This is a genomic window from Agrobacterium sp. NPDC058088 (assembly GCF_042885035.1).
Classification (GTDB): Bacteria; Pseudomonadota; Alphaproteobacteria; order Rhizobiales; family Rhizobiaceae; genus Agrobacterium.
The window spans coordinates 669777-727447 of record NZ_JBHVSU010000001.1; the positions used below are offsets into that span (position 1 = coordinate 669777).

A 57671-nucleotide genomic window follows, 5' to 3' on the forward strand; every position below is an offset into this window, starting at 1 on the left:
TGGCGCCGGCGCAGACGACGATCACTCCGGTCTTGGCAAGCTCGGTCAAATCCGCGGAGATGTCGAAGGTCTCTTCCGCACCCTTGTGCACGCCGCCAATGCCGCCGGTCGCGAAAACGCGGATGCCGGCGCGAGCAGCGGCGATCATGGTCGCGGCAACCGTCGTCGCGCCCGTGCGGCGCTCGGCGATCGCAAAGGCGATATCGGCGCGCGAGACCTTCATGGCATCCGTGGTCTGCGCCAGTGCCTCGAGCTGATCCTTCTCGAGGCCGATATGCAGCGTGCCGTGAATGACGGCGATGGTGGCCGGAACCGCGCCCTGATCACGGATGATCTGCTCGACGCTTTCCGCCATCTCGATATTGCCGGGATAGGGCATGCCATGGGTGATGATGGTCGATTCGAGCGCGACAATCGGCGCACCGCGCTGCTTGGCGGCGGCGACTTCCTGAGAATAGACGATGGGCAGGAGAGGGGAGATGGGGCGGGTCATTTACATTGTTCCAGTTCTTAAAAGCGGTTCATGCCAGTATTTCAGCCTGGGGAACAAGCCCCAACATGGCCTCGACACTGTCTTTTGATAGCTCATGTGAGGTGGCAAAGGGTGACTGCACGGTAATGGCCGCTGCCGCGGCCCCCTGTCTCAGCGCCTCCCTAATTGTTTTTCCCTCGGCAATGGCAGCGAGATAACCGGAAGCCATGGCATCCCCGGCGCCGGTGACGTCCTTCACCTCGCGGATGAGGGGCGGGTGGAGGATCGCTTTTTCCGTTTCGTTGAAGGCCACGACTTCGCTTGCTCCGCGGGTGACCACGCCGCCGGAAAGCCCAGCCTTGCGCAGAATATCTGGCCATTCACGAACGTCAGCCGCCGTCTCGCCGGTGAGCGCGCGCGCTTCCGCCTCGTTCATGAAGAGGATGTCGATATCGCCGAGCGCCGGTTTCAGCTTCACCGCCTTCGCCGGCGAAATCGCTATGGCTGCCAGCGGCTTCTCGCAGGCGCGGGCAACGAGTCCGAGCGCCGTCAGCGTATCCTCGGGCAGGTTGGCGTCGCAGAGCAGGATATCGCTCGCCGTTATCGCCTCGCGCACGGCGCGTATCTTGAGGCGGCGCGGCGTGAAGAGCTTGTAGAGGTCCATATCGGCAAGCGCGATGACGAGATTGCCGTCACGCTCCAGAATGGCGGTGTAGCTTGGCGTGCGCCGGTCGAGGAAGGTGAACGGCGTGTCCTCGACGCCTGCCTGCCGCGCAGCCTCCGCCACCGCTTCGCCTGTCACGTCGCCGCCCCGCGGGGCGATGATGCGGACTTGAAAGCCAAGCCGGGAAAGGTTGCGCGCGGCGTTGAAACCACCGCCGCCTGCCTCCTCCATCCACGAGCCTGGGTTGCTGGCGCCGGGTGCCGTTTCAGTCTCGATCATGCCGCGCCTGTCGATGTGCGCGCCGCCCAGAACGAGTATTTTCTTCACGCTTGCGTTTCCCTCTTTGGCGGATGGTCAGGCCGGACGATTCGGCCTAAACTGACGTCTTCCTGATCTCGCCTCCGGTTGACGGCAAGGGGCCGCGCACAGAAAAACGAAAGCAGAACAAACGACTTATCACTATTTGTTTTCAATATGCTGGCTCAGCCTTGTGAAATGAGAACAAATAGAGTACATACCGTTCCCATACTGCTACATTGCCTGTGCGGCTTCAATAACCTAAAGGTGGTTCGGATGGCACAAAATTCTTTGCGTCTCGTAGAGGATAAATCGGTGGATAAAAGCAAGGCACTGGAAGCGGCGCTCTCCCAGATCGAACGGTCGTTCGGCAAGGGATCGATCATGAAGCTCGGTTCCAATGAAAATGTGGTTGAAGTGGAAACCGTTTCGACGGGGTCACTCAGCTTGGATATCGCGCTCGGCATCGGCGGTCTGCCGAAGGGGCGCATCATTGAAATTTATGGTCCGGAAAGCTCGGGTAAAACGACGCTGGCGCTGCAGACCATTGCGGAAGCCCAGAAGAAGGGCGGCATCTGCGCCTTCGTTGATGCCGAACATGCGCTTGATCCGGTCTATGCCCGCAAGCTTGGCGTTGATCTGCAGGGTCTTCTGATCTCGCAGCCGGATACGGGCGAGCAGGCGCTTGAAATCACCGATACGCTGGTGCGTTCCGGCGCGGTTGACGTGCTCGTGGTCGACTCCGTTGCGGCGCTGACGCCGCGGGCGGAAATTGAAGGCGAGATGGGCGACAGCCTGCCGGGTCTTCAGGCCCGCCTGATGAGCCAGGCGCTGCGCAAGCTGACCGCTTCGATCTCGAAGTCGAAGTGCATGGTCATCTTCATCAACCAGATCCGTATGAAGATCGGCGTCATGTTCGGTTCGCCCGAAACGACGACCGGCGGTAACGCGCTCAAGTTCTACGCCTCGGTTCGCCTCGACATCCGCCGTATCGGCGCGGTCAAGGAACGCGAAGAGGTTGTCGGCAACCAGACCCGCGTCAAGGTCGTCAAGAACAAGATGGCGCCGCCCTTCAAGCAGGTGGAATTCGACATCATGTATGGCGAAGGTGTTTCCAAGACCGGTGAACTTGTCGACCTTGGCGTAAAAGCCGGTATCGTTGAAAAGTCCGGTGCCTGGTTCTCCTATAACAGCCAGCGTCTGGGGCAGGGGCGTGAAAACGCCAAGACCTTCCTGCGCGACAATCCGGATACGGCAAACGAGATCGAACTGGCGCTGCGCCAGAATGCCGGTCTGATCGCTGACCGGTTCCTGCAGAATGGTGGTCCGGATGCCGGCGACAGCGACGGTGACGGTGACGAAGGCTGATATGCAAGAAGGCCCGGACATCGAACGTCTGGCCGCTTTTCTGAAATGAGCTGATTGAAATGAATTGGGCCGTGTGATTTCCCGTCGCATGGTCCTTTTTCTTTGTCGGTGCGCCTTCACCGGTCTCCATGGCTGGACAGGGCTGGATACGGACGATAAAAGCCAGTGATTTTGCAATATGGCCATCGTTTCAGGTGGCGGTGATGGACTCCAGCTGTGAGCGGTGTGTGGGCATGAGCGGTGTAAATGAAATTCGGTCGACCTTTCTCGACTACTTCAAGAAGAACGGACACGAGATTGTGCCCTCCAGCCCGCTGGTGCCGCGCAACGATCCGACGCTGATGTTCACCAATGCCGGCATGGTGCAGTTCAAGAACGTCTTCACCGGTCTCGAAAGCCGTCCCTATTCCACGGCCGCATCTGCGCAGAAATGCGTGCGCGCTGGCGGCAAGCATAATGACCTCGACAATGTCGGTTATACCGCCCGTCACCACACGTTCTTCGAAATGCTCGGCAATTTCTCCTTTGGCGATTATTTCAAGGAAGAGGCGATCACGCACGCCTGGAACCTGATCACCAGGGAATTCGGCATCGACCGCAACCGTCTGCTGGTCACGGTTTATCACACCGACGACGAGGCCTTTAACCTCTGGAAGAAGATTGCCGGTTTCTCCGACGACCGCATCATCCGTATCCCGACCAGCGACAATTTCTGGGCGATGGGCGATACCGGTCCCTGCGGTCCCTGTTCCGAAATCTTCTATGACCACGGCGATCATATATGGGGCGGCCCGCCCGGCTCGCCGGAAGAGGATGGCGACCGGTTCATCGAAATCTGGAACCTCGTCTTCATGCAATATGAGCAGGTGACGAAGGAAGAGCGCATCGACCTGCCGCGTCCGTCGATCGATACCGGCATGGGTCTGGAGCGTATCTCTGCGCTGCTGCAGGGCAAGCACGACAATTATGATACGGACCTGTTCCGCGCGCTGATCGCCGCTTCCGTCGAAGCGACAGGCGTTCCGGCTGAAGGCGAAAAGCGCGCCAGCCACCGCGTCATCGCCGACCACCTGCGGTCGTCCGCTTTCCTGATCGCCGATGGCGTCCTGCCGTCCAATGAAGGCCGTGGTTACGTTCTGCGCCGCATCATGCGCCGCGCCATGCGCCATGCCGAACTTCTCGGCGCACGCGAGCCGCTGATCTACAAGCTGCTGCCATCGCTGGTCCAGCAGATGGGCCGCGCCTATCCGGAACTGATCCGCGCCGAAGCGTTGATCTCCGAAACGCTGAAGCTCGAGGAAACCCGTTTCCGCAAGACGCTGGAACGCGGCCTGTCGCTGCTGTCGGACGCAACCTCGACCCTGCACAAGGGTGACATGCTGGATGGCGAAACCGCTTTCAAGCTTTACGACACCTATGGTTTCCCGCTCGACCTGACGCAGGACGCGCTGCGCGCCCGCGAAATCGGCGTCGATATTTCCGGTTTCACCGATGCCATGGAGCGCCAGAAGGCGGAAGCCCGCTCGCATTGGGCCGGCTCCGGCGACAAGGCCACCGAAACGATCTGGTTCGAACTCAAGGAAAAGCTCGGCGCGACCGAGTTCCTCGGTTATGACACGGAGACTGCCGAAGGCGTCATTCAGGCCATCGTCAAGGAGGGCAAGGCCGTTGAGAGCGCTGCGGATGGCGAGACCGTGCAGGTTGTCGTCAACCAGACTCCGTTTTATGGCGAGTCCGGCGGCCAGATGGGCGATACCGGCGTCATCACCGGCGATAATGGCGCCTTTGCCGTTTCCGACACCCAGAAGCGCGGCGAAGGCCTCTTCGTCCACATGGGCACCGTTTCCAAGGGCGGCCTGAAGGTCGGCGATGCCGTTCAGCTGACAGTCGATCATGACCGTCGCTCGCGTCTGCGCGCCAATCACTCCGCCACCCACCTGCTGCATGAGGCGTTGCGTGAAGTGCTCGGCACCCACGTCGCGCAGAAGGGGTCGCTCGTCGCGCCCGAGCGCCTGCGCTTTGATGTGTCGCATCCGAAGCCGATGTCGGCCGAGGAGCTAAAGGTCGTTGAAGAGATGGCCAATGAAATCGTGTTGCAGAACTCGCCTGTCGTTACCCGCCTGATGAGCGTCGATGACGCCATTGCCGAGGGCGCGATGGCGCTGTTCGGCGAAAAATACGGTGACGAGGTTCGTGTCGTCTCCATGGGCACAGGCTTGCATGGCTCGAAAGCCAACCGTCCTTATTCCGTCGAGCTTTGTGGCGGCACGCATGTGGGCGCCACCGGCCAGATCGGTCTCATCCGCATTCTCGGTGAAAGCGCCGTGGGTGCGGGCGTGCGACGCCTTGAAGCGGTAACCGGCCAGGGCGCGCTTGCCTATCTTTCTGAACAGGATGAGCGGGTGAAGGCGCTGGCCTCGTCACTGAAGGTTCAGCCGGGCGATGTTCTGTCGCGGGTTGAAGGCCTGCTGGACGAGCGCAAGAAGCTGGAGCGTGAGCTTGCTGATGCCCGCCGGAAGCTCGCCATGGGCGGCGGTTCGGCCGATGCCGGCGCAAGCGACGTCAAGCAGGTCGCGGGCGTCAACTTCCTGGCAAAATCCCTTGCTGGTATCGATGCCAAGGATCTCAAGGGGCTTGCTGATGAGGCCAAGGCCAACCTTGGCTCTGGCGTTGTGCTGCTGATCGCCGTTTCCGAGGATGGCAAGGCGAGCGCTGTCGCCGCCGTGACCGAAGATCTGACGGCCCGTTTCAGCGCTGTCGATATCGTCCGCACCGCGTCTGCCGCCCTTGGCGGCAAGGGCGGCGGCGGTCGCCCGGATATGGCGCAGGCCGGCGGCCCGGATGGCGCCAAGGCGCAGGATGCCATCGAAGCGGTTGCTGCGGCGCTGGCCGCATAATCCGGAAAAGTTGAAGAGGGCGGGGTTTTACCCCGCCTTTTTTTGTTTCAGCCTTGGCCACCGAAGAAGCTACCGGCCGGTATTATTCCGTTTCCGTTGCCTGCAAATCCTTAGCCGCTTCCTCATCAAGCTGGGCGGCCCGCTTGAAGGCCGCGCGATCAGTGAGGTGCGCCATATAGTCCAGAAAGGCCGGGCGTTTTTCGATGGTGCCGAAGTGCAGGCCCCAGCCAATATGGGCGCCCACATAGACATCCGCGGCGGTAAAGAGATCGCCGGCGATGAAGCGATTTTCGCTGACGGCTCGTTCAAGCGTATTCATCACATCCGCATAGCTGCCGCAGCCGGCCATGCGCAACTTCTCCTTCGGCACTTCGAAACCCATTGCCTTCATGCTCGCTGCCATTTCCAGCGGGCCTGCGGCAAAGAACATCCAGCGGTAATAAAGCCCGCGCGACTTGGGTGTGGGCGCAAGGTTCGCGCCGGGAAATGCGTCTGCGAGGTAGGCGCAGATTGCTGCGGCTTCGGTAACGATCGTGTCGCCATGTTTGATCGCCGGCACCTTCGCCATCGGATTGATCAGCCGGTAGGCGGGCGATTTCATAGAGGTTCTGAAACCAAGTATCTCGGTTCGGTATGGAACCCCCACTTCTTCCAGCATCCATCGCGCGATGCGCCCGCGCGACATGGGGTTGGTGTAAAATATCAATTCACTCATGCTTTTGCCTCCCCAAGCAAAATCGTTGCAGCGTGGCGCAAAAAACAACAGGATTTCATGCCCACGCTTCGCATTTATGTCCGCAACATTCCTCGCTTGTTCCCTAAGGTTGCGCGGATGCTCCGATGAATGGTTGACTGTGCCGGGCAAGTTATGTGCAAGTAGATGCTGTTTAATCTTAGTCTTATTGTTGTGCTGGCCCTAAACACGCGGAATCAAATTCTGCGCCTAGTGCAACGGCTAATCAAGATACCGTGAACAAAAAGAAACCTGGCATTGCGCCGGACTTTTTTTCTCTTATCAGGCAACTTCAGCGCTCAACGATATTTGTTCGCTATCTGGTTGTCTGTTTCGTTTCTATGCGGCCAATATTTCTTCTATACCGTGCAAATAAAAAACCCGGCGCTGAGGCCGGGTTTTGAAGTCGCTTAGAAAGCGGGCTTAAGCAGCCATCGCCTTCTTGAGGTTTTCGTCGATCTTGTCGAGGAAAGCGGTGGTGGAGAGCCAGGGCTGATCCGGTCCGATGAGGAGCGCGAGGTCCTTGGTCATGAAGCCGCTTTCGACGGTGTCGACGCAGACGGTCTCGAGCGTCGTCGCGAACTTTGCGAGTTCCGCATTGTCGTCCAGCTTGGCGCGGTGGGCAAGGCCACGGGTCCAGGCGAAGATCGAGGCGATCGAGTTGGTCGAGGTTTCCTGACCCTTCTGGTGCTGACGGTAGTGGCGCGTGACCGTGCCGTGTGCAGCTTCGGCTTCGACCGTGCGGCCATCGGGCGACAGAAGAACCGAGGTCATCAGGCCGAGCGAACCGAAGCCCTGCGCAACCGTGTCGGACTGAACGTCGCCATCATAGTTTTTGCAGGCCCAGATGTAGCCGCCGGACCACTTCAGCGCGGAAGCGACCATGTCGTCGATGAGGCGGTGCTCATAGGTGATGCCGGCTTCGTCGAACTGCGCCTTGAACTCGGTCTGGTAGACTTCTTCGAAGATATCCTTGAAGCGACCGTCATAGGCCTTGAGGATGGTGTTCTTCGTGGAGAGGTAGACCGGCCACTTGCGCATCAGGCCATAGTTCATGGAGGCGCGGGCGAATTCCCGGATGGATTCGTCGAGGTTGTACATGGCGAGAGCCACGCCGGCGCTCGGCGCGTCGAAAACGTCCTTCTCGATGACCTGGCCGTCTTCACCGACGAACTTGATGGTCAGCTTGCCCTTGCCGGGAAACTTGAAGTCGGTTGCCTTGTACTGGTCGCCGAAAGCGTGACGGCCGACAACGATCGGCTTCGTCCAGCCCGGAACGAGGCGCGGAACGTTCTTGCAGATGATCGGCTCGCGGAAGATGACGCCGCCCAGAATGTTGCGGATCGTGCCGTTCGGGCTCTTCCACATCTGCTTCAGGCCGAATTCCTCGACGCGCTGCTCATCCGGGGTGATGGTGGCGCACTTGATGCCGACGCCGTGCTTCTTGATGGCGTGGGCCGCATCGACCGTGACCTGATCGTTGGTGGCATCGCGGTTTTCAACCGAGAGATCGTAATATTCGATGTCGAGATCGAGGTATGGCAGGATCAGCTTGTCCTTGATGAGCTGCCAGATGATACGGGTCATTTCGTCGCCGTCGAGATCGACGACCGGATTGGCTACCTTGATCTTTGCCATGAATTCCTCACCTTCGAAGCTGTGGCGCCTGTTGACGCCAATAGTCGGAAAAATATCCGGTGCGGCTATAGCATCGCAAGCGCCTGAGGCAAAGCCATGGGGGGCGCTTTTTTGGCGCAGCGCAATAACGCTTTGCGCATTGCCAAACCATAATGCCGGAATACAGTCAGGCGAATCGCTTCGCCCGTCTCTGGGCCTCTACCGGGATCACACTATGCGGAAAATTCTGCTTCTGACTGCCGCCGTTCTCTTTTCCCACGCCGCCCTCGCTGCCGGTCCCGCCGATCCCGTCCAGAAGGTGATGGATATCACCGTCAAGAACTGGTCCGGCGATGCGGAAAACTGGAAATACATCTTTGACGAGGACATGCTGACCAGCCTGTTCAGCAAGGATTTCGTCGCGCAATATCGCGAAGCCTCCAAAAAACCTGCTTACGAGGCCGAAAGCGGCGAGAAGGGCGATCCTTTCGGTTATGACGTCGTGACAAACTCCCAGGACGGCTGCCCGATTCAGGACGTTTCGGTGACCGCGGGGGCGGTGAAGGACGGCGTGACCGATGTGACGGCGAAATTCAAGCTCTGGGCCTGTATGGACGAGGCCGAGATAAAGGCGACCGTCGACGAGGTTCATTTCGATGTCATCGAGGAAGATGGCCGGCCTGTTATCAGCGATATTCACCGGGTGGGTGACGAGGGCAGGGATTCACTGCGCGAAGAGATGGCGAATATCATCAAGGGGGAATGAGGTCGGAGATACGGATATTGGTGCACTCGAAAACCTCTCCTCCGTTATTCTCGGGCTTGTCCCACTGCTGTCCGGTTTAAATTTCCGGACAGGCTGCGATCCCCTTGAGGTCGGTGGTGAAGGGTGAACATTCACACGACGTCATCCTCGGCCCTGTGCCGAGGATCTAACCACGTCGAATGAAATCAATACGTTGCAGATGGCAGGGACAAGCCCGAGGATGACGTCAAATGTGAGGTGGCAGCCCTCCATCCACTCGAAAGTCGCCATTTGCCCGTTCCGACTTTGATTTTAGCGCCGATCTGTGCCAGTGAAGCGCGCTTTACAGTATCGGCGTGAAAGTCGATGCGACGCTTTTAAAAAAAACGGACAAACGACGATGGCAGGCACAAACAGCGAGCTTGAACTTCTGGCGGAAGGCCCGGCGATCATTCTGGTCGAACCGCAGCTCGGCGAAAATATCGGCATGGTGGCGCGGGCCATGGCCAATTTCGGTCTCTCCGAATTGCGTCTGGTCAATCCGCGGGACGGCTGGCCGAGCGAGAAGGCGCGTGCTGCCGCTTCCAAGGCCGATCATGTCATTGACGGCACCAAGGTGTTCGAGACGCTGGAAGAGGCGATCAAGGATCTCAACTTCGTTTATGCCACGACCGCGCGCGAGCGTTACGGCTTCAAGCCGGTGCGTGCGCCCGTTACTGCCGCCGATACGCTCCGGGCAAAATTCAAGGCTGGCGAAAAGACCGGCATCCTGTTCGGGCGCGAGCGCTGGGGGCTGACGAATGAGGAAGTGGCGCTGGCGGACGAGATCGTGACCTTCCCGGTCAATCCCGCCTTTGCCTCGCTCAATATCGCGCAGGCTGTGCTTCTGATGTCCTATGAGTGGATGAAGTCCGGCATGGACGATCTGGGGGAGACGCTGTTCCAGTCCGTTGAGCAGCGGCCTTCCACCAAGGAGCAGGTCTTCGGCCTGTTCGAACACATTGAAGAGGCGCTCGATGCGCGCGGTTATTTCCATCCTGCTGAAAAAAAGCCGAAAATGGTCGACAATCTGCGGGCCGTGCTGTCGAGACGGGGTTTTTCCGAACAGGAAATCAGCGTTTTCCGCGGCGTGATCAATTCGCTCGACCGTTTCCCGCGGCAATGGCCGAAGAAGACGGGCAGGGCAGCGGGGCCAACGGCCGAGGGAGCAGGGGAGAATGCTGAAGACGAGTGAGGCGGCGGCCGATGTGCTGAAACCGGTGCTGGTATTCGATTCCGGCATTGGCGGGCTGACGGTTCTGCGCGAGGCGCGGGTGCTGATGCCCGAGCGCGGCTTCATCTACGTGGCTGACGATGCGGGTTTTCCCTATGGTGGCTGGGAAGAGGAGGCGCTGAAGGCGCGCATTCTCTCACTTTTTGAAAGGCTGCTGCAGGAGTACAGCCCGGAAGTCTGCATCATCGCCTGCAACACGGCCTTCACACTTGCGGGTGCAGATCTTCGTGCCCGTTTTCCTGACATGACTTTCGTTGGCACCGTGCCCGCCATCAAACCGGCGGCGGAGCGGACACGCTCCGGCCTCGTCTCCGTGCTTGCGACGCCCGGTACTGTCAAGCGGGCCTATACGCGCGATCTCATCCAGTCCTTTGCCACCCAATGCCATGTGCGCTTGGTCGGCTCTGAAAACCTCGCGCGTATGGCAGAAAGCTGGATCAGGGGCGAGCCGGTATCCGATGAGGCGGTGCTGGCTGAAATTGAACCCTGTTTCATAGACAGCGACGGCAAGCGCACCGATATCGTCGTGCTTGCCTGCACCCACTACCCCTTCATGGCCAATGTGTTTCGCCGGCTGGCGCCATGGCCGGTGGACTGGCTTGATCCGGCGGAGGCAATCGCCCGGCGTGCCCGACATCTGGTGCCGTTGCCACAGGATGCGGAACATCCCGATGGTTTCGACTTCGCCGTCTTCACCTCGGGCAAGCCGGATTTCGCCACGCGGCGGCTGATGCAGGGTTTTGGTCTCAGCGTTCCGGCCGCCTGAAAGCGTGTTGTATTTTTGCACCGCCTTTGCTCGTCTTTTGCAATTCGAGATTGCGACCTCTTGTCGCGTCCGATTTCCTGTGTAAGATGTATTTTGTCTGTAACCGCAATAGATGGAGGCGTGAAATGAGCAACAACGTGAATATGCGCCTTAATGGCATGTCAGGCCTCTTTGGCATGATTGTCGGCGGTTATGTGATGCGAGGCATCTCCCTCCGATAAGGCTTATGGCCTGATTCCCCAGCCGTTTGGCATTTCAACTTCGTCCGACATGTGACTTGCGCGTCTGCGTGGCTTAAGTGCTGCGCCCGTCGTTTCCGCATGTCTTTTTCCATCGATAGAGGACCTGGCCGCCTTGCCGCGCCGGGATGGATTTCCCATGCAGAATGAACAACCATTGGTAGCATATGCGCTGCCGGATGCGGTGGACCGTCTGTTCGCCACATTCGGCGTCTGGAAGACGCTCAAAACGGTGCTCGTGGCCGCGGTCGTGCCGCGCGCGCCGCCCACTGATCCTGCCGATCTGCCGGAACGTCTTCTGGTCGATATCGGCGTCGATCCGTCGCGGGTGAAGCGGCGACGGCAATGGGAGGTCCCTCCCTGGGCGCCGCGGTTTTGATGTGACGGTCTCTCCCGTACAGACAGGCGGGAGGGGCCGTAGCGAATTCTGACCGCCGACGGCGAAGACAATCCTGCAGGGATGTTTTTCGGGTTGTCACAAGAGAGCTGCACGGTTTGTAAAATCCGGCTTGAAGCGAAACATTTTCCGTGGCTTGCTCAAGACTCGGGATAGAGGGGACCAATCATGCCACTGGAAAACTGGCTGGCCTTTGTGGCCGCATCCGCCATCATGCTTGCCATTCCAGGACCGACCATCCTGCTGGTGATTTCTTATGCGCTGGGCCATGGCCGCAAGGCCAGTACTGCAACGGTGACCGGGGTGGCGCTCGGCGATTTTACTGCCATGACCGCCTCGATGATGGGACTTGGGGCGTTGCTCGCCACCTCCGCGGCCCTGTTCACCGGTCTGAAATGGATTGGCGCGGCTTATCTCATTTATCTCGGCATCAAGCTGTGGCGTTCGCCGGTTGGTGACGCGGCGGAAAACACGGGTGTGACCGGCCGTGAAAGACCGCTTAAAATCTTCCTGCATGCCTATATCGTCACCGCGCTGAACCCGAAGAGCATTGTGTTTTTCGTGGCCTTCCTGCCGCAGTTTCTGGTGCCGACGCTACCCTTCTGGCCGCAGGTGCTGATTTTCGAGGTGACCTTCCTGGTGCTTGCCACTGTCAATGCGGCGCTTTATGGACTTCTGGCAAGTGCCGCCCGCGACACGATCCGCAAGCCTGGGGTTCAGCGCATCGTCAACCGCACGGGCGGTGGTCTCCTGATCGGCGCCGGCCTCATTACCTTCGGCTGGAAGAGGGCGGTTTCGGCTTAAAGCCCCTCAAACACCTGAGGTGTCGATCGCCTGAAATTCGGACATACAAAATGGCATTGCCGCATATATTTCTTGCCCTGATCACCGTGTTTTTGTGGGGCTTCAACTTCGTCGTCATCAAGGTGGGCGTCGCCGATATGCCGCCCCTGTTTTTGACGGGTGTGCGTTATTTCTTTGCGGCGGTGCCCCTGGTGTTCTTCCTGCCGAAACCCAATGTGCTTTGGCGGCACATGATCGTTTACGGCATGGCCATGGGCTTCGTGCAGTTCGGCCTGCTTTACCCCGCCATCAAGCTCGGGCTGCCAGCGGGGCTCGCGTCGCTGGTCATGCAGTCACAGGCCTTCTTCACGCTGGCGCTTGCCGTGGTGTTCCTCGGTGAACGGCCATTGCCGTCGCAGGTCTTCGGCGCGATCATCGCTTTTGGCGGGCTGGCGGTCATCGGTGTGGAGCGGATGACGGCGGCGGCGCTGGTACCGCTTCTGATGGGCGTCGGTTCCGCGATTGCCTGGGCCTGTGGCAACATCGTCAATCGCCGTATCGGCCAGGTTAATGCCGTCTCCTTCGTTGCCTGGACCAGTCTTGTGCCCGTTCTGCCGTTGATCCTGCTGTCGCTCGTGGTGGAAGGGCCGGAAGCGATTGCCGAAGGGATGGCCAATGCGACCCCGACCATGGCTTTTGTGGTGATCTACATGGCCTATGGCGCGACGATCGTGGGTGCTGGGATATGGAGTTACCTGCTTCTGCGCTATCCGGCTGGAACGGTGGCGCCATTTTCGCTGCTGGTGCCAATTGTCGGGTTTATCAGCGCCTACCTCGCTTTTGCCGAACATATTACCGTTTTCGAAGTGGTCGGCGCAGCACTGGTCATTTTGGGGCTCGCGCTCAACGTCTTTGGCCGGCGCATCGGCGCTTCACGCTTTTGGGTAAGGTCTGCGCAGGGCTAAGAGCGAATTGCCTGTGCATTATCGGCAAGGGTGAGACGCAACAGGCAATTTTTTGCTAAAGACCATGTCCGGCCGTCTCTTGAGGGAATCGGTCATGATATGCAGCACAGGGAATGGAACATTGCAGGTCGGTATCGACATGGGAACCCTATCGGGCGGGCAGCAGGCCAAGCTCGATATTGAAGAATTGCTTGCGACGCGCCTGCTGGTGCAGGGCAATTCCGGTTCCGGCAAGTCGCATCTGCTGCGCCGGCTGCTGGAGCAATCGGCGCCATGGGTGCAGCAGGTCATCATCGATCCCGAGGGTGATTTCGTCACGCTCTCCGACAAATTCGGCCATGTTGTGGTGGATGGCGAGCGCACGGAAGCCGAGCTTGCCGGCATTGCCAACCGCATTCGCCAGCACCGCGTCTCCTGCGTGCTGACGCTGGAAGGCCTCGATATCGAACAGCAGATGCGGGCGGCGGCGGCTTTCCTCAACGGCCTGTTCGATGCCGATCGCGAATTCTGGTATCCCGTGCTTGTGGTGGTGGACGAAGCGCAGATGTTTGCGCCCTCCGTTGCTGGTGAAGTCACGGAAGATGCCCGCAAGGCCTCGCTTGGCGCGATGACCAATCTGATGTGCCGTGGCCGTAAACGTGGTCTTGCCGGCGTCATCGCTACGCAGCGATTGGCCAAGCTTGCAAAGAACGTGGCCGCGGAAGCCTCCAACTTCCTGATGGGCCGCACTTTCCTTGATATCGATATGGCGCGCGCAGCCGATCTGCTCGGCATGGACCGGCGGCAGGCGGAAATGTTCCGCGATCTCCAGCGGGGCAATTTCGTGGCGCTCGGCCCGGCGCTTTCGCGCCGCCCACTGCCCATCGTCATCGGGGCGGTGGAAACCTCGGCGCGCTCCTCTTCACCGAAGCTGATGCCGCTGCCGGATGCGCCGCAGGACGTCGAAGACCTGATTTTTACGCCCGATCCGGAAGAGTTTACGCGCGCCGCGGTGCGCCGCACGCCGCCTGCACCGCGCCCGACCAACGACATTCTCGCCGAGCTTTCCCGCTCCACGCCCGCGGCCGTTGGTACTTCGCCCGAGCCGTCGCTCCGGGCTGGGCAGCCGGAGATGACACCGGAGGAGCGCGAGGAGAAGATCGCAGCGGTGCTTGTCGAAATTCTCGACGATCCGCAATCGGCCTATCGCACCGATGCCGTACTCTATCAGGATTTTCTGGTGCGCGCCCGTATGCGCCGCATTCCCGGCACGCCGATGACGCTGGCGGAATTCCGCCGGCAGGTGGCGATTGCCCGCTCCGGCGTGGATGCGGCGATGGCGGCGAGCGAAGGCTGGGAAAAGGCGCTGGAATTGTCCATGTCCGTCTCCGATGATCTGCAGGGTGTCTTCCTGCTTCTGGTCAAGGCGGCACTGGGTGAAGAGCCTTGCCCGTCAGACGCCCGCATTGCCCGCGCCTACGGCACCCATTCCGCCCGCCGCGCGCGGCGGCTGCTCGGTTATTTCGAGGAGAAGGAGCTTGTGGTGGTGCATGCCGATTTCTCCGGCAAGCGCATCGTGGCTTTCCCTGATCTCGATGCAAAAACCGCACCCGGCGATGCGGATGCGGCTGAGGATGATGCGAGACTGGCGGCTGAGTGAGGTTGCGGCAGGTTTCCCTGCCGCTCGCCCTTGGAAGTCTTACTCTATGGCCTTCGCTTCTTTCCGCGTCGCAATCAGCGAACCGATGATGCCGGTCGCGAGGATGGCGACGGTGACGCCAAGCGAGACGGCCGGCGGGATCTTGGCGATGCCCAGCATGTCGGCCACGAAAATCTTGGAACCGACGAAGACCAGAACCGCAGCCAATGCATATTTCAGGTAGGCGAAGCGGTGGATCAGGGCGGCAAGCGCAAAATAGAGGGCGCGCAGGCCGAGGATCGCGAAGATGTTCGACGTGTAGACGATAAACGGATCGGTGGTGATCGCGAAGATCGCCGGGATCGAATCGACCGCGAAGATCAGGTCGGCGATTTCAACCATGATGAGCGCCAGAAATAGCGGCGTCACGAAGGTCTTCAGCTTTCCGGTCGTTTCATCGGTCTCCTTGACGAAGAACTTCTCGCCATGCAGCCTGTTTGTCACTGGCAGGTGACTGCGCAGGAATTTCAGGATTCGGTTATTGCCGATGTCGTTCTCGTCATGGTCGGAGGAAAACAGCATCTTGAGGCCGGTAAAGACGAGGAAGGCCGCAAAGAGATAAAGCACCCAGTGGAAGTTTTCGACGATGGCCGCACCACCGGCGATCATGATGCCGCGCAGGATGATGACGCCGAGGATACCCCAGAGCAGCACGCGGTGTTGATACTGGCGGGGAATGGCGAAATAGGAGAAGATCATGGCGATGATGAAGATATTGTCCATCGCCAGGCTTTTTTCGACAACAAAGCCGGTGACATATTCCATCGCCGATTGCTGGCCGGACTGATACCAGATCCAGCCGCCAAAGGCCAAGCCGATGGCGATGTAGAAGCCCGACATCAGCAGGCTTTCACGAATGCCGATTTCCTTGGAATTCTTGTGCAGCACGCCGAGATCGAGCGCCAGGAGGCCAAGGACGAGAGAAATGAAGACCGCCCACATCCATGTGGGGGTGCCGAGAAAATCCGATAGAAGAAAGTCCATCAGTCAACCTTTAGCCGGACGAGGTTGGCTTTACGGATGGGGGACGTGTGTGAAGAATATACGTGGGCCCCAACCTTAACAAACTCGACATCACGTGTTGTCCGGTAACACGCCAGAGGGGCCCGAGTTCTGATCACGAAGGAGAGATGGGTGGGCACTTTCGCTTTTCAAGAGGAGACTTCAGAAAAAAGCGAAAAGCCTTGTTTGACAAAACCGTGAAAGCTCTGTAGAAGCCGCCCCAACGCCGGGCAGTGATGCCCGGTGTGTTTTGTTGACTGCCCTGCAGTTTAAGAACTGACGTTCGGCGGTCAATATCACCGACATGTCCCGTGGTTTCTCCATTTGCATGTGAGAAGCCTGTCAGAGGCCCTGAAACGGGCCTCAGAGGAGGGCGTGTTTCCTTAAACCGGTCTGGCAACAGGCCGGCATAAACCTTTGAGAAGGAAATACGATGAGCAAGCGCGAATCGGCTAAGTATAAAATTGACCGCCGCATGGGCGAAAACATCTGGGGCCGTCCGAAGTCCCCGGTTAACCGCCGCGAATACGGCCCGGGCCAGCACGGCCAGCGCCGCAAGGGCAAGATGAGCGACTTCGGCACGCAGCTGCGCGCCAAGCAGAAGCTCAAGGGCTACTACGGCGAACTGCGCGAAAAGCAGTTCCGCGCTACCTTCGACGAAGCAAACCGTCGCAAGGGCGATACCTCTGAGAACCTGATCGGCCTGCTCGAGTCGCGTCTGGACGCCATCGTCTACCGCGCCAAGTTCGTTCCGACCGTTTTCGCGTCGCGCCAGTTCATCAACCATGGCCACGTCACGGTTAACGGCGTTCGCGTCAACATCGGTTCTTACCGCTGCAAGCCGGGCGACGTTATCGAAGTTCGCCAGAAGTCCAAGCAGCTCGTCACCGTTCTGGAAGCCGTTCAGCTTGCTGAGCGTGACGTTCCTGACTACATCGAAGTTGACCACAACAAGATGGTTGCGACCTACGCCCGCGTTCCGGCTCTCTCCGACGTTCCGTACCCGGTCGTCATGGAACCGCATCTGGTCGTCGAATTCTACTCGCGTTAATCGACGCGTTTCAGTATTCAGGAAGCCGCCCTTCGGGGCGGCTTTTTTGTTTGCTGGGGAAGGCTTTGCATGCAGGACATTCAGGGTATCGTCGATTCCATCCATGACAGCATGCTACCGAGGCTGGGCGAGGGGAAGGTTGCGGATTACATTCCCGAGCTCGCCAAGGTCGATCCCAAACAGTTCGGCATTGCCATCACCACGGTCGATGGAACCACTTATACAGCCGGCAATGCGCTGACGCCGTTTTCGATCCAGAGTATCTCCAAGGTCTTCATGCTGACGCTGGCACTCGGCAAGGCCGGCGAGACGGTGTGGAACCGGGTGGGGCGAGAACCATCGGGATCATCGTTCAACTCCATCGTCCAGCTGGAGCATGAGCACGGTATCCCGCGCAATCCCTTCGTGAACGCGGGTGCCATCGTCGTGACTGATATCGTGCTGGCCGGCCACCAGCCGCGCGAGGCGATCGGCGAGTTTTTGCGCTTTGTGCGCTACCTTGCTGACGATGACACGATCAGCATTGACGATACGGTGGCGAAATCCGAGCAGGCGACGGGTTTCCGCAATTTCGCGCTCGCCAATTTCATGCGCTCTTTCGGCAATCTGCACCATCCCGTGGAATATACGCTCGGCGTCTATTTCCATCAGTGCGCGCTTTCCATGACCTGCGCGCAGCTTTCCCGAGCTGGCCTGTTTCTGGCCAATCGCGGCCGCAACCCGCTCACCGGCCACACGGTCGTATCGGACCGCCGCGCACGGCGCATCAATGCGCTGATGCTGACCTGCGGTCATTATGACGGATCGGGCGATTTCGCGTATCATGTCGGCCTGCCGGGCAAGAGCGGCGTCGGCGGCGGCATCATGGCGGTGGCGCCGGGCAAGGCGTCTATTGCGGTCTGGTCGCCAGGCCTCAACAAGGTCGGCAATTCGGCGCTCGGGTCACAGGCGCTGGAAATGCTGGCGACGAAAACCGGCTGGTCCGTATTCGGGGCTTGATATTGCCGGCGGATGGGGGCATTGCCTGCATTAAGAACGGCAGTCGAGCCGGAGCGAGCGGATGATGGATATTCTCACCAGGATCGATGATTTTTCAGATCAGGCCGGAACTGACGACGTCGGGGCGGATCAGCACGCGTCCGAAGACAACGGCAATTCGCATCCTCTGTTCGATCATGCGCCGCGTTCGGTCTCGTTCAACAAGCTGCGCAAACGGCTGTTGCGCAATGTGCGCCAGGCCTTCGAAGATTTCGGCATGCTGAATGGCCAGAAGCGCTGGCTTGTGGGCCTTTCCGGCGGCAAGGACAGCTATGGGCTGCTGGCGCTGCTGCTTGATCTCAAATGGCGCGGCCTTTTGCCGGTGGAACTGATTGCCTGCAATCTCGATCAGGGCCAGCCGAATTTCCCCAAGCACGTGTTGCCGGAGTATCTGGCGAAGATCGGCGTTGCCCATCGCATCGAATATCGTGACACCTATTCGGTGGTGAAGGAGAAGGTGCCCTCCGGCGGCACCTATTGTTCGCTCTGTTCGCGGCTGCGGCGCGGCAATCTCTACCGCATCGCGCGGGAGGAGGGCTGTGACGCACTGCTTCTTGGCCATCACCGGGAGGATATTCTCGAAACCTTCTTCATGAACTTCTTCCATGGCGGCCGGCTGGCCGGCATGCCCGCGAAGCTTCTGAATGACGAGGGCGACCTGATGGTCATGCGCCCGCTCGCCTATTGCGCCGAAGAAGACATGGCGAAATTCGCGGCGGCGATGGAATTTCCGATCATTCCCTGTGACCTCTGTGGCTCACAGGACGGGCTTCAGCGCAATGCGATGAAAGAGATGCTGGCGGATATCGAACGGCGCATGCCAGGCCGCAAGGACGTGATGTTGCGGGCGCTGGCGCATGTGAACCCCTCGCATCTGCTCGATCCCAGGCTTTTTGATTTTTCGGCGCTTGCTGTCACCGGGGCGTCACCTGAAGAGCGTAGGGAGGCCAGCCCTCCCTGATGAAGAAGTGCCCCGTGCCATGAGCCTTTCCGATAAAGATATCGAATTCCTTGTTTCCACCGTCGCCGCTGCCGGCCGACAGGAAATCATGCCCCGCTTCCGAAACCTGAACGCAAGCGCCATCTCCGAAAAGACCTCCGCTGTCGATCTCGTCACCGAGGCAGACGTTCTGGCGGAAAAGGCGATTACCGTCGCGCTGCTTGAGCGGTTTCCAAAGGCCCATATTGTCGGCGAAGAGACCTATGAGGCGGATCCCTCCGTCATTCCAGCCCTTGCCGATGCGCCGTTTGCTTTCGTGATCGATCCCATAGACGGCACTTTCAATTATGCCTCCGGCTTTCCCGCTTTCGGCACGCTGCTTGCAGTCACCGTCAAGGGTGAGACGGTGGCGGGTATTATCCACGATCCTGTCATGGGCGATACCATCGTTGCGCTGAAAGGCGAGGGGGCGTATCTCCACCGCAAGAACGGCTCGCAGGCCAAGCTCAAGGTCGCCGATCCCGTGCCATTGTCCGAAATGGTCGGTATCTTTTCGTGGGGCCATAGCCATGAGGATCGCCGTCCTGTCATCGCCGCCAATATGGCCAAGATAAAGATGGCGCTTTCAGTCAATTGCTCAGCGCATGAATATTGGCTTGCCTCGGCCGGAAAGCTGCATTTCATCGGCCATGAAAAGCTGATGCCGTGGGATCATCTCGCCGGCGTGCTTGTTCATCAGGAGGCGGGTGGTTACACGGCCCGTTTCGACAATACGCCCTATCGGCCCGGCCAGACGACGGGCGGCATCCTGTCGGCTCCCGACAGGGAGAGCTGGAAGATGCTGCGACGGGAAATCGTCGCCTTATAAGATTGATGCTCACATAGAAGGATATCGCCCATGGCCATCGAACTCGACATCGCCTCTCTCGCCAATGCGCTTCAGGAGGCGGCGGCAGTGGAAATCCTGCCGCGGTTCCGCAATCTGGGCGAAGGCGACGTGAGGATCAAGACCGAGGCAATCGATCTCGTAACGGAAGCCGACGAGGCTGCCGAGCGGTTAATCCGTGCTCGCGTTCAGGAAATCATGCCTGACGCCCTGTTCATCGGCGAAGAGGCGGTCGCGGCGGATGCGTCGCTGCTTGGCAAACTTGCCGATGCCGATCTGGCCGTGGTGGTCGATCCCATCGACGGCACCTATAATTTCGCCTCCGGCCTGCCGCTCTTCGGTGTGATGATGAGCGTCATCTCCAAGGGCGAGACCGTTGCCGGCCTGATCTTCGATCCCATGGGCAATGACTGGGCGATTGCCGAAAAAGGCTCCGGCGCATGGCTGTGCAGTGCCGATGGCGCGCAGACCCAAATGTCGGTCGTGCCCGCCCCGGAACTGTCGCAGATGGTCGGCATCGCCAATACCGGCTATTTCGACGTGGAGACGCGCCGCAAGATTTTGATGAACCTTGCGGATGTGCGGCTCTTCACAAGCTATCGCTGCGCCGCGCATGAATATCGGCTGTTCTGCGGCGGCCACATGCATTTCCTGATGTATAACAAGCTGATGCCCTGGGACCACCTGGCCGGCACGTTGATCTCGCAGGAATCGGGCGCCTATGCTGCCCGTCTCGACGGTTCGCGTTATCTGCCGAGCCATGTGGATGGTGGGCTGCTGCTCGCGCCGGATCAGGAGACGTGGGAACTGCTGCGGGAGAAGATTTTTACGGTGTGAGGTGCGCTCACGCGAATTTCAGCTTCTTGCCTTCACAAGCCTGCCTGCAACGTCCTGAAATCTCTCCTCCGTCATGCTCGGGCCTGTCCCGAGCATCTGCAACGTCCCGATTTTGTTGACGTGATTAGATCCTTGGGACAAGCCCACTGCTGTCCGGTTTAAATTTGCGGCCATTGGAAGGCTATCTGGTTTTGGTTTGTGGGTTTGTCTGGTGGCGGGTTGAGAAGCCGATCGGTGCGTCGTCGGTGCATGAGGTTTGCGCGTACCAGCCTGGCGAAGGCGAGTGGGCTTGGCACGGTCTTCTGGTCAGCCTGCGCCAATCGCAGCAGCAGGTAAGCGATCAGAGCGACAGCGATCTGGATGCGCACGGCATTTTCTGACGTGCCGAGGAAATGGCCGATCTTCAGCGTCTGCTTGACCCAGCGGAAGAACAGTTCGATCGCCCAACGGCGCTTGTAGAGATCGGCGATCTCGTGAGCCGGTGCATCGAGATCACTGGAGAATATGCGCAACACCTTTCCCGTCTCGGTCCTGATGGTGATCTCGCGGACCGGATCGCTGAACGGATTTTTGCGGCTTTTGGCCTGGCGGGCCGGCAACAGGCCGATGCGGTCGGACAGGATGACACCGTCGCCGTCCACCGCCTGCTCATGGGTGACCGTCAGCGGCGTGTGCGACTTGAACCGGGTGACGATCCGGCATCCGGCTTTGTCCAGCTTGGCCCACCAGCCGAAATCATAATAGCCAAGATCAAAGACATAGGTTGCGCCTGATGCGATCGGCATGGCCTTGGCAGCCGTGATGTCGTTGATATTGGCCGGCGTGACCGCCGCATAGATCGGTTGTTCGGCATCCGCATCGTAGACGATGTGGACCTTGACGCCGCAGGCTTGATGGGAAAACCGCGCCCACTGCGATCCGGCACCGGAGAGGCGAACCCCTGTCGCATCGATGAGGTAGGTTGCCTCGCCCACCGCCCGGCGCAGGCCGCGTCCCGCCATCGCCACCATCTGCGCAAACAGCCCGGCAAAGACAGGGCTCGGACGCAGACGATTGGCATCGGCAAGCGTCGAGCGCGACACCGGCTTTGCGCCGACATGATAGAGCCGTGCAGAGTGGCTCTCAAGGCCAAAGACGATCTCGCGCAGGCTCACCGAACCCGCCAACTGCCCATACAGGAGGGCGATGAACTGGCTTTTGGTCGACAGCCGGCGGACATGCTTGTCAGCCCCGTGTTCATCCACAAGCCGCTCAAACGCCGCCCAGGGAATACGCTTCAAAAGATCATGAAAGACGCTATTCTTGTGCCGCACGGTGTTGCTCCTCTTTCGTGTCCGAGATCGTCGCCAAACGCTCGAATACGAGTAGAATCAACACCGTGCGCCATGTCCACCAAATTTAAACCGGACAGCAGTGGGACAAGCCCAAGGATGACGTTGAGTGTGAAAGCAGACTTGTTGTCACATTAAGGGCGCGGAACAGAATTCCGCGCCCTTTCATTTTTCTATCGCCCCTTACCGTGTCGGCTTGTTGTGAGCCTGAAACAACACGCCTTTTTCGCCGATCAGGACAAAGATCAGGCCGATGATGGAAACAACGAAGAAGCCGGCGACCATGGGCAAAGCCGTGCCGTCAAACGCCTGCCCGATAGCCGCGCCGATAAGCGAGCCGCCAACCGTTCCCATGAAGCCGATGACGGAGGAGGCCGTGCCGGCGACGTGACCAAGGGGCTCCATAGCGAGCGAGTTGAAGTTCGAGCCGATCCAGCCGAACTGGAACATTGCGAGCGCGAAGAACACGATGAAGATGGCAAAAGGCATCGGTTCCGGCCCCAGCACCTGCACGAGCAGCCAGACGAAGGTGATGGCGATGAAGCCGAGCAGCGAGCCATGCGATAATTTGCGCATGCCAAACCGTCCCACCAGCTTTGCATTGATGAACGACGAGAAGGCCATGAACAAGGCCACGCCCGCAAAGGCTGCCGCAAACCATGCGCCAAGGCCATAAATGCCCTTGTAGACCTGCTCCGCCGAATTGATGAATCCGAACAGCGCCCCGAAGATGAAGGTGCTGGAGAGCGTGTAACAGAGCGCAACACGGTTGGTGAGGACAATCTTGAAGCCGCCAAGCACCGAACGGGCGGTGAAAGGCCTGATATCGTCCGGGTGCAGGGTCTCCGGCAGGCGGAAATACATCCAGGCCGTTACCACGGCAGCGATGCCGGCCATGAAGGCGAAGATAAGGTGCCAGTTGCCGAAGAAGAGCACGATCTGGCCGGTGCCGGGCGCGATGACCGGAACAACCATGAAGACCATCATGATCAGCGACATGACTTCCGCCATCTGGCGGCCGCCATAGATGTCACGCACGATCGAGATGGTGATGACGCGCGTTGCCGCCGAGCCGATGCCCTGAATGAAACGCAGGACCAGGAGGCCGGAGAAAGACGGTACAAAAACAACGGCGAGGGCCGAAACGATGTAGATCGCAAGTCCGAAGAGCATCGGCTTGCGGCGTCCGAAACGATCGGAAATCGGCCCATACAGAAGCTGGGCGATACCAAAGCCAAGAAGATAGGTGGAAATCACATATTGGCGGTGGTTTTCATTCTCAACGCCAAGCGAGGCGCCGATTTCCTGAAGACCGGGAAGCATGATGTCGATGGCCAGCGCGTTCAGCGCCATCAGCATCGCGGCGAGCGCGATGAATTCCGTGCGCCCCATCGAGCCAGCGCGCGACGTGGTGGATTGTGAAAGTTCTGTCACAGGATTGCCCCAAAAAGAACGGCAAAGGCGTTGCATGAAGCAACGCCTGGCATAAATTTCTGACAATCAGGGTGGGCCGGTTAAACCGGCCGAAATCAGGCCGCGCCGCGGACGCTGATACCCTGTTCTTGGAAGTGGCTTTGCAGTTCGCCTGACTGGAACATCTCTCTCACGATGTCACAGCCGCCGACGAATTCGCCCTTGACGTAGAGCTGAGGGATCGTCGGCCAATTGGAATAGTCCTTGATGCCCTGACGGATGTCGCCGTCGGCAAGCACGTTGATGCCTTTGTACTCAACGCCGAGATAATCGAGGATCTGTACGACCTGGCCGGAAAAACCGCACTGCGGAAACTGCGGGGTGCCCTTCATGAAAAGAACGATGTCGTTGCTCTTCACTTCGCTGTCGATCATGTCGTGAATGCCGCTCATAGGCCTATTCCTTTCACATGCGGTTCAAGGCCGCTGCTTTCTGTTAGCCTCTAAATAACATGTCGCGGCGCGATTTCCACCCGGAAAGCGTAAAAAATGCGTCCTTGTTGCAAAGCTCGACGTGCCAAAAAAGTAGCTGCGGACGCCTCAGCGATATCTCTGCCGGCTACGCGCTGCGGCGGTGCGTCTTTTGCTCACCTGTTTCTTTGCCGGCTTTGGTTTAACGGCGGCGTTGATTGCGGCTTTCAGAACGGAACCGACAATGCCGCCGGCGAGAGAACCGGTGGTTTTCGTGCGGCGTGAACGGCGTGTCTTGCGGATGCCGGTCTTGGTCAGCACCTCCGCCAGAGCGCCCTTGACGACGCCGTTGAGCAATTGATCGACGATGCCAGACAAATTTCCCTCACCGATAAATAAATCATATTTCCGTCGCGATTTTTACTATACGTGCATCGCCCACTGTATCAAGCGATCCTTTCGGGTGCCTCGAGCCTGAAGGTTTATGCATGCCGCGCGTCAAGTCACGCCTCGTCCTTTATTTCCCCGGCTTCGATCCGCTCGATGCGGCGGCCCATCATCTGCGTTATCAGCGGGCGGCGGCACTGGCTGGCAAGACGTGGGATGTGAATTATACGGTGGGGCCGCTGAAGAATGCGCCTGCGGGCGAGACATTCGCGGTCGAAGCTTCGGCGAATGACTGGCGGACGCGCTCCGACATTTTCGTTTATGATCATAATGCAGTGATATCGCAGCTGCGGGATGCGCCGGTCTGGCGGCAAATCTGGCTCGGTTTCAAGGCGGGCGCTGGTATTGTCGGTGAGGGCGCTGCGACGCGTTATTTCCGCCATGCTTGGCGTTTTGGCCTGTTCTTCATCTTTCCCTTCCTGCTGATGCTTGTTGGTGGGGCGCTTGCGGCGACGATTGCACTTTCGCCCTGGCTTTTCGCTTTGCCGCTCTGGCTCTTCGTGATCAGCCTTCCCGCCGCCGCCCTGTTTTTCGTGAAGGCGTTCCTGCCGTTTGCGGAGCGGTTTCACACCTTGCATCTTTACGCCGACTGGCGGTTTGCGCTCGCGGTCGGTCGTGATGAGCCGATTGCCCGTGACTGGATCGAGGAGAAGGCGTCGCTCGTCCTGACGGCGCTGGAGCAGCCTTCGGACGAGGTTCTGGTTGTATCCCACAGCATGGGCGCAAGCCTTGCACTGGCGGTCATCGGCCGCGTGCTGGAAGTGAAGCCGGATGCGCTGGATGGCCGGAAACTGTCTTTTACGACTTTGGGTGGCGCAGCGCTGCAATGTGCGTTCCTGTCGAGTGCCGACAGGCTCCGCCAGAGTATTGGCGCCATTGCGTATCATCCTGAGGTGACATGGTTCGACATCCAGTGCCTGACCGATCCCATCCACCTCTACAGGTGCAACACAGTTGCCTTGACCGGCCATAAAGACGCGCCGCAGCCAAAGATCGTGCCGATCCGTTTCAAGCATTCGCTTTCGCCGGAGCGCTATAAAAAGAACAAGCGCAATTTCCTGCGCATGCACCGGCAATATGTTCTGGGGCCGGATCGCAAATCCGGTTACGATTTTACCCTGCTGACGGCGGGGCCTTTGCCGGCCGCGTCCTTTGCGGATCTGGAGTCGCAGAGCCCACCTGCCTTGTAGGTCGCGTTCGCCATCTTGCCTGATATGAAAAGGCCCGCGTGAGACTGTCTCACGCGGGCCTTTGATTTAGTCTGGAGCCTTCATGCGGTTAGGCAGGACAGTGAAACTGCCTTGCCGTAAGCGCTTTCACGGCCACAATCATTCTGGAGCAGAGGTCTGCAGGGCCAGGGCGTGCAGAACGCCGCCCATATTGCCCTTCAGCGCGTCATAGACCATCTGGTGCTGTTGCACGCGGGTCTTGCCCTTGAATGCATCTGCCACGACTTCCGCCGCGTAATGATCGCCGTCACCGGCCAGATCGCGGATCGTGACCTTTGCCCCGGGAATTCCCGCCTTAATCATGTCTTCAATGTCGCCGGGTTTCATGGGCATGGTGTTTCTCCTTAGTTCATTCTGCGGCAACTAGAGTTTCGCCGTCCATGAACTGAGGGAACCACGATTCATAGGCCGAGTGCAATTCTTTAATCTCGACAGCACGCGCCGTGCCCAGCTTTACAGCGGAGCCGCCGGTAACACCGATGACAGGGCAGGAAACGCCCGCCGCCTTGGCGGCCGCCTGCACCTTGTCGAGATCGGTTTTCTTCACGGTCAGGATGTAACGACCCTGGTCTTCGCCATAGAAGGTGAGGACCGGATTGTGGCCTTCGACCGCATCGATGGTCGCGCCGATGCCGGAGGCAATCGCCATTTCTGCAACAGCGAGGGCGAGGCCACCGGACGAGCAATCGTGGACGGCCGTGGCGAGGCCATCGGTGATGATGCCGCGGACAAAATCGCCGTTCTTCTTCTCAGCGGCGAGATCGACATGCGGCGCCGGGCCGTCGGTGCGGCCATGGATATCACGCATATACACCGACTGGGCGATGTGGGTGCCGAGGCCGACAGGAGCGCCGACAAGCAGCACAGCTTCGTCAGCGGCAGCAAAGCGGATGCGCGCCATACGGCCCCAATCCTTCAGCAGGCCAACGCCGCCGATGGTTGGGGTGGGCAGGATCGCCTGGCCATTGGTCTCGTTGTAGAGCGAGACGTTGCCGGAAACGATCGGGAATTCCAGCACGCGGCAGGCTTCGCCGATGCCCTTGATGGCATGTACGAGCTGGCTCATGATTTCAGGCTTTTCCGGGTTGCCGAAATTCAGGTTGTCGGTGGCCGCGAGCGGCAGGGCGCCGGTTGCGGTAATGTTGCGCCAGCATTCGGCCACGGCCTGCTTGCCGCCTTCGAAAGGATCAGCCTCAACGTAACGCGGAGTAACGTCGGAGGAGAAGGCGAGCGCCTTCTTGTCATGGCCTTCGACACGCACCACACCGGCGTCGCCGCCCGGAAGCTGCAGGGAATTGCCCTGGATCAGCGTGTCATATTGTTCGTAGACCCAGCGGCGCGAGGAATTGTTGGCCGAACCGACGAGCGATACCAGCGCGTCGGCGATATCAGCAGTCGGGACGTCGTTTTCCGCAAGCGGTGCGGGCACCTTCGCGGGCGTCCACGGGCGGTCATATTCCGGGGCCTGATCGCCCAGTTCCTTGATCGGCAGGTTGGCGACTTCCTCGCCATCGTGAATGACGCGGAAGCGCAGGTCGTCGGTGGTCTTGCCGACAATGGCGAAGTCCAGACCCCATTTCACGAAGATCGCCTTGGCGACTTCTTCCTTGGAGGGCTCGAGAACCATGAGCATGCGCTCCTGGCTTTCCGACAGCATCATTTCGTAAGCCGTCATGCGCTCTTCGCGCACCGGTACGGCATTGAGGTCGAGTTCGATACCGAGATCGCCCTTGGCGCCCATTTCAACGGCCGAGCAGGTGAGGCCGGCGGCACCCATGTCCTGAATGGCGATGACCGCACCGGTTTTCATCAGTTCAAGGCAGGCTTCCAGCAGGCACTTTTCGGTGAAGGGGTCGCCGACCTGAACGGTTGGGCGCTTTTCTTCGATGGATTCATCGAATTCGGCAGATGCCATCGTCGCGCCGCCGACGCCGTCGCGGCCGGTCTTTGCGCCGAGATAAACCACCGGCAGGCCGACGCCCTTGGCTTCCGAAAGGAAGATCGCGTCGGACTTGGCAAGACCGGCGGCAAAGGCGTTGACAAGGATATTGCCGTTATAACGCGGATCGAATTCCACTTCACCGCCCACCGTCGGCACGCCGAAGGAATTGCCGTAACCGCCGACACCGGCAACGACGCCAGCCACGAGGTGGCGGGTCTTCGGGTGGTCGGGCGCGCCGAAGCGCAGCGCGTTCATGGCGGCAATCGGGCGGGCGCCCATGGTGAAGACGTCACGCAGGATGCCGCCGACGCCGGTCGCCGCACCCTGATAGGGTTCGATATAGGACGGGTGGTTGTGGCTTTCCATCTTGAAGACGACGCAGTCGCCATCGTCGATATCCACAACGCCGGCATTCTCACCGGGGCCCTGGATGACGCGCGGACCCTTGGTCGGCAGGGTCTTCAGCCACTTCTTGGAGGATTTGTAGGAGCAGTGCTCGTTCCACATGGCCGAGAAGATGCCAAGCTCGGTAAAGCTCGGCTCCCGTCCGATCAGGTCGAGGATACGCTGGTATTCGTCGGGCTTCAGCCCGTGGGATGCAACGAGTTCCGGGGTGATCTTGATGGAGTTTGAGATAGACATAGGTCTCACGCGGTTCGAGCCGAGGAAAGTTTCCGGTTCTTTAGCGCAAGAGGCTCGATGGTGCGACAGGAAAATGCGCGGTTTTACCCGCAAAACGCTGCTTTCTTGGCTTCTTCAGAACCTGTAGCCGACCATAAGGCCTACGCGCGTGAGCCCGTCATTCGGGCCGTCGCACAGATTGGCGTGTGATGCATGTTCGATCTGGGTCGAAATATTCCAGTTATTATCGAAACGATAGCCGATCGCCGCATATTCGTGGAAAAGTAGGCGGCAGCCGAATTCCGCACCGGTTTCGCCGGCACTGTTTCTCAGCTTGCCATCGTGCCAGAGGCCGCCAAAACCGAAATCGAGAAAGATCTTCGGGTTGAGATCGAAGGTCCAGTTGACACCGCCGTAAATGGTATTCGCCGAGCCCTCAGTGCCGATCTCGCCACCGATATGCAGCCGGGGACGGGAGAGCTTCTGGCCGAGCGTCACCGCAGATGCATTGGCGAAGGGATCAAAATAGGCGGTGAAGGCCGGGAAGACGCCATCCTCGCCGCCATTGTCGTGATTGGAAATCGAGGTGGTTGCGCCGAAGCGTAATTCGTCGAAGACGGTTCCTTCCGCAGCAGTGGCGGGCATGATGCCGATCAACACACATGCCGCAAGAAGGATCGCCAGCGCGAAACACGCCCTCACACCTGTGGAACCGAATGCTGCCATCGAATCATCCCCCACGTCGAATTGCGGAAAGGATGGCAGGTTTGTCGGCTTGGTAAATGATAAGTTACTGAATTAGGCCGGGTGTTGCAGGAAAGACTCTCCGCCCTCTAGGCAACGCTTTCGTAACCGGCGGAGCCGTTGTCGAGCAGGTGACGCAGGATGCCGAGGGCATGGGTCAACTCTTGCTGGTTCGATGGGCCAGAAAGGCTGACGCGCACCCGATGGAAAACCTTGTCGGTGCGGCCGGCCTTGAACTCATCCTCGTCATCTATCAGCACGCCTTCTTTCATCGCCGCGTTTCGGAACGTGCCGGAAAGCCAGGGTTCGGGCAGTCTCAGCCACAGGAAGGCGATATCGGGCAGCGAATTGAAATCCAGTCCGGCAAAGGCCCGCCGGGCAATCGCCTCCCGCTGATTGATCTCGGCGATACAATCCTTGCGAATGTCGTCGGCGTCACCGCTGTTGACGAGGCGGGCATTCACTTCGGCCAGCATGAAGGGCAGACCGCCCGTTAGCATCGAGTGGGAAATGCGGATGCGCGAGGAATATTGCGCCGGGCAGGCGACCCAGCCGCCACGAACGCCAGCGGCGACGGATTTCGACAGGCCGCCGACCACGAAAGTAATATCGGGTGCGAATTCGGCGATCAGCGGGATCGCCTCACGCGTCATCGCGCCATAAAGATTGTCCTCTACGACCCAGACACCGTACCGGCGGGCGATATCGGCAATAGCGCGTCGACGCTCTTCCGGCAGCGTGGCGCAGGTCGGGTTCTGGCCGGCGGACATCAGGAAGATCATCTTGGGATGCTGCTGGGCGCAGACGCGCTCGAAATCGTCAGGGACAATGCCCTTTTCATCCGCTTCAACCAGCGTCACTCGCCGTCCGGCAAGTGTGGCGCTGCGGCTGATATGGGAATAGGTCACGGGTTCGAAGACGATACGGTCTCCCGGGGCGGTCATGGCCGTCACCACACTCATCACCGCCGCATGGGCGCCGAGCGTCGAGACGATATTTTCGGGTTTTGGCGACCAGCCGTTCTGGGAAAGCCAGCGAGCGCCCGCCATGCACCAGTTGTCAGGAAAGGAACGGGCGTAATTGGTAACGTCGTAAGCATGTTCCCGAGCGACCGCCTCGATGTGCCTGGCGATCAGCGCGCTCTGGCCGACATCGGGCGCCGCCGTGGTGTTGAGCCGGAATTCGGCGCTGCTATCGACGGCGTGGCGTGTGCTGCCGAAGGCTGCCGCCACCGTTTCCATGGGTGCGGAGGGGGCAGGGGTCTTGCGCTCATTGACATAGGTGCCGCGGCCGACTTCGCCGCTGACCAGGCCACGTTCATGAATAAGCCCATAAGCCCGGCTGATTGTGCCGATTGTCACGCCGAGATCGTAGGCGAGATTGCGCTGCGGTGGCAATTTTGAACCGGCCTGCAGGGTTCCGTCCGAAATCGCGCCTTCGATGCTGTCCGCAAGGCGAAGATAAATAGGGCCGTCGCCCTCGGTGATGTCGGGAAGCCAATTTGTCATGGTGACAATTTATGCATTGTATCTATCATTAAGTCAATTGTATTTATTGTCTGCATTGAGTGAGATCAAACAAACGGAGACAATAGGTGCAATATGCGCAAGATGGATCAATACCTTTCAACAGCGGATACACTCTATCCTGATGGCTACGAACGGGAACGCGTGTTCCGCGATGCCGGCGACATGGTCGCACCGGCGCCCTTTCCGGCCAAGATCGCCCGCACGCTTATTGGTCGCCTGATTGCGGGCATGTTCAATTGGCACCGGAAACGGCAGGGGCGGCTCGCCTTGCGGGAATTGTCTGACGATCTTCTGGAAGATATCGGGGTCACGCGGGATGAGGCTCTCAACGAAGCCGCAAAATCGCGGCTTTTCTCCTGGCCCACCCGGTCGCTTTGATTTTTGTCGGAGAGCGGTGCCTTCTTTCCCTGGCACCAAGTAGCGATTCGACAGCCCGCCGCGCCATTCCCAACCGGCGCTGGCGGGTTTTTTATTGGATTTTTACGTGGCGCCGGTCAGCAGCCTTTGCCGCCATTTGCCCAGCGCTTGACGTCCGTTGCGATGCGGCCTGAAAGGGCTTCGTTCATCACGGGTCCGAAGGCATCGAGCTTTGCCGGGTTGCCTTCGGCCTGAATCACCAGCATGGGGCGCGATTCCGGGCTGTTGCGCGGTACGAGCAGGATGCGCGGGCGGCCCGAGAAAGAATTGAGTTCCGGGGCGAGGCGATAGGCCTTGAATGCCGCATCACCCGATTTGAACCAGCAGGCATTGGCGCCAAGCGCGATCCGTTCCATGGTCGGCAATGCCGCGCGGGAGACGGAGGCGGTTGGTTGCGGTTTCGGCTGGCAAGCCGCAAGTGCGGCGGCAGCGAGGATCAGTCCGGTGGCTTTATAGGCATCGTATCGAAGAATGCGGGGCATCAGGTCATCCAGAAGAAAAGCCGAAACATAGCCGGAAGCCGGCATCAAAAAAGGCGGGCTTGAAACCCGCCTTGGTCTATCAGGCTGCGATGACGCCAAGCGCCGAAGCGAAGAGGCCGCGGCCGTCATTGCCGCCATGGGCGGCTTCGATCAGGTTTTCCGGGTGTGGCATCATGCCGAGAACGTTGCCCTTGGTGTCGATGACGCCGGCAATGTCGTTCAGCGAGCCGTTGGGATTGGTGCCCTCCGCATAACGGAACACGACCTGGCCGTTGCCCTCAACCGACTTCAACTCATCCGCATCAAGGAAATAGTTGCCGTCGTGATGGGCGACGGGGCAGCGCAGGATCTGGCCCTTGTCATATGCGCGAGTGAAATCGGTGTCGTTATTGGCGACTTCGAGCTTCACTTCCCGGCAGACAAATTTCAGCGAGGCGTTGCGCATCAGGGCGCCCGGCAACATCCCGGCTTCAACGAGAATCTGGAAGCCATTGCAGACGCCGAGAACCTTGACGCCCTTTTCCGCTTTTTCGCGGATGGCCTGCATGACCGGCATGCGGGCAGCAATGGCGCCGCAGCGCAGATAGTCGCCATAGGAGAAGCCGCCGGGAATGACGATCAGATCGACATCGGGAATGTCCGTTTCCGTCTGCCAGATGGTGACGGGCGCCTGACCGGAGATTTTCGTCAGAGCCGCGATCATGTCGCGGTCGCGGTTGAGGCCGGGAAGTTGGACGACAGCGGATTTCATGGACGGCGGCTCCTAGAGCTTAGAGAATGGCGATGGCGTAGTTTTCGATGACCGTATTGGCCAGCAGCTTTTCGCACATTGCCTTTAGGTCGGTTTCGGCCTTGGCCTTGTCTGCGCCTTCCAGTTCCAGATCGAAGACCTTGCCCTGACGGACATGGCCGACGCCACCGAAACCGAGGCTGCCAAGCGCGCCTTCGATTGCCTTGCCCTGCGGATCGAGAACGCCGTTCTTCAGCGTAACAGTCACCCGTGCCTTGATCACCTGATCTTCTCCTGATTTACCCTACGAGGCCAATATTATTTTACGAGTACCGGACCAGTGCCGCGGATCGGTTCGTTTTCATTGATGATGCCGAGACGGCGCGCGACTTCGGAATAGGCTTCCACAAGCCCGCCCATGTCGCGGCGGAACAGATCCTTGTCCATCTTCTTCTGGGTTTCGATGTCCCAGAGGCGGCAGCTATCGGGCGAAATCTCGTCGGCGAGGATGATGCGCATCATATCGCCTTCAAAGAGGCGGCCGCATTCGATCTTGAAATCGACGAGCTGGATGCCGACGCCGAGAAACAGGCCGGAAAGAAAGTCGTTGACGCGGATGGCGAGCGCCATGATGTCGTCAAGCTCGGCGGGGTTGGCCCAGCCAAAAGCCGTGATGTGCTCTTCGGAGACCATGGGGTCTTCCAGCTCATCCGACTTGTAATAGAACTCGATGATGGAGCGCGGCAGCACCACGCCTTCCTCGATGCCGAGACGCTTGGAGAGCGAGCCGGCGGCGACGTTGCGCACGACGATCTCAAGCGGGATCATCTCCACTTCCTTGATCAGCTGCTCGCGCATGTTGAGGCGGCGGATGAAGTGGGTGGGAATGCCGATCTTGTTCAGATGCGTGAAGACATATTCGCAGATGCGGTTGTTCAGCACGCCCTTGCCGTCGATGACTTCGTGCTTCTTCTTGTTGAAGGCGGTCGCATCGTCCTTGAAGAACTGGATAAGCGTGCCTGGCTCCGGACCTTCATAAAGGATCTTGGCCTTGCCTTCGTAAATACGGCGGCGACGGTTCATAATGGCAGGTCTCTTGGTTGACGCCGATTCTGGTGGCGTTACGTTTCTGTCTTTGAGCGGTCCCATAAAGGAAAAGAGTGCATTCTACAATGCGGGTGGCATATCTTCCCTTCAATTCTTGTGTCGGGCCGGAAGGTTGGCCGGCCGGAAATCGCCCGGAAACCGATCACTGCGACGGGCAAGCGTTGGAACGAGTCTCGCCCTGCCGCCCTTGTCAGGTCTCGGGCATCTTCAGTCGGCTCAGGAACTGGGCGAAAACCATGCCGCCCTCCGGCCATGGGCCATGACCGGACTCGGCGTTGATATGGCCGGACATGCCGGCATCGATCAGTAGCGAACCCCAGGCGGCAGCAATGTCATCGGCATGTTCGTAAGTGCCGAAGGGATCGTTGCGGCTAGCGATGGTGATTGTCGGAAATGGCAGCGGATCGCGCGGATAGGGCCCGAAGGTCATCAGATGTTTCGGCCGGATATCCGGATTGGCGACATCGGGCGGGGCAACAAAAACCGCGCCTACGACCTTATGGGCGATCTCAGGCAAAGCATGGATCACGGTCGGCACGCCGAGCGAATGGGCAACCAGCACGACGGGCTTGGTGGCGGCGTTCACCTCTTCCACCAGCCGCGCAACCCAGTCTTCTTTCACGGGCTTGGTCCACTCCGCCTGCTCGACCCGGCGCGCGGTGGATAACTTGCGCTCCCAGCGGGTCTGCCAGTGGTCAGGGCCGGAATTGGTGTAACCGGGTACGATGAGGATATCTACTTCTGAAACTTTCATGCGCCCATATCTGTGCTTTGATGCCGTCGCGATCAAGACCGCGACGGCATTAACTTTGAGACCCTGCTTTATGCCCTGCCGAAGACGCGGGCGAAGATCGTGTCGACATGCTTGGTGTGGTAACCAAGGTCGAATTTCTCGCGGATGGTCTCTTCGGGAAGGGCGGCACGCACTTCCTCGTCGCCCAGCAGTTCTTCAAGGAAGTCGGCACCCTGTTCCCAAACCTTCATGGCGTTGCGCTGGACCAGGCGGTAAGCGTCTTCGCGGGAGACGCCAGCCTGCGTCAGCGCCAGGAGAACGCGCTGCGAATGCACGAGGCCACGGAACTTGTTCATGTTCTTCAACATGTTGTCCGGGTAGATCACCAGCTTTTCGATAACGCCGGCCAGACGGTTCAGCGCGAAATCGAGGGTGACAGTCGTGTCAGGGCCGAGGGCGCGCTCTACGGAGGAGTGGCTGATATCGCGTTCATGCCAGAGGGCAACGTTTTCCATGGCCGGTACGACCGACATGCGCACTAGACGAGCAAGGCCGGTGAGGTTTTCGGTGAGAACCGGGTTGCGCTTGTGCGGCATGGCCGACGAGCCCTTCTGGCCGGGAGAGAAGAACTCTTCCGCTTCCAGAACCTCGGTGCGCTGCATGTGGCGGATTTCGATGGCGACGTTTTCGATCGACGAGGCGATGACGCCGAGCACGGCGAAGAACATGGCGTGACGGTCACGCGGGATGACCTGCGTGGAGACCGGCTCAGGGATGAGGCCGAGTTTTGCGCATACATGTTCCTCGACGCGCGGGTCGATATTGGCGAAGGTGCCGACGGCGCCGGAGATCGCGCCTGTGGCGATTTCAGCGCGGGCATTGACGAGGCGCTCACGGTTGCGGTGCATTTCGGCGTAGAAACGGGCAAAGGTCAGGCCCATGGTGGTCGGCTCGGCATGGATGCCGTGGCTGCGGCCGATGCGCACCGTGTTCTTGTGTTCGAAGGCGCGGGTCTTGAGAGCCGCGAGCACCCGGTCCATGTCGGCGAGCAGCAGATCGGCGGCGCGCACGAGCTGGATGTTGAGCGTGGTGTCGAGAACGTCGGAAGAGGTCATGCCCTGATGCACGAAACGGCTGTCGGGGCCGACAAATTCGGCGAGATGGGTGAGGAAGGCGATGACGTCGTGCTTGGTCACGGCCTCGATCTCATCGATGCGGGCGACGTCAAACGTGGCGCTGCCGCCCTTTTCCCAGATGGTCTGGGCTGCTGACTTCGGGATGACGCCAAGTTCGGCCAGCGCGTCACAGGCATATGCCTCGATCTCGAACCAGATGCGGAATTTTGTTTCCGGCGACCAGATGGCGACCATTTCCGGCCGGGAGTAACGAGGGATCATGGAAATGACTTTCTTAGTGGAGGAAATTTGCTGCCCGTTTAGCAAAGTGTTCCGCTAATCTCAATCTATCAAGCTGCATGGCTATGTCGCTTACCGCGCACGCCGGCAGAGGATTGCGCCGGCGGGCAGGAGCGGAAGAGCGGCAAAGGGAAAATACAGTCCGAGACCGAGAATTGCGAATTGATACACCGCGCCAAGCGAGGTGAAGAGCAGCTGGAAGAACCAGATGCGTGAAAAGGCCGGTGCGTGCCATTGCGCATAAAAGATGCGGTATTCGAATGCAAACAAAGCTGCGGCAACGGCGAGCGTGAAGAATGCGATGGCGAGACAGGCCGCCGCAAAACGCAGGGGCCGGGGTGTGGAGGCGGGGAGAAGGCGCAATGCAGCCAGCGCCAGCAGCCAGCCGAAAAAACCGCCCACGAAGAAAAGCGTGACGATATCGGCCGCGTGATCGGTTTCCAGCCTGTTGCGGAGATAGAGACCAGCGGCGGCGGATGCGGCGGAACAGACGCCCCAGCCAAGCGCGCCGAGCAGCATGAAGAATGCTGGCAGAGCCTTGTCACGGAAACCCTGCATGCCGCTTTCCATGACAATCCCCCGATGCCTTGTTTGGCGCATTCGGCTTTTTCGGCCATCCGCGGTGGTGCGTTACGTTCTTCCGGCCTCCGCTGCCGAGCGCAGCAGGGCGACGGTCTTGCGATAATCTTCAACGCCATCGCCCTTGAAGACCGCCGAACCGGCGACCAATGCATTGGCGCCCGCGGCAATGATGTCACCTGCGGTCTGCGCCGTCACGCCGCCATCGACTTCCAGTTCGATCGGCCGATCACCGATCATCGACTTTGCCGCGCGGATCTTGTCGAGCATGGCGGGAATGAATTTCTGGCCTCCGAAGCCGGGATTGACGCTCATGATCAGCACGAGGTCGACATCATCGAGCACGTTTTCGATCACCGAAAGTGGCGTTGCCGGATTGAGCGTGACGCCTGCTTTCAGTCCAAGGCCGCGAATGGTTTGCAGAGAGCGGTGAAGGTGCGGTCCAGCTTCCGCGTGCACGGTGATGCTGTCGCAGCCGGCCTTGGCGAAGGCCTCGAGATAGGGATCGACGGGAGCAATCATCAAATGGCAATCGAAACAGGCATTGCTGTGCGGGCGAAGCGCTTTGATGACATCAGGGCCGAAGGAGATGTTCGGCACGAAATGGCCGTCCATGACGTCAAGATGGATCCAGTCCGCGCCTGCTTCCGTGACATCGGCGACTTCCTGTCCCAGCTTGGCGAAATTGGCAGCCAGAATGGACGGGGCTATGCGGATGGGCAGGGACATGGGGCAAACTCCTCTCGACGCGTTGCGTAAGCTGCCTTTAACACCAAGCATTCGGCTTTGAAACGGCTTGACGCGCGGTTGTCCGTCGTTTTCAGATACGTTTCATCGAATTTCTGCCGATGACGTGCGGCCTGTTATTTTTCTGCCCTGTCCGTCGAATCGAAGCGCTGGCCGTTCCAGCGCTGCAGGCGGTAGGGGTTATCGGAAAGGTCGTGGGACCGGGTAAAGCCGAGGTCGCCGATGACGGTTTTGAAGACGGCGCCTCCGGCCAATATCTCCGGCGCAGGTTTTGATTGTGCCTGCACGGCCTCCGCGAGAGCGGCGGTCAGTTCCGTTGCGGCGTAGGCCGGCAGGACGTAACCCTCGGGTTCGATGCCCGCGGCACGCAGCTCTCCGGTGACGGCCTGGGCCGATGGCAGGGTATCATAGGCCGGGCGCGTGACGGCCAATACATTGGCGGTGAGGGGAACGGGGTTGTTCGCCGCATTCATGGCGTCGCCGCCCATGATGGTCAAAGCAAGGTTTTCGGATGCGGCATCTCTGGCGATGATGGCGACGTCGTTGCGTTCCGCGCCGACGAAGACATGGGAAATGCCGGTTTTCGCCAGCCGGCGCACCAGCGCCACCTGCTGTTCCTGGTTGGGGCGCATCGTGTCGGCCAAGGTGGGTTTGAGGCCGTTTTCCTCCAGCGACGAGCGGATCCGGTCGACAAGCTCGCGGCTATAGATCGTGCCGTCGTCCACCAGCCCGATGGAATGGCCCTTCCAGTCGCGCAGGATGATTTCGGAAATCCTGTCAGATTCGGCCCTGTCGGAAGGGGAGAGGCGGAAAAGCGGCCAGCCGTATTTCAGGGCATCTTCCATGAGAATCGGAGCGCGGCTGGAAAGCGTGATCGCGGGAATGGCGGCCGCCTTGAGTGGTGGCAGAACGCCCTGAAGCGTTTCCGTGCATAAAAAACCGATCGCGGCGCTGACCTTGGCAGCCACCAGGCCATCGGCAATCGCGCCGCCGCTGCCGTCTTCGCAGCTCTCGTGGATTTCGACGACATCGAGTCCAAGCTTGGCCGCTGCCGCCTTTGCACCCTGCCGCACCTGCTGTCCCAAAAGCTCGTAAGGGCCGTTCTGGGGAGCAACAATGCCAATCGATGCCGCGCTCGCTGAGCCCGCGAAGGCAAAACCGGCGATGATCGTTAGCAGGCGAAGTGAAAGCATGACGCGATAGAAATCCTGTTGTCCCGGTTTGATGTTTATCGGCAACAACCGGTTTTCCAAAGGAAAAATACGTGCGCTTCACAGACATTCCCGCAAAACCATCACATTGCTTATGTGCCGGGCTTGTTTATCAGGTATCAGCTTGCCGATCTTTGGTTGGTTTCAGCGCCTGCTCGTTTCGACCGCAACTCTTCCCCAAGGGTCTGCTCCACCCATGGCAAGAGGGACATAAGGTCATTCCATTCGAAGGAAGCGCCGGCGCGACTGGTTAAATTGTTGTGCCATCTGGTCAGCTCAGAGAAGCGCTGATCGTCGGTTATCCTGACTTCGTGGTCACGATAAACCTTGTTTATCAGCCGTCCGAGCGGATTGATCAGATCGACGAGAAGCTGATGTGAGTCATAATCTCTGCCGGTAGACTGCCCACCTTCGAACATATCTCCTTGCCCGGTGACGAGCCAGGATATGTTCACGCCGAACTCCCGGTGATACGCGGAAAGCAGTTCGGCGTCGGGCACGCGTTCACCCCGTTCATAGTGTGCCAGACCGCTTTTACTGATCACCAGCCGGCTGGCGAAGACGTCCCGGTCATCGATATCGAACGCAGCCCTCACAGCTCGGAGGCGTCTTCCTAGGTCTGTCTTGGGCTCGACTTCTTTCCTAGCCAAATTCTTTTAAATTAAATCACAAATGGAGTTTACAAAAATCCAATTGTAATTTAATCCTCTCTGTGTTCGCATATTACCAATGGAAGGGCTTCTGCCAGGACGCCCTTGTTTTAATGAGTTATTTAGCACTGTGTTAAAGGCATCAGCAAGATAGGGTGTGTGCTTCGTGCGCCTGCCTAGATCCAAATATCGCGGGGGTGGTGCTTGATAACTCCCCAGCAATCTTCAAGCGATTCGATTGTGCGGAGATGAAGACAACATCTGAATGTGTAGATCCTCGAAAAGGCAGCCACGATGCGGATTGAAAGGGAAGGGTTGCTCCGTAAGGCGCTCAGTTCGATTGGCAGGGGCATTGCGATGCTCGTTTTGTGCCCATTTATCTTGTTATTCGCGTTTCTATTGATGGCGATGGTGGTGATTTCTCCCGAAATAAAGCCGCGCGAAGAAAGGCAACGCTGATCGGACTTACTCGCGCCAATGGGGGCTGCCGCAGGTATGGAAAATATGGAGAATATTATTGGTGGCATCTTAATATACTTCAGCAACAGGCCGTTGCTGCTGGTTTTGATCGTATCGATTTTTATGTGGTGGATGGCGATTTTTTGCACGCGATTCATTGTCTCGATGCTCTAACTGCATTGATTGAGGGACCTTTTCACCGCAAGGAATTTCACATTGGGCGAGCTCGGCTCTCCGCCGGAAATACTGCTCAGCTATGGCACTCCTGCAATTTAGGGTGCCGGATGGACCGACTTTTAAGAGTGCAATTTCAGATTGCGTTCGCTGGTCGTGGATGAAAAATCGATTGCTGTCGTTAAATGCCCGTCGGGCGTTTGAGGACTTGGTTTCAGCACCTATAAAAGTTCAGCGCCGAATTATGCCGCGACCGCGTTATAAAACTATTATATTCATGGAGTAGAGATGCAATTTGGAACATGTGCGTTATTCGATGTGCCTCTTAGAGTGCAGTCCACAAAAATGCACAATTTATTCCCAATTCCATAACTTGCTGATATATATTCGAAATATGTAAAGCTTGACCTCGTGGACAGGTTTCTCCCCGCGGTTTTTTCGCATTTGCGAGAAGATTTGCTTGACCTAAAGTAAATGATTAGCTTAGATGTGCTTGTTTCAGGGGACGACTGAAATTGGCTGCATTAGGCCTCGGAAGTGTTCCGAATATAAGCACTGCCAGACTATATTACTTTCTATATTCTATTTTTTTCATTACGTATAAACCGCTTCGGGAAACTGGGGCGGTTTTTTACGTATAGCTAATTTAGGCAATTTAAAATTGAATTTGAAGAGCCTCACGCAAAGGCGTTCTTTCATTCCTGTTTTTATAGAAAAGATATAGCGCGGAAAGAGTTATACTCACTCCGGCGCATAACCCACGCGCTTGTCTGAAAACGCAGTTTGTCTGCAGCCGTCGCGCGAAGGCGGATCGGCTCAGTTTCCCATTTGGCGTCGTTTCAGGGCGGCCAGGGCGTCTTTTGCAAAGGCGGAGAGGGGCTCGGGCAGTTTATCCGGATCAAACCAGCCGATAGCGGAAAGCTTGTCCGGTTCGGTCAGTATTGGTTCACCCTGCACATCGCGGGTGACGAAGATCAACGAGACCCAGTGGTGACGGTCTTCCGGATCGATAAATTCGCTGTGGCAGAGAAATTCGACGGTGCCGATCTGAAGGCCGGTTTCCTCTTCGGCCTCCCGCCGCGCAGCGGCGAGGCACGTCTCGAGGTGATCCACCTTGCCGCCTGGAATGTTCCAGTATCCGGCTTCCGGCGCTTTCAGGCGCCGGCACAAAAGCAGGCGGCCTTCGCGCAATATGACAAGGCCCACACCAACGCCGGGAAAATCGAGGCCGGGCTTGATGGTCGATGTCATGCTGTCCATGCGCTGGTCAGGCCTTGGCGTTGGCCACGATCAGCATGAAGGCGGGAATGTCGTCGCCAAATCCTACGGGTGTCGGGCCATCGTCGTGGTCGCGATAGTGGCGGCGACGCTCGCGGTTGTCGTCATTGGCATGCAGCGGGTTGCGGCTGTTGCGCTCGGAATTGCGCGGGGTCTTTTCCGGTCTGCGTTCTGCTTTCACCCTGTCGTCTCCGTGAGGCGCGATGTCGGTATCCACTGCGGATTGTGCATCCTGATTGATGTTCTCGACCGGCGATACGGCAGCATCGCGACGGTTCCTGTCACGGCCTCTGCCGCCACGTTCCTTATTGCCACGGCGACCGGAATTGCTTTCGAAGCTCTCCATCGGCGCGGGAAGGGTAGAGAGATCGCCGTTCAGCCATTCGATCTTTTCGGCAATCAGCTTTTCGATTGCGTCGAGATATTTCGCGTCGCTCTTGGTGACGATGGTGAAGGCCTTGCCCGACCGGCCCGCACGACCGGTGCGGCCAATGCGGTGAACATAGTCTTCGGCATGAATGGGAACATCAAAGTTGAAGACGTGGCTGACATCAGGGATATCAAGTCCGCGTGCGGCAACGTCGGAAGCGACCAGCAGCGTCAGGTTTCCATCCCGGAAGTTCTGCAACATCGTCGTGCGCGAGCGCTGATCCATGTCGCCATGCAGCGCGCCGACGGAAAAGCCGTGACGATCAAGCGAACGGAACAGATCAGCCACATCCTTCTTGCGGTTGCAGAAGATGATGGCGTTCTTGAGCTCGGCTTCTTCGGCGCGGACCAGATCGCGCAGGACGGCGCGCTTTTCGTAGTCCTTATTGTGCGCGGCGACGATACGTTGCGTTACCGTCTTTGCGGTCGAGGAGGGTTTTGCAACCTCGATACGCGTCGGGTTCTGCAGGAACCGGTCAGCCAGCTTCTGGATTTCCGGCGGCATGGTGGCCGAGAAGAACAGCGTCTGCCGGGTGAAGGGGATCATCTTGGCGATACGCTCGATATCCGGGATGAAGCCCATGTCGAGCATGCGGTCGGCTTCGTCGATGACGAGGATTTCTACGCCGGTCATCAGCAGCTTGCCGCGTTCGCAATGGTCCAGAAGACGGCCTGGGGTGCAGATGAGGACATCCGCGCCACGCTCAAGCTTGCGATCCTGCTCTTCGAAGGACACGCCGCCGATGAGCAGGGCAACGTTCAGCTTGTGATTCTTGCCGTATTTCTCAAAGTTTTCCGCCACCTGCGCCGCAAGCTCGCGGGTCGGCTCGAGGATCAGCGTGCGTGGCATTCTGGCGCGCGCGCGGCCCTTTTCGAGCAGCGTCAGCATCGGCAGAACGAAGGACGCGGTTTTGCCCGTGCCGGTCTGTGCGATACCGCAGATATCACGCTTTTCCAGCGCCGGCGGAATGGCGCCAGCCTGAATGGGTGTCGGCGTGGTGTAGCCGGCATCTGCAATAGCGGAAAGAACTTTTTGGCTCAGGCCAAGATCAGAGAATGTTGTCAAAGGAAGAACTTTTTCCGTTCTGGTTCGGTAAGAACACCTGCGTGCCGCGACGGCACTTGCAAAGACTTGGCGCGGGGATAGGCCCAAATTGCCGGAAAGTCAAGGAAACAACGGGGAAAGCGCGCGAAACGTGATGCTCCGGGCGGGGCATTTGAGCCTTGGTCGTGAATTTGTGCGATTTATCGTTAAAAGAGCAAAAGAAGCGTTAAAGTCGGCCTGCTATTTCAGATAGGTTTTCAGCTCCGCCCCGGCGATCAGGAACCGCATGGGATCTACCGGCGTATCGTTGCGCCGCACTTCGTAATGCACATGCGGGCCGGTGGAGCGCCCGGTGCTGCCGGCGCGGCCGATGACGTCGCCGGCTTCCACCCGGTCGCCAGCCCGCACGAGGATGGCGGAGAGATGGCCGAATCGGGTGGAGACGCCCTGGCCGTGATCGATCTCGACCATATTGCCGTAACCGCCGGAGTTTTCCGCCACCGTCACCCTGCCGGCGCCGGTGGATTTAACGTCCGCGCCTGTTTCAGCACGAAAATCGATGCCGGTATGCAAGGCGGGACGTCCGAGAAACGGATCCATACGGTTGCCGAATCGGCTGGTGATCGCCCGCCCGGGGGCGGGGTTGCCGAAGGGCAGGGCGGTTGCGGTTTCTTTGACGACATCAAGCCGGTTCAGCGCATTGTCGAGACTGGTGAGAGACAGGTTGAACGGATCGGTCTCACCGCCCAAGGGCGCGGCATAGGGACCGCCAACATCCTCCGTGCCGTTTTCTTCGATCTTCAGGCCCGCCTGCCGGATGATCTCCTGCATGGCGCTTGCCTTGTCCTCGGCGTCGCTGGTCAGCCTGGCAATGCGCGATATCTGCTGGCGTTCTATATCCTTCAACGACAGCGTGACCTTGGAGAAAACCCGGTCTGCCCGGTCGGAAGCTGTTTCGCCGGCTTCAGGCATATAAGCGGCCCGTCTGTCGGTCGCTGCGGCTTTTTCCGGCGCCTGCTTTTTCGACGTCATCAGTTTTTCAATGGCGGAAAGGCCGCCGGACAGGTCGGCGCGTTTTTCCGGGGCCATGGCGTTCGAGAGGGAGGAGGACGCAGCCGGAGCTTCTGCCGCGATGCCGGAATTTTCAGCCCTTTCGAGAAGCTCGCTCATGCGGCCGTGGCGGGAGGTCAGCGCGGCCTGCTGTTCCAGCAGCTTTTCCACTTTCTTTTCAACGACCTGCTGATCGAGCAATTGCCGGGAGGTGACGCGGTCCACCTGGGCTCGCAAGGCCGCAATGCGGTCTTCATAGTCGTTCTGCATGCGCGTCTGGCGCGCCATGGTCGCGCCGATCAGGTCGTCGCGCAAAATGAGATAGCTGGTTGCGCCGAGATAGCCGAGCGAAAACAGGCCGATCGTGCAGCCGGCAAGCGCTGCCATCCACGGCCGGATGGTCATGTGCCGCACGCTTTCGCCGCGCGCGAGGATGAGCACGTGCGGTTCACGCTTTTTGCCGAATACCCGGTTTTCTGCCGTATCAGTCACAATCTCTCTCCGGACTGGCCGATTTCTTAAGCGAAATCATAATTCGTTAAGGTTAACAAAGTTTTGCCGGAGAGGCGTTTCGGTATTGTCGGCTATTGGCTTACGGATGTGAGCGAGCGGTAAAAGGACGGCGTCAGGCCGGCTTCGGCGCGGGCGAGGTCGTTGAAAGGCGGTTTCAGCGGGCCACGGAAATTGGCGCGGACCAGCTGCCTGAAGGTCGCGGCAGGATCCTTCTTTTCGCGCGCGCAGAGGAAACGGAACCATTTGGCGCCGATCGCGACGTGGCCCTTTTCGTCATTATAGATCACATCGAGAACCGCAGCGCTTTCCAGATCGCCGGTCTCGCGCATCTTGGCCTGCAGGGAAGGAGTGACGTCAAGCCCACGCGCCTCAAGGATGAGCGGCACGACCGCAAGCCGCGCGGTCAGATCGTTGCGGGTGGAATGCGCGGCCTGCCAAAGCCCGTCATGGGCGGGCAGGTCCCCATAATCGGCCCCGAGGCTTCGCAGCCGGTCCCGAACCAGCCGGAAATGTTTCGCTTCCTCGAAAGCGACCTGCATCCAGCCATCGAAAAAGGAATAGGGCACCGGCTCGCTGGCATAACGGGCGACGATATCGAGCGCGAGATCGACGGCGTTGAGTTCGATATGGGCGATGGCGTGCAGGAGGGCGATGCGACCCTTGACGCTGTGAAGCGAACGGCGCTCCACCGCGGTCGGTGGAACGAGTTCCGGCTTCGCAGGCTTGCCCGGTCGCTCGGGCAGGGGCGGATCGAGCGGCGAGCGCAATGACAGCCGGCGCTCGAACCAGCGCGTTGCCGTTTCCTGCGCGAGTTCGGTCTTTCGGTCGAGATCGGCACTGGCGATCGCTTCCGTGGCGCCGCCGCGCAGGGACATGATTTTGGCCGGAAGCATCACGGCTGGAGGGTCCTCAAAGCTTTTTTGCGGCCTCGAGAACGGCCTGGGCGTGACCGGCAACCTTCACCTTGTTCCAGATTTCGGCGATCGTGCCATCCCGCCCGATGAGGAAGGTGGTGCGTTCAACACCCATGTATTTTTTCCCATACATGCTTTTTTCCTTCCAGACGCCGTAGGCTTCCAGAACCTTCCTCTCCTCGTCGGAGGCGAGTATGACGGAAAGGGAATGTTTTGCCGCAAATTTGTCGTGGCTTTTGACACTGTCGGGCGAAATTCCGATGACGACGGCATTGGCTGCCTCGAATTCTCCGCCGAGCGCGCTGAAGTCGATCGCTTCGGCGGTGCAGCCCGATGTATCGTCCTTCGGGTAGAAATAGAGGATGACGGCCTTGCCTTGTAATTTCGACAATGTCACCGTCCCTTCACCATTACGGGGCAAGGTGAAATCGGGGGCTGTGCTGCCAATCGTCAAGTCTGTCATAATCTACCTTTCTTTCGCCGGGATGTTGAGGGAAAGTCGCCACATTCGATATATAGCGAAACCGCGCGTCGTCCAGTGTTGCGGCGAAACAAAAGCTACTTAGAGGCAAACACGGGCGTATGTCTGAAATAAGGGGTGAAAAGGTTACGTTCGGCAAGCGCGATATGATCGCGCTGCATGAGCTTCCTTCGGCTCAGGCCGAAGACCCGATCATCGTGCATTGCCCGCCGCCGCGCTCCATGATGCGCGCTTTCTGCAAGATTTTTGCGGCCCTTTTCGTGCTGGCCTTCCTGTCCATCGGCGGCATCATCCTGTCGGTCGAGACCGGCTCCATCGACAAGACGCTTTCGAGCCAGGCGCAGCAGGCGTTGGAAAAGGCGCTCGGACCCCATTACAGCGCGCGGATCGGCTCCTCGGCGATCCGCTTTTCCACCGGGCTGCGGCTGGCGCTGGTGGCCGAGGACGTGGATATCATTGAGAAGGACTCCGGCCAGCATCTGAGCCGGGCCCGGGCGATCGGCATGGCGCTCGATCCTCTTGCGCTTCTGGCCGGCCACGTATCGGTGCAGAGCCTCGAAGCAGACGGCATGGAACTCGACACGGCGCTTTTGCCAAAGGGCAACGGTTTCGATCTCGCCAGCATCAAGCTTGAGGCCGTGCCGCAGCAATTGCAGGCGGCCTTCGGGCAACTTGACAAGCTTGCCCAGGCTTTTCTGAGCAGCGGCACCGAAGAAATCGATATTTCCAGCGTTTCGGTGCACCTGCCGCCCGGTGAACAGGGCAAGCCGCGCACCATCGAAGTGCGGGAACTGTCGCTGACGCCGGATCAGCAGGGCGGATATTCGCTTGATGGAGAAACCCTGTTTAACGGGGAAATAGCCAGCGTGTCGCTGAGGACCTCCGGCGCGGGCGGTATGATTGATGGTTTTGATGCCCGCATCGACGGTTTCGATATCGGCCCGTTCCTCGAAAAATTCGATCCCGACGGAAATCTCCATGAAGGCCTGAACGTCAAGACCGGCGTGAATATCGTCGCCCGGCGGGCCACGGCGGCGCAGGAGCCGCGGCTGGACGTTTCGCTCGGCCTTGGCAATGGAACGCTGATGATTGGCGGCGAGTCCCAGCCGTTCACGACCGGCACGGTGCATGCGCGTTATGATTTTGCAAAAAACAGCCTGGTCATCGACAATTCACGGGTGGAACTCGGGCGGACGATTATTCCCGTCAACGGTGAAATCAGCGATACGGAAGAGGGCTTCGGCCTTTCACTGAGAGTAGACAATGGCGTCGCTTCCTCCGAAGCCTCGGGCGAAGCACCCGTTCCTTTCAACCTGAAAGCGGACGGCCATTTTACGACGGCCACGAGGCAGCTCGACGTTCCCTCGCTTTACGTCAGCGGCCCGCTCGGAGACATGGCGGGGTCGCTGAAAATCCGGTTTGGCGAGGGTTCGCCGGAAATCAGCTTTGGCGGCCAGATTCCGAAGATGGAGGCGACAGCCGTCAAACAGCTCTGGCCGTTCTGGATGGCGCACAAGCCGCGCGACTGGGTGGTCTCCAATCTTTACGGCGGCACCATCACCAATGGGTCAATCGCGATCTTCATTCCGCAGGGGCGTATGTGCGGCCCCGGCTGCCCGCTGGTGCTGGGCGAAAGCGAGATGCAGATCCGCTTCGACATTGACGAGACGCGCCTCAACACAACAGGCGACATACCGCCGCTGCGCGATGTCGATGCGCATTTCGACCTCGTCGGCGGCAAGATGACAGTCGATATCAAGGAGGGGACATCCTATTTTCCGTCCAACCGGACGCTTTCGCTGGAGAACAGCCGCTTTCTCATTTCAGATGTGTATGAGAAGCCGCTGCTCGGCAATCTCGACCTGAATGTTTCGGGCTCGGCCGATGCCGTGGCGGAGCTTGCGACGCTCAAACCCATCAATGCGCTCAAGGATACCCAGTTCAAGCCAGAGGATTTCACCGGCGACGTCAATGCCAATGCGAAACTGACCGTTGGCATGCTTTCCAGCCAGAACCCGCCGCCGCCGGTGTGGACCGCCGATCTCGACCTGAAGAACCTGGCGCTGACCAAACCCTTCGCCGGCCACAGGGTGACCGCGCTTGATGGTTTCATGTCGCTGAACGACCAGCAGCTTAAACTGGAGGGCAAGGGCCGGGTGGATGATGTGCCGATGGATATTGTGATGACGGAGCCGGTGCGCAAGAACAGCAATATCGCTCCCACCCTGTCCCTGAAAGCCACCTTGAACGAGACGCAGGTCGCCAAGCTCGCGCCCGAACTTTCCACCGTCCTTGGCGGTACGACGGCGATCGAAATCAACGGCGCCGACCCCAAGAGCCAGGACATCAAGCTCGATCTTACCAAGGCATCGATCATCCTGCCGGGGCTTGGCTGGAGCAAGGGCATCGGCATTCCCGCCAGCGCCGCCTTCACCATGCAAGCGGCGGACGGGCGCACGACGATCAGCGACTTCTCCCTCGATGGGGATGGCTTCGGTGCCGCCGGCGACATTGTCTTCAGCAAAAACGGTTTGATTTCCGCCGATCTCAGCCGCGTGAAACTTTCGCCAGCCGATAATTATGCCGTTTCGGTCGCTGCCTCGAAGAACGGCTATATCGTCAATGCGTCGGGGAAATCGGCCGATCTGCGGCCCTTCATCTCGAAGCTGCGCAGTTCCTCGAATGGTGGCGACGGCACATCCCGTTCGCAGCCCACGCTTTCCGTGAAGGCGCAGTTCGACAAGGTGTACGGTTTCAACGACGAGGTGCTTGCCAACGTCAATGCCGATGTCAGCGTGCGCGATGGCAAGGTCCGCTCGATCGACGTGCGAGGCGTCACCGGCAATGGTCAGGCGGTCGTGGCGCAGACCACCAATCGCGGATCGGCGGGCACTGTGACATTGACCAGCAGCGACGCCGGTTCGCTCGCCCGTTTTGCCAATATCTACAGCCGCATCCGCGGTGGTCTTCTGAACCTGTCACTGACCACGTCCAATGGAAGCGACTGGAGCGGTTCGCTCGACCTGCGCAATTTTGCGGTCCTTAACGAAGCCAAATTGCAGGACATCGTCGCCACGCCAACGGGAGAGGACGGCAGGAGCCTTAACAATGCGGTGCGCCGCAACATCGATGTCAGCTCGGAAAAATTCCAGCGGGGCTTTGCCCGCGTCGTTTATGTCAACGGTTCGATCGCGGTGGAAAACGGGGTTGTGCGCGGTGAACAGATCGGCGCAACATTCCAGGGGCTGCTGAAGGATCAGAATGGCCGCATGGACATGACCGGCACCTTCATGCCCGCCTACGGGCTGAACCGGCTGTTCGGCGAGTTGCCCTTCATCGGCATCTTCCTCGGCAACGGCCGTGACCGCGGCCTGCTCGGCATCACCTTCAAGCTTTCCGGCCAGACGGACCAGCCGAAGCTGACGATCAACCCGCTGTCGCTGATTGCGCCCGGTGTCTTCCGGCAGATTTTCGAGTTTCAATAAAAAGGGCCGCTTTCGCGGCCCTTCATCAGACGTTTTGCGCAGCTTTTACGCCGGGCGAACCAGAACGTGCTTCTTCTTGCCAACCGATAGCTTGATGACGCCGTCGCCGGTCACCTCACCGGTGCCGATCATCTGACGCTCGTCGGAAATGCCCTGATCGTTGATCTTCACCGCACCGCCCTGAACGTGGCGGCGGGCTTCGCCATTCGAACCGGCAAGGCCGGCACGGACGATGAGGGAGAGCACGCCGACGCCGGCTTCGAGTTCGGATGCAGGAACCTCGATGGAGGGCAGGTTTTCGGCGAGCGCGCCTTCCTCGAAGGTCTTGCGCGCCGTTTCGGCAGCTTCTTCCGCAGCGGCGCGGCCATGCAGGATCGCCGTTACTTCCGTTGCGAGAATTTTCTTCGCTTCGTTGATCTCCGATCCGCCAAGCGCCGCAATGCGAGCGATTTCATCCATCGGCAGGGTGGTGAACAACTTGGCGAAGCGCACGACGTCAGCATCTTCTGTATTGCGCCAGTACTGCCAGAAATCATAGACCGGCAGCAGGTCCTTGTTCAGCCATACCGCACCCGACGCCGACTTGCCCATCTTGGCACCCGAAGAGGTGGTCAGAAGCGGCGAGGTCAGCGCGTAAAGCTGTGGTGTCCCCATGCGGTGACCGAGGTCGATGCCGTTGATGATGTTGCCCCACTGGTCAGAGCCGCCCATCTGCAGGCGGCAGCCTGTCCGCTGGTTCAGCTCCACGAAGTCGTAGGCCTGCAGGATCATGTAGTTGAATTCGAGGAAGGACAGCGACTGCTCGCGGTCGAGGCGCGTCTTCACGCTGTCGAAGGACAGCATGCGGTTGACCGAGAAGTGGCGGCCAACATCGCGCAGGAATTCAAGGTAATTCAGACCACGCAGCCAGTCGGCATTGTTGATCATCAGCGCCGGGTTCTCGGCGCGATCGTAATCGAGGTAATTGGCGAAGACATGCTTGAGCGAGGTGATGTTGTCCTCGATCATGTCGATCGTCATCAGCTTGCGGGCCTCTTCCTTGAAGGAGGGATCACCAACCATGCCGGTGCCGCCACCCATTAGCGAGATCGGCTGGTGGCCGGTCTTCTGCATCCAGTGCAGCATCATGATCTGGGTGAGGTGGCCAACATGCAAACTTGAGGCCGTCGGGTCATAGCCAATATAGGCGGTCACGGTTTCCTTGGCGAACAGTTCGTCGAGACCTGCCTCATCGGAGATCTGGTGAATGAAGCCGCGCTCATCGAGCGTGCGGAGGAAATCGGACTTGAACCTGGACATAACCTTTGACTTTCTGGTTTGATCTGTGCGGCCATCGAAAACCAATGACCGTGGCGGCTTTATCATTGTTTTTTGAAATGTGCACCCGTTTCGGCCATGAATGTCGGGATTCAAGGCAAGCATGATTCGAGATTGCAGGGGAGCGGCAGGTGGGCGAGGTCAAAACGGCAATCGGGCTGATGAGCGGCACATCGATGGACGGCATCGATATCGCCCTGTTGCGCACGGATGGTGAAAGCGTGGTTCGGCATGGGCCGAGCGGTTATTTTCCCTATGATCCCGGCCTGCGAACCATCTGGCAGAAGGCGCTGACGACAGCGAAATCCATTTGTGAGCGTCGCGAGCGCCCCGGCGATCTTGATGAGGCCGAGCGCAAGCTGACGCTTGCCCATGCGGCGGCGGTGAAATCCTTTCTCCACCGTCACCGGCTTCAGCCCGGTGATATCGATGTCATCGGTTTTCATGGCCAGACGGTGCTGCACAGGCCGGACGAGGCGCTGACGGTACAGATCGGCGACGGCGCGCTGCTAGCGGAAGAAGTCGGCATCGATGTGGTTTACGATATGCGCGCCAATGACATGGTGCATGGCGGGCAGGGCGCGCCACTGATCCCCGCCTACCACATGGCACTCTCCGCCAATCTGCCTGACGGGTTTGAGACGCCTGCGGTCTTCGTCAATATCGGCGGTATCTCCAACCTCACCTACATCGGTGAAGCTGGCCAGCTTGCCGCTTTCGACAGCGGTCCCGGCAATATGTTGATCGACCAGTGGATCGAAGCGCATACGGGCAAGGCTTTCGACAAGGGCGGCAGGACGGCGGCGGGTGGCAGTGTCGTTTTCTCGCTGGTGGCGCGATATATGGAAAGCTCGTTCTTTTCCGCCAATATTCGCCGTTCGCTAGATCGCAGCGATTTTGCGCCTCCGCAAAAGGGCGAGGTCTCTCTGGCGGACGGCGCGCGCACGCTGGCGCATCTGACAGGCGCTGCCATTCTGAAGTCGGCAAGTTATCTGCCGGAGGCGGCGAGGACCTATGTGGTCTGTGGTGGCGGGCGGTTGAACCCGGTGATCATGGAAGAGTTTGCTAACCTTGCCGCTAAGGTCGGTGCGCGGGTGATTGCGGCGGAGGAGGCGGGTTTTGATGGCGGCGCGATGGAGGCGGAGGCCTGGGCCTATCTGGCGGTGCGTTCGCTGAAGGGGCTGCCGTTGACCTATCCCGGTACGACGGGGGTGGAGGAGCCGGTGACAGGTGGGGTGTTGGTGCGACGCTAATGACGAAGGAGGATGGGGCTTACCCCCCTCTGCCCTGCCGGGCATCTCCCCCACAAGGAGGGAGATCAACTAGACGCCTGCTCCTCGCCTGAAACTCTACCGTTGAATATGGCCGAAAGGTCGCCGCGATTCGATCTTCCCACCTGTGGGGGAGATGCCCGGCAGGGCAGAGGGGGGTGAACCACACCCGCCGCAGTTATCGAAGGGATAAAACCTACCCTGCCAATGCTCGGCAAATCACCGAATACGCTTGGCCGCCGGTTCCGGCACCAGTTCACCATTCAGGCGACGATCAAGATAGTCCTCGCATTCGCCCATCAACTCATCCACCTTGCCGTTGAAGAAGTGGTTGGCGCCCGGAAGGGTGCGGTGGGTGATGAGGATGCCTTTCTGGGTCTTGAGCTTCTCAACCAGGCCATTCACATCCTTCTCAGGGGCAACCTTGTCGGCATCGCCATTGATGATGAGGCCCGACGACGGGCAGGGCGCGAGGAAGGAGAAGTCGTAGGTATTCGGTTGCGGCGCAATCGACATGAAACCTTCGATTTCCGGACGGCGCATCAGAAGCTGCATGCCGATCCAGGCGCCAAAGGAGTAACCCGCCACCCAACAGCTCTTAGAATCGGGATGCAGGCTCTGCACCCAGTCGAGCGCCGAGGCGGCGTCGGACAGCTCGCCCGCACCGTGATCGAACTCGCCCTGGCTGCGGCCAATCGAACGGAAATTGAACCGGAGCGTCGTGAAACCGCGCTTCTGGAAAAGATAAAAGAGCTGATAGACGATCTGGTTGTTCATCGTGCCGCCAAACTGCGGGTGCGGATGAAGGATGATCGCTATCGGCGCGCTCTTTTCCTTGGAGGGTTGATAACGGCCTTCGAGGCGACCCGCAGGGCCGTTAAAGATGACTTCGGGCATTGGTACTCCGGTCGTGTTTTTTCATTCTCCAACCGCATTCTACCCATGAGAAGACTTGACGAACTGTGTCATCTTTTCTAGAACGCAGTTTAGAATAATTCGAAACTTTGCGTGTGCTTAAGCACTCGGACCGTGTCATAAGGCAAGCGCAACTGTAATTTCAAGAAAAATGCGTTTTTGCGCATGGAAGATTGGATAAAGCCTCACCGCCATGACGGTTTTGACGCGCACATATATGGACTGGAACGCCACGGCGCCGCTTCTGCCGGCCGTGCGGGAGGTTCTCGTGTCTGCGCTCGACGTGGCTGGTAACCCGTCTTCCGTGCACCGCGAAGGCCGGGCCGCCCGCGCCGCAATCGAGACTGCCCGCCGCGAAGTTGCGGTGCTGACCGGAGCTGAGGCCTCCCACGTGACCTTCACCAGCGGCGCGACGGAAGCTGCCAATCTGGTGCTGACACCGGATTTCAAAATGGGGCGCAGTCCGGTCCGGGTGAGCCATCTTTATGTATCTGCGATCGAGCACCCGGCTTTCCGCGAAGGCGGCCGGTTCAACAAGGATAACGTAACGGAAATTCCCGTAACGTCAGCCGGTGTTCTCGATCTCGCGGCACTTGAGGGGCTGTTGTCCTCGCATGATAAATCCGCTGGTCTGCCGCTGGTCGCCTGCATGCTCGTCAATAACGAGACCGGCATTCTCCAGCCCGTGACGGAAGCAGCGCGGCTGGTTCATGCGGCAGGCGGCCTGATGGTTGTCGACGCTGTTCAGGCGGCCGGCCGTATTCCGCTCGATATCAACGCGCTCGATGCCGATTTTATTGTGATTTCGTCTCACAAGCTCGGCGGCCCGAAGGGTGCCGGCGCTCTCATTTCGCGCGGCGAGGTGATGATGCCGAAGCCGCTGATCCATGGGGGCGGGCAGGAAAAGGGCCATCGTTCGGGTACGGAAAATACTCTGTCTGTTATTGGTTTTGGTGCTGCAGCCGCTGTTGCTGCTCGGAATGTCGAGGCCGAGGCGGCGCGTCTTTCCGCGCTGCGGGCGCGGCTGGAAAACGGTATGCGGGTGAACGCGCCTGATGTGATCATCCACGGCGACGATGTCATGCGCGTCGCCAACACCACGTTTTTTACGCTTCCGGGCCTGAAGGCCGAGACCGGGCAGATCGCCTTCGATATAGAAGGTATCGCACTTTCCGCCGGCTCGGCCTGCTCATCGGGCAAGGTGGGCGAAAGCCATGTGCTGAGCGCGATGGGGCACGATCCCAAGCTCGGCGCGCTCAGGATTTCTCTCGGTCACGCAACTGACGAGGCCGATATCGACAGGACGCTTGCGGCGTTTGCAAAAATTGCCGGACGGCGCAAGCTGTCCGGTCAGGCCGCTTAAAATGCGGCAAAGAATTGCGGAATAGCAATTTTCCGCTTGCCGGGATGTGTGAAAAGCGCCATCCCGCACCTACATGGGTATAAGCTCTGCCCCGGCCGACGGCTCGGAGCGATTTGCCCGAAGATGAATAAGGCGGCTTTCCGCCTTGATACGTTGACAAGCCACCGGACCTTGGCTCCGGCGAGATTGGAGAACGACATGGCAGCGGTTCAGGAAACGATCGATCAGGTCCGCCAGATCGATGTGGACCAGTATAAATACGGCTTCGAAACCAATATCGAAGTCGACAAGGCCCCGAAGGGTCTTTCGGAAGAGGTGATCCGTTTCATCTCGGCCAAGAAGCAGGAGCCGGAATGGATGCTGGAATGGCGTCTTGAGGCTTACAAGCGCTGGCTGACGATGGAAGAGCCGACCTGGGCGCGCGTCAGCTACCCCAAGATCGACTTCAACGATCTCTATTATTACGCCGCGCCAAAAAGCACGCCCGGCCCGAAGTCGCTCGATGAAGTCGACCCGGAGCTGCTGAAGGTCTATGAAAAGCTCGGCATTCCGCTGAAAGAACAGGAAATTCTCGCTGGCGTCGAAAAGCGTCAGGTTGCGGTGGATGCCGTGTTCGACAGTGTCTCCGTCGTCACCACCTTCAAGGCGGAATTGGCGAAGGCCGGCGTCATCTTCATGTCGATCTCGGAAGCCGTGCGTGAGCACCCCGAGCTGGTGAAGAAATATCTGGGCTCGGTCGTTCCGACGACGGACAATTTCTACGCCACGCTGAACTCGGCCGTCTTTACCGACGGTTCCTTCGTGTTCGTGCCCAAGGGTGTGCGGTGCCCGATGGAGCTTTCCACCTATTTCCGCATCAACGAGAAGAACACCGGCCAGTTCGAGCGCACGCTGATCATCGCCGAAGAAGGCGCTTACGTCTCCTATCTGGAAGGCTGCACCGCGCCGCAGCGCGACGAGAACCAGCTTCACGCCGCCGTTGTCGAACTGGTGGCGCTTGATGATGCCGAAATCAAATATTCCACCGTCCAGAACTGGTATCCGGGCGACAAGGAAGGCAAGGGCGGCATCTATAACTTCGTGACCAAACGCGGTGATTGCCGTGGCAACCGCTCGAAGATTTCGTGGACGCAGGTGGAAACCGGTTCGGCCATCACCTGGAAATACCCGTCCTGCATTCTGCGCGGCGATGACAGCCGTGGCGAGTTCTATTCGATCGCGGTTTCCAACGGCCACCAGCAGATCGACTCAGGCACCAAGATGATCCATCTCGGCAAGAACACGTCGAGCCGCATCATCGCCAAGGGCATTGCCGCCGGTTTCTCGGAAAACGTCTATCGCGGCCAGGTCTCGGCCCACCGCAAGGCGACGAACACGCGTAACTTCACGCAGTGCGACTCGCTGCTGATCGGCGACAAGTGCGGCGCGCATACCGTGCCCTATATCGAGGCAAAGAATTCCTCCGCTCACTTCGAGCATGAGGCGACGACGTCCAAGATTTCCGAAGACCAGCTGTTCTACTGCCTGCAGCGCGGCATTCCCGAAGAAGCGGCCATCGCGCTGATCGTCAACGGCTTCGTAAAGGAAGTCATTCAGGAACTGCCGATGGAATTTGCCGTGGAAGCGCAGAAGCTGATCGGCATTTCGCTGGAAGGTTCTGTGGGATAAGTTTTCCTCGTCATCCTCGGGCTTGTCCCGAGGATCTGCTGCGGTGGCTGTTAGAATGAGTGGCTTCGTCTACATGATGTCTGACAAACCGCGCGGGGTAATTTATACCGGTGTCACGAGCGATTTATCGGGACGGGTATGGGAGCATCGAAACGCTGAACGGAAGGGTTACACAGAAAAATATCAGGCGAAAAATCTCGTCTGGTTTGAAACCCACCCAAACATCGTTTTGGCGGTCCAGCGGGAGAAATCGTTGAAGCGCTATCTTCGTGAGTGGAAAATCAAGTTGATCGAAGAGCTGAACCCAACGTGGCTCGATCTTTTTGAGCGCATTGATGAGATCGAAAACGCTTATGTGCCGCACCCGAATACGCTGGCGTCGGATGACTATAATTGACGTGATTAGATCCTCGGGACGAGCCCGAGGATGACGGATGTGAGAATTGAGAGCGACCCGCAAACCGGGTCTACGAGGCGGTCCTTGAAACCGCACCATGAACAGGAACAATACCATGCTTGAAATCATCGACCTGCACGCAAAGATCGCCGATACCGAAACCGAGATCATCAAGGGTCTCAACCTGAAGGTTGCTGCCGGTGAGGTTGCCGCCATCATGGGGCCGAACGGTTCCGGCAAGTCGACGCTGTCCTATATCCTGTCGGGCCGTGAGGACTACGAAGTCACCTCCGGTGACATTCTCTATAACGGCGAAAGCATTCTGGAACTGGATGCCGCCGAGCGCGCTGCCAAGGGCATCTTCCTTGCCTTCCAGTACCCGGTCGAAATTCCCGGCGTTGCCACCATGCAGTTCCTGAAGGTTGCGATGAACGAGCAGCGCAAGGCGCGCGGCGAGTCCGAACTGACGACGCCGGACTTTATCCGCCGCGTCAAGGAAGCGGCCGGCGATCTGAAGATCGACATGGAGATGCTGAAGCGTCCGCTCAACGTCGGTTTCTCCGGTGGTGAGAAGAAGCGCGCCGAAATCCTGCAGATGGCGCTGTTGGAGCCGAAACTCTGCGTTCTCGACGAAACCGATAGCGGCCTCGATATCGACGCCCTGAAGATCGTGGCTGACGGCGTCAACGCGCTGAAGTCGCCGGATCGCGCCACCGTCGTCATCACCCACTATCAGCGCCTGCTCGATTATATCGTGCCTGACAGCGTGCATGTTCTCTACAAGGGCAAGATCATCCGCTCGGGTGACAAGGCTCTCGCGCTGGAACTGGAAAACAACGGTTACGCCGACATCATCGGTGAAGCGGCCTGATCGAAGGCCAGGAGGTGATGTCCATGAACATTCAAGCTACCAACCGGATGACGCCAGCGGAAACCGCGCTGGTCGATGCCTACACCGCTAAGTTCAGCGAGCTTCCCGGCGATGGCGCCGTGGTTGCCGCGCGTGACGTGCTGTTCGACGATCTGAAGACCGGCGGTCTTCCGACCCGTCGCATCGAGGCCTGGCACTATACCGATCTGAAGAGCCTGCTGCGCACGGTTCCCGAAGACCGGCCCGCACCTGTGATCGAGAAGGCGACATCTGTCGTCGCCGGTTCGTCCGTCGCTTATGTGCTGCACGGTACGGCCGATATCGGCAAGGTCGATGGCGTCAGCGTATCGCGTTTTGCCGACAGCCTTCTCGACGGCTCTGCCGCCGCAGGTCTGGCGGAAGCCAGCAAGGATGACACGATTGGCCGCATCAATGGCAGCTTCGTGCGTGACGGCCTCATGGTCGAAATTCCCGCCGATGCTGAGCTCGACAAGCCGATCGAACTGCAGGCGATCCATGGCGCAGGCCAGGTTCACAGCCGCTTCCCGGTGCGCTTTGGCAAGGGTTCGAAAGCGACCGTCATTGAGCGTCACCTTTCGGTGACATCTGATGCGGCACTGGTCTCCTCAGTCAGCGATATCGTCGTTGAGGATGGCGCGGAAGCAACCTGGATTCTGTTGCAACAGCAGGGCGCCGCCGATATTCACCTTGGTCAGCTGCGCATCAAGCTTGGTGCGGAAGCCAAGCTGCGTCTCTTCCTGGTCAATGCCGGCGGCAAGCTGGTGCGGCAGGAACTGCGCATCGACGTGGAAGGCGAGGGCACTGACCTCATCGTTCGCGGCGTCAACCTGATTGGTGGCGAAACCCACACTGATGTGACGATGGTTCTTGGCCACAACGTGCCGAACACGACCTCGACGGAAGTTTTCCGCAACGTGGTGTTCGACCGTGCAAAGGGCATTTTCCAGGGCATGATCCGGGTCGCACCGGATGCGCAGAAGACCGACGCGAAGATGGCCTGCAACACGCTTCTGATGTCTGACGATGGCGAGTTCTCGGCAAAGCCGGAACTGGAAATCTTCGCCGATGACGTTCAGTGCGGCCATGGTGCAACGGTTGCCGATATCAGCGACAATCATCTCTACTACCTGATGGCGCGCGGCGTTCCGCGGGTGAAGGCACGGGCGATGCTCGTCAACGCCTTCGTTGCCGAGATCGTCGAGGAACTGGAAGAAGAAAATCTGGTAGAGGCGCTGGAGACGATCATTTCCGGCTGGCTGGAACATCATGCCTGAGAGCGAACGCGCCGCAGTGGCGGCCCCTTATGACATCGAAGCCGTGCGCCGGGATTTCCCGATCCTGTCGCGCGAGGTCTATGGCAAGCCGCTGGTCTATCTCGACAATGGCGCGTCCGCTCAAAAACCGCAGGTGGTGATCGACGCCGTTTCGCATGCTTATGCAAACGAGTACGCCAATGTGCATCGCGGCCTGCATTTCCTCTCCAATGCCGCAACCGATGCCTATGAGGCGGCGCGCGAAAAAGCGCGCCGGTTCCTCAATGCCGGTTCGGTGGACGAGATCGTCTTTACCAAATCT

Annotated in this window: 55 protein-coding genes (2 of these 55 cut by a window edge); 25 read left to right on the top strand and 30 right to left on the bottom strand. The window is 59.1% G+C overall.

Features of this window, described 5'->3' with window-relative positions; genetic code table 11:
* Nucleotides 1–493: the 5' portion of a pseudouridine-5'-phosphate glycosidase gene (locus ACFVTJ_RS03300; RefSeq protein WP_386904593.1), read on the bottom strand. 431 nt of this gene lie to the left of the window's left edge; only the first 493 of its 924 coding nucleotides appear in the window; its start codon is at nt 491–493; its stop codon lies off the left edge, out of view.
* 28 nt (nt 494–521) lie between these two features.
* Entirely contained in the window at nt 522–1463 is a 942-nt protein-coding gene (locus ACFVTJ_RS03305) for a carbohydrate kinase family protein (protein WP_386904595.1), read from the bottom strand.
* A gap of 246 nt (nt 1464–1709) precedes the next feature.
* Here ACFVTJ_RS03305 and recA point away from each other — a divergent pair, with 246 nt between their 5' ends.
* Both recA and alaS read left to right on the top strand, forming a co-directional pair.
* Complete coding sequence (recA, locus tag ACFVTJ_RS03310) at nt 1710–2801, top strand: recombinase RecA (protein ID WP_269825059.1); 1092 nt, start codon at nt 1710–1712, stop codon at nt 2799–2801.
* 233 nt (nt 2802–3034) lie between these two features.
* Nucleotides 3035–5698 (top strand): alanine--tRNA ligase, encoded by a 2664-nt coding sequence (gene alaS, locus ACFVTJ_RS03315; RefSeq protein WP_386904597.1) that lies wholly within the window; start codon nt 3035–3037, stop codon nt 5696–5698.
* An 82-nt stretch (nt 5699–5780) separates the two neighbouring features.
* Here the strand turns inward: alaS and ACFVTJ_RS03320 are convergent, their stop codons facing one another.
* A complete protein-coding gene (locus ACFVTJ_RS03320; RefSeq protein WP_386904599.1) occupies nt 5781–6413 on the bottom strand; it encodes a glutathione S-transferase family protein in 633 nt (210 codons plus the stop codon).
* A gap of 441 nt (nt 6414–6854) precedes the next feature.
* Nucleotides 6855–8069 (bottom strand): NADP-dependent isocitrate dehydrogenase, encoded by a 1215-nt coding sequence (locus ACFVTJ_RS03325; protein ID WP_386904601.1) that lies wholly within the window; start codon nt 8067–8069, stop codon nt 6855–6857.
* Between the two features lie 214 nt (nt 8070–8283).
* Between ACFVTJ_RS03325 and ACFVTJ_RS03330 the strand changes: the two genes are divergently transcribed.
* The 7 genes from ACFVTJ_RS03330 to ACFVTJ_RS03360 all read left to right on the top strand — a co-directional run bounded on the left by ACFVTJ_RS03330 (nt 8284) and on the right by ACFVTJ_RS03360 (nt 14855).
* Nucleotides 8284–8814 carry a hypothetical protein gene (locus ACFVTJ_RS03330; protein WP_386904603.1) on the top strand — a complete coding sequence of 177 codons (531 nt, stop codon included), beginning with the start codon at nt 8284–8286 and terminating at the stop codon, nt 8812–8814.
* Nucleotides 8815–9193: 379 nt separating this feature from the next.
* Entirely contained in the window at nt 9194–10027 is an 834-nt protein-coding gene (locus ACFVTJ_RS03335; protein WP_386904604.1) for an RNA methyltransferase, read from the top strand.
* Nucleotides 10011–10832, top strand: coding sequence for a glutamate racemase (murI, locus tag ACFVTJ_RS03340; RefSeq protein ID WP_386904606.1), 822 nt, complete (start codon nt 10011–10013; stop codon nt 10830–10832). Before ACFVTJ_RS03335 ends, murI begins: the two co-directional genes overlap by 17 nt.
* A 378-nt stretch (nt 10833–11210) precedes the next feature.
* Nucleotides 11211–11450 carry a hypothetical protein gene (locus ACFVTJ_RS03345; RefSeq protein WP_386904608.1) on the top strand — a complete coding sequence of 80 codons (240 nt, stop codon included), beginning with the start codon at nt 11211–11213 and terminating at the stop codon, nt 11448–11450.
* Nucleotides 11451–11636: 186 nt separating this feature from the next.
* Nucleotides 11637–12272 carry a LysE family translocator gene (locus ACFVTJ_RS03350; RefSeq protein ID WP_386904610.1) on the top strand — a complete coding sequence of 212 codons (636 nt, stop codon included), beginning with the start codon at nt 11637–11639 and terminating at the stop codon, nt 12270–12272.
* 50 nt (nt 12273–12322) lie between these two features.
* Nucleotides 12323–13216 (top strand): EamA family transporter, encoded by an 894-nt coding sequence (locus ACFVTJ_RS03355; protein ID WP_386904612.1) that lies wholly within the window; start codon nt 12323–12325, stop codon nt 13214–13216.
* Nucleotides 13217–13337: 121 nt separating this feature from the next.
* A complete protein-coding gene (locus ACFVTJ_RS03360; RefSeq protein WP_386905261.1) occupies nt 13338–14855 on the top strand; it encodes a helicase HerA domain-containing protein in 1518 nt (505 codons plus the stop codon).
* 39 nt (nt 14856–14894) lie between these two features.
* Here the strand turns inward: ACFVTJ_RS03360 and ACFVTJ_RS03365 are convergent, their stop codons facing one another.
* On the bottom strand, nt 14895–15878 hold the full coding sequence (locus tag ACFVTJ_RS03365; protein WP_386904613.1) for a TerC family protein: 984 nt from the start codon (nt 15876–15878) through the stop codon (nt 14895–14897).
* A gap of 451 nt (nt 15879–16329) precedes the next feature.
* On the opposite strand from ACFVTJ_RS03365, the gene rpsD reads away from it, so the two are divergent.
* The 5 genes from rpsD to ACFVTJ_RS03390 all read left to right on the top strand — a co-directional run bounded on the left by rpsD (nt 16330) and on the right by ACFVTJ_RS03390 (nt 20648).
* Nucleotides 16330–16947, top strand: coding sequence for a 30S ribosomal protein S4 (gene rpsD / locus ACFVTJ_RS03370; RefSeq protein ID WP_003520423.1), 618 nt, complete (start codon nt 16330–16332; stop codon nt 16945–16947).
* Between the two features lie 69 nt (nt 16948–17016).
* On the top strand, nt 17017–17946 hold the full coding sequence (locus tag ACFVTJ_RS03375; protein WP_386904616.1) for a glutaminase: 930 nt from the start codon (nt 17017–17019) through the stop codon (nt 17944–17946).
* A 61-nt stretch (nt 17947–18007) separates the two neighbouring features.
* Nucleotides 18008–18946, top strand: coding sequence for a tRNA 2-thiocytidine(32) synthetase TtcA (gene ttcA, locus ACFVTJ_RS03380; protein ID WP_386904618.1), 939 nt, complete (start codon nt 18008–18010; stop codon nt 18944–18946).
* A gap of 19 nt (nt 18947–18965) precedes the next feature.
* Nucleotides 18966–19793, top strand: coding sequence for an inositol monophosphatase family protein (locus ACFVTJ_RS03385; protein WP_386904620.1), 828 nt, complete (start codon nt 18966–18968; stop codon nt 19791–19793).
* 30 nt (nt 19794–19823) lie between these two features.
* Nucleotides 19824–20648, top strand: coding sequence for an inositol monophosphatase family protein (locus ACFVTJ_RS03390; protein ID WP_386904622.1), 825 nt, complete (start codon nt 19824–19826; stop codon nt 20646–20648).
* A 158-nt stretch (nt 20649–20806) separates the two neighbouring features.
* Here ACFVTJ_RS03390 and ACFVTJ_RS03395 read toward each other — a convergent pair whose 3' ends face one another.
* From ACFVTJ_RS03395 to ACFVTJ_RS03410, 4 genes are all read right to left on the bottom strand, one after another.
* Nucleotides 20807–21961: an IS4 family transposase gene (locus ACFVTJ_RS03395; RefSeq protein ID WP_386904624.1), complete on the bottom strand. Its 1155-nt coding sequence runs from the start codon at nt 21959–21961 to the stop codon at nt 20807–20809.
* A gap of 201 nt (nt 21962–22162) precedes the next feature.
* Nucleotides 22163–23371, bottom strand: coding sequence for a multidrug effflux MFS transporter (locus tag ACFVTJ_RS03400; protein WP_386905263.1), 1209 nt, complete (start codon nt 23369–23371; stop codon nt 22163–22165).
* A 137-nt stretch (nt 23372–23508) separates the two neighbouring features.
* Nucleotides 23509–23844 carry a Grx4 family monothiol glutaredoxin gene (grxD, locus tag ACFVTJ_RS03405; protein WP_080790446.1) on the bottom strand — a complete coding sequence of 112 codons (336 nt, stop codon included), beginning with the start codon at nt 23842–23844 and terminating at the stop codon, nt 23509–23511.
* Nucleotides 23845–23991: 147 nt separating this feature from the next.
* On the bottom strand, nt 23992–24240 hold the full coding sequence (locus ACFVTJ_RS03410) for a hypothetical protein (RefSeq protein WP_386904626.1): 249 nt from the start codon (nt 24238–24240) through the stop codon (nt 23992–23994).
* A gap of 110 nt (nt 24241–24350) precedes the next feature.
* Here ACFVTJ_RS03410 and ACFVTJ_RS03415 point away from each other — a divergent pair, with 110 nt between their 5' ends.
* Entirely contained in the window at nt 24351–25499 is a 1149-nt protein-coding gene (locus ACFVTJ_RS03415; protein ID WP_386904628.1) for a hypothetical protein, read from the top strand.
* Nucleotides 25500–25637: 138 nt separating this feature from the next.
* Here the strand turns inward: ACFVTJ_RS03415 and ACFVTJ_RS03420 are convergent, their stop codons facing one another.
* The 4 genes from ACFVTJ_RS03420 to ACFVTJ_RS03435 all read right to left on the bottom strand — a co-directional run bounded on the left by ACFVTJ_RS03420 (nt 25638) and on the right by ACFVTJ_RS03435 (nt 30353).
* Complete coding sequence (locus tag ACFVTJ_RS03420) at nt 25638–25871, bottom strand: BolA family protein (RefSeq protein ID WP_003516012.1); 234 nt, start codon at nt 25869–25871, stop codon at nt 25638–25640.
* Between the two features lie 16 nt (nt 25872–25887).
* Entirely contained in the window at nt 25888–28122 is a 2235-nt protein-coding gene (gene purL, locus ACFVTJ_RS03425; protein WP_386904631.1) for a phosphoribosylformylglycinamidine synthase subunit PurL, read from the bottom strand.
* Between the two features lie 114 nt (nt 28123–28236).
* Complete coding sequence (locus tag ACFVTJ_RS03430) at nt 28237–28827, bottom strand: acyloxyacyl hydrolase (protein ID WP_386904633.1); 591 nt, start codon at nt 28825–28827, stop codon at nt 28237–28239.
* A 107-nt stretch (nt 28828–28934) separates the two neighbouring features.
* The gene (locus ACFVTJ_RS03435; RefSeq protein ID WP_386904635.1) at nt 28935–30353 is read right to left on the bottom strand and encodes a PLP-dependent aminotransferase family protein; all 1419 of its coding nucleotides are present in this window, start codon (nt 30351–30353) and stop codon (nt 28935–28937) included.
* A 93-nt stretch (nt 30354–30446) separates the two neighbouring features.
* Here ACFVTJ_RS03435 and ACFVTJ_RS03440 point away from each other — a divergent pair, with 93 nt between their 5' ends.
* Nucleotides 30447–30752, top strand: a complete 306-nt coding sequence (locus ACFVTJ_RS03440; protein WP_386904637.1) for a DUF1127 domain-containing protein — start codon at nt 30447–30449, stop codon at nt 30750–30752.
* A 116-nt stretch (nt 30753–30868) separates the two neighbouring features.
* Here the strand turns inward: ACFVTJ_RS03440 and ACFVTJ_RS03445 are convergent, their stop codons facing one another.
* From ACFVTJ_RS03445 to ACFVTJ_RS03490, 10 genes are all read right to left on the bottom strand, one after another.
* Complete coding sequence (locus ACFVTJ_RS03445) at nt 30869–31273, bottom strand: hypothetical protein (RefSeq protein WP_386904639.1); 405 nt, start codon at nt 31271–31273, stop codon at nt 30869–30871.
* A gap of 79 nt (nt 31274–31352) precedes the next feature.
* On the bottom strand, nt 31353–32024 hold the full coding sequence (gene purQ, locus ACFVTJ_RS03450) for a phosphoribosylformylglycinamidine synthase subunit PurQ (protein WP_386904640.1): 672 nt from the start codon (nt 32022–32024) through the stop codon (nt 31353–31355).
* Between the two features lie 19 nt (nt 32025–32043).
* Nucleotides 32044–32286 (bottom strand): phosphoribosylformylglycinamidine synthase subunit PurS, encoded by a 243-nt coding sequence (gene purS, locus ACFVTJ_RS03455; protein WP_003507918.1) that lies wholly within the window; start codon nt 32284–32286, stop codon nt 32044–32046.
* A gap of 35 nt (nt 32287–32321) precedes the next feature.
* Nucleotides 32322–33086, bottom strand: coding sequence for a phosphoribosylaminoimidazolesuccinocarboxamide synthase (gene purC / locus ACFVTJ_RS03460; protein WP_003507919.1), 765 nt, complete (start codon nt 33084–33086; stop codon nt 32322–32324).
* Between the two features lie 214 nt (nt 33087–33300).
* On the bottom strand, nt 33301–33864 hold the full coding sequence (locus ACFVTJ_RS03465; protein ID WP_386904642.1) for an alpha/beta hydrolase: 564 nt from the start codon (nt 33862–33864) through the stop codon (nt 33301–33303).
* Between the two features lie 68 nt (nt 33865–33932).
* Nucleotides 33933–35240 carry an adenylosuccinate lyase gene (gene purB / locus ACFVTJ_RS03470; protein WP_386904644.1) on the bottom strand — a complete coding sequence of 436 codons (1308 nt, stop codon included), beginning with the start codon at nt 35238–35240 and terminating at the stop codon, nt 33933–33935.
* A gap of 90 nt (nt 35241–35330) precedes the next feature.
* Nucleotides 35331–35828, bottom strand: a complete 498-nt coding sequence (locus ACFVTJ_RS03475; protein WP_386904646.1) for a hypothetical protein — start codon at nt 35826–35828, stop codon at nt 35331–35333.
* Between the two features lie 60 nt (nt 35829–35888).
* Nucleotides 35889–36566 (bottom strand): ribulose-phosphate 3-epimerase, encoded by a 678-nt coding sequence (gene rpe / locus ACFVTJ_RS03480; RefSeq protein WP_386904648.1) that lies wholly within the window; start codon nt 36564–36566, stop codon nt 35889–35891.
* 134 nt (nt 36567–36700) lie between these two features.
* Nucleotides 36701–37825, bottom strand: coding sequence for an ABC transporter substrate-binding protein (locus ACFVTJ_RS03485; protein ID WP_386904650.1), 1125 nt, complete (start codon nt 37823–37825; stop codon nt 36701–36703).
* An 89-nt stretch (nt 37826–37914) separates the two neighbouring features.
* On the bottom strand, nt 37915–38445 hold the full coding sequence (locus ACFVTJ_RS03490) for a helix-turn-helix domain-containing protein (protein WP_386904652.1): 531 nt from the start codon (nt 38443–38445) through the stop codon (nt 37915–37917).
* Between the two features lie 368 nt (nt 38446–38813).
* On the opposite strand from ACFVTJ_RS03490, the gene ACFVTJ_RS03495 reads away from it, so the two are divergent.
* Entirely contained in the window at nt 38814–39242 is a 429-nt protein-coding gene (locus tag ACFVTJ_RS03495; RefSeq protein ID WP_386904654.1) for a hypothetical protein, read from the top strand.
* 652 nt (nt 39243–39894) lie between these two features.
* On the opposite strand, the gene ACFVTJ_RS03500 is transcribed toward ACFVTJ_RS03495, so the two are convergent.
* The 5 genes from ACFVTJ_RS03500 to bcp form a co-directional block, all read right to left on the bottom strand.
* A complete protein-coding gene (locus ACFVTJ_RS03500; protein ID WP_386904655.1) occupies nt 39895–40338 on the bottom strand; it encodes an NUDIX domain-containing protein in 444 nt (147 codons plus the stop codon).
* Between the two features lie 7 nt (nt 40339–40345).
* Complete coding sequence (locus ACFVTJ_RS03505) at nt 40346–41851, bottom strand: DEAD/DEAH box helicase (protein ID WP_386904657.1); 1506 nt, start codon at nt 41849–41851, stop codon at nt 40346–40348.
* A gap of 219 nt (nt 41852–42070) precedes the next feature.
* On the bottom strand, nt 42071–43372 hold the full coding sequence (locus tag ACFVTJ_RS03510) for a M23 family metallopeptidase (RefSeq protein WP_386904659.1): 1302 nt from the start codon (nt 43370–43372) through the stop codon (nt 42071–42073).
* A 92-nt stretch (nt 43373–43464) separates the two neighbouring features.
* Entirely contained in the window at nt 43465–44286 is an 822-nt protein-coding gene (locus ACFVTJ_RS03515; protein ID WP_386905265.1) for a ferritin-like domain-containing protein, read from the bottom strand.
* 16 nt (nt 44287–44302) lie between these two features.
* Nucleotides 44303–44770 carry a thioredoxin-dependent thiol peroxidase gene (gene bcp, locus ACFVTJ_RS03520; RefSeq protein ID WP_386904661.1) on the bottom strand — a complete coding sequence of 156 codons (468 nt, stop codon included), beginning with the start codon at nt 44768–44770 and terminating at the stop codon, nt 44303–44305.
* A gap of 119 nt (nt 44771–44889) precedes the next feature.
* Between bcp and ACFVTJ_RS03525 the strand changes: the two genes are divergently transcribed.
* A complete protein-coding gene (locus tag ACFVTJ_RS03525; protein ID WP_386904663.1) occupies nt 44890–48273 on the top strand; it encodes a DUF3971 domain-containing protein in 3384 nt (1127 codons plus the stop codon).
* Nucleotides 48274–48318: 45 nt separating this feature from the next.
* On the opposite strand, the gene tyrS is transcribed toward ACFVTJ_RS03525, so the two are convergent.
* The gene (tyrS, locus tag ACFVTJ_RS03530; RefSeq protein ID WP_386904665.1) at nt 48319–49572 is read right to left on the bottom strand and encodes a tyrosine--tRNA ligase; all 1254 of its coding nucleotides are present in this window, start codon (nt 49570–49572) and stop codon (nt 48319–48321) included.
* Between the two features lie 149 nt (nt 49573–49721).
* Here tyrS and ACFVTJ_RS03535 point away from each other — a divergent pair, with 149 nt between their 5' ends.
* Nucleotides 49722–50843, top strand: coding sequence for an anhydro-N-acetylmuramic acid kinase (locus ACFVTJ_RS03535; protein WP_386904667.1), 1122 nt, complete (start codon nt 49722–49724; stop codon nt 50841–50843).
* 237 nt (nt 50844–51080) lie between these two features.
* On the opposite strand, the gene ACFVTJ_RS03540 is transcribed toward ACFVTJ_RS03535, so the two are convergent.
* Entirely contained in the window at nt 51081–51758 is a 678-nt protein-coding gene (locus ACFVTJ_RS03540) for an alpha/beta hydrolase (protein ID WP_003495402.1), read from the bottom strand.
* A gap of 211 nt (nt 51759–51969) precedes the next feature.
* On the opposite strand from ACFVTJ_RS03540, the gene ACFVTJ_RS03545 reads away from it, so the two are divergent.
* The 6 genes from ACFVTJ_RS03545 to ACFVTJ_RS03570 all read left to right on the top strand — a co-directional run.
* A complete protein-coding gene (locus ACFVTJ_RS03545; RefSeq protein ID WP_386904669.1) occupies nt 51970–53139 on the top strand; it encodes a cysteine desulfurase family protein in 1170 nt (389 codons plus the stop codon).
* 198 nt (nt 53140–53337) lie between these two features.
* Entirely contained in the window at nt 53338–54807 is a 1470-nt protein-coding gene (gene sufB / locus ACFVTJ_RS03550) for a Fe-S cluster assembly protein SufB (RefSeq protein WP_006698793.1), read from the top strand.
* 55 nt (nt 54808–54862) lie between these two features.
* Nucleotides 54863–55204 (top strand): GIY-YIG nuclease family protein, encoded by a 342-nt coding sequence (locus tag ACFVTJ_RS03555; RefSeq protein WP_386904671.1) that lies wholly within the window; start codon nt 54863–54865, stop codon nt 55202–55204.
* A 115-nt stretch (nt 55205–55319) separates the two neighbouring features.
* Entirely contained in the window at nt 55320–56075 is a 756-nt protein-coding gene (sufC, locus tag ACFVTJ_RS03560; protein ID WP_003522658.1) for a Fe-S cluster assembly ATPase SufC, read from the top strand.
* A 23-nt stretch (nt 56076–56098) separates the two neighbouring features.
* Nucleotides 56099–57370, top strand: coding sequence for a Fe-S cluster assembly protein SufD (gene sufD / locus ACFVTJ_RS03565; RefSeq protein WP_386904673.1), 1272 nt, complete (start codon nt 56099–56101; stop codon nt 57368–57370).
* Nucleotides 57363–57671, top strand: the beginning of a protein-coding gene (locus ACFVTJ_RS03570; RefSeq protein WP_386904675.1) for a cysteine desulfurase. It continues 942 nt past the right edge of the window; 309 of the gene's 1251 nt are visible here — the first part of the coding sequence; it begins with the start codon at nt 57363–57365; its stop codon lies beyond the right edge, outside the window. Before sufD ends, ACFVTJ_RS03570 begins: the two co-directional genes overlap by 8 nt.

Coding starts and splice junctions, on each gene's coding strand:
- recA (WP_269825059.1), top strand. CDS start 1,710: ATGGCACAAAATTCTTTGCGTCTCGTAGAGGATAAATCGGTGGATAAA.
- alaS (WP_386904597.1), top strand. CDS start 3,035: ATGAGCGGTGTAAATGAAATTCGGTCGACCTTTCTCGACTACTTCAAG.
- ACFVTJ_RS03320 (WP_386904599.1), bottom strand. CDS start 6,413: ATGAGTGAATTGATATTTTACACCAACCCCATGTCGCGCGGGCGCATC.
- ACFVTJ_RS03325 (WP_386904601.1), bottom strand. CDS start 8,069: ATGGCAAAGATCAAGGTAGCCAATCCGGTCGTCGATCTCGACGGCGAC.
- ACFVTJ_RS03330 (WP_386904603.1), top strand. CDS start 8,284: ATGCGGAAAATTCTGCTTCTGACTGCCGCCGTTCTCTTTTCCCACGCC.
- ACFVTJ_RS03335 (WP_386904604.1), top strand. CDS start 9,194: ATGGCAGGCACAAACAGCGAGCTTGAACTTCTGGCGGAAGGCCCGGCG.
- murI (WP_386904606.1), top strand. CDS start 10,011: ATGCTGAAGACGAGTGAGGCGGCGGCCGATGTGCTGAAACCGGTGCTG.
- ACFVTJ_RS03345 (WP_386904608.1), top strand. CDS start 11,211: ATGCAGAATGAACAACCATTGGTAGCATATGCGCTGCCGGATGCGGTG.
- ACFVTJ_RS03350 (WP_386904610.1), top strand. CDS start 11,637: ATGCCACTGGAAAACTGGCTGGCCTTTGTGGCCGCATCCGCCATCATG.
- ACFVTJ_RS03355 (WP_386904612.1), top strand. CDS start 12,323: ATGGCATTGCCGCATATATTTCTTGCCCTGATCACCGTGTTTTTGTGG.
- ACFVTJ_RS03365 (WP_386904613.1), bottom strand. CDS start 15,878: ATGGACTTTCTTCTATCGGATTTTCTCGGCACCCCCACATGGATGTGG.
- rpsD (WP_003520423.1), top strand. CDS start 16,330: ATGAGCAAGCGCGAATCGGCTAAGTATAAAATTGACCGCCGCATGGGC.
- ACFVTJ_RS03375 (WP_386904616.1), top strand. CDS start 17,017: ATGCAGGACATTCAGGGTATCGTCGATTCCATCCATGACAGCATGCTA.
- ttcA (WP_386904618.1), top strand. CDS start 18,008: ATGATGGATATTCTCACCAGGATCGATGATTTTTCAGATCAGGCCGGA.
- ACFVTJ_RS03385 (WP_386904620.1), top strand. CDS start 18,966: ATGAGCCTTTCCGATAAAGATATCGAATTCCTTGTTTCCACCGTCGCC.
- ACFVTJ_RS03390 (WP_386904622.1), top strand. CDS start 19,824: ATGGCCATCGAACTCGACATCGCCTCTCTCGCCAATGCGCTTCAGGAG.
- ACFVTJ_RS03400 (WP_386905263.1), bottom strand. CDS start 23,371: ATGGGGCGCACGGAATTCATCGCGCTCGCCGCGATGCTGATGGCGCTG.
- grxD (WP_080790446.1), bottom strand. CDS start 23,844: ATGAGCGGCATTCACGACATGATCGACAGCGAAGTGAAGAGCAACGAC.
- ACFVTJ_RS03415 (WP_386904628.1), top strand. CDS start 24,351: ATGCCGCGCGTCAAGTCACGCCTCGTCCTTTATTTCCCCGGCTTCGAT.
- ACFVTJ_RS03420 (WP_003516012.1), bottom strand. CDS start 25,871: ATGCCCATGAAACCCGGCGACATTGAAGACATGATTAAGGCGGGAATT.
- purL (WP_386904631.1), bottom strand. CDS start 28,122: ATGTCTATCTCAAACTCCATCAAGATCACCCCGGAACTCGTTGCATCC.
- ACFVTJ_RS03430 (WP_386904633.1), bottom strand. CDS start 28,827: ATGGCAGCATTCGGTTCCACAGGTGTGAGGGCGTGTTTCGCGCTGGCG.
- ACFVTJ_RS03435 (WP_386904635.1), bottom strand. CDS start 30,353: ATGACAAATTGGCTTCCCGACATCACCGAGGGCGACGGCCCTATTTAT.
- ACFVTJ_RS03440 (WP_386904637.1), top strand. CDS start 30,447: ATGCGCAAGATGGATCAATACCTTTCAACAGCGGATACACTCTATCCT.
- ACFVTJ_RS03445 (WP_386904639.1), bottom strand. CDS start 31,273: ATGCCCCGCATTCTTCGATACGATGCCTATAAAGCCACCGGACTGATC.
- purQ (WP_386904640.1), bottom strand. CDS start 32,024: ATGAAATCCGCTGTCGTCCAACTTCCCGGCCTCAACCGCGACCGCGAC.
- purC (WP_003507919.1), bottom strand. CDS start 33,086: ATGAACCGTCGCCGCCGTATTTACGAAGGCAAGGCCAAGATCCTTTAT.
- ACFVTJ_RS03465 (WP_386904642.1), bottom strand. CDS start 33,864: ATGAAAGTTTCAGAAGTAGATATCCTCATCGTACCCGGTTACACCAAT.
- purB (WP_386904644.1), bottom strand. CDS start 35,240: ATGATCCCTCGTTACTCCCGGCCGGAAATGGTCGCCATCTGGTCGCCG.
- ACFVTJ_RS03475 (WP_386904646.1), bottom strand. CDS start 35,828: ATGGAAAGCGGCATGCAGGGTTTCCGTGACAAGGCTCTGCCAGCATTC.
- rpe (WP_386904648.1), bottom strand. CDS start 36,566: ATGTCCCTGCCCATCCGCATAGCCCCGTCCATTCTGGCTGCCAATTTC.
- ACFVTJ_RS03500 (WP_386904655.1), bottom strand. CDS start 40,338: ATGGACAGCATGACATCGACCATCAAGCCCGGCCTCGATTTTCCCGGC.
- ACFVTJ_RS03515 (WP_386905265.1), bottom strand. CDS start 44,286: ATGCTTCCGGCCAAAATCATGTCCCTGCGCGGCGGCGCCACGGAAGCG.
- bcp (WP_386904661.1), bottom strand. CDS start 44,770: ATGACAGACTTGACGATTGGCAGCACAGCCCCCGATTTCACCTTGCCC.
- ACFVTJ_RS03525 (WP_386904663.1), top strand. CDS start 44,890: ATGTCTGAAATAAGGGGTGAAAAGGTTACGTTCGGCAAGCGCGATATG.
- tyrS (WP_386904665.1), bottom strand. CDS start 49,572: ATGTCCAGGTTCAAGTCCGATTTCCTCCGCACGCTCGATGAGCGCGGC.
- ACFVTJ_RS03540 (WP_003495402.1), bottom strand. CDS start 51,758: ATGCCCGAAGTCATCTTTAACGGCCCTGCGGGTCGCCTCGAAGGCCGT.
- ACFVTJ_RS03545 (WP_386904669.1), top strand. CDS start 51,970: ATGACGGTTTTGACGCGCACATATATGGACTGGAACGCCACGGCGCCG.
- sufB (WP_006698793.1), top strand. CDS start 53,338: ATGGCAGCGGTTCAGGAAACGATCGATCAGGTCCGCCAGATCGATGTG.
- ACFVTJ_RS03555 (WP_386904671.1), top strand. CDS start 54,863: ATGAGTGGCTTCGTCTACATGATGTCTGACAAACCGCGCGGGGTAATT.
- sufC (WP_003522658.1), top strand. CDS start 55,320: ATGCTTGAAATCATCGACCTGCACGCAAAGATCGCCGATACCGAAACC.
- sufD (WP_386904673.1), top strand. CDS start 56,099: ATGAACATTCAAGCTACCAACCGGATGACGCCAGCGGAAACCGCGCTG.